General features: G+C 71.3%; 52 protein-coding genes and 1 riboswitch (2 of these 53 only partly in view). Of the genes, 19 read left to right on the top strand and 33 right to left on the bottom strand.

The annotated features are described in order from the left end of the window. Positions 1-134, top strand: the final stretch of a protein-coding gene (locus AS594_RS25345) for a serine/threonine-protein kinase (protein WP_069935387.1). Its footprint begins 1,453 nt before the window's first position; the window shows 134 of its 1,587 coding nt (coding positions 1,454-1,587); its start codon lies beyond the left edge, outside the window; it ends in the stop codon at positions 132-134. Between the two features lie 4 nt (positions 135-138). On the opposite strand, the gene AS594_RS25340 is transcribed toward AS594_RS25345, so the two are convergent. Then, the gene (locus tag AS594_RS25340) at positions 139-708 is read right to left on the bottom strand and encodes a dienelactone hydrolase family protein (protein ID WP_069929170.1); all 570 of its coding nucleotides are present in this window, start codon (positions 706-708) and stop codon (positions 139-141) included. 31 nt (positions 709-739) lie between these two features. Here AS594_RS25340 and AS594_RS25335 point away from each other — a divergent pair, with 31 nt between their 5' ends. Continuing rightward, on the top strand, positions 740-1,834 hold the full coding sequence (locus AS594_RS25335; protein ID WP_069929169.1) for a mechanosensitive ion channel family protein: 1,095 nt from the start codon (positions 740-742) through the stop codon (positions 1,832-1,834). A 35-nt stretch (positions 1,835-1,869) separates the two neighbouring features. On the opposite strand, the gene AS594_RS25330 is transcribed toward AS594_RS25335, so the two are convergent. From AS594_RS25330 to AS594_RS25305, 6 genes are all read right to left on the bottom strand, one after another. Further along, a complete protein-coding gene (locus AS594_RS25330) occupies positions 1,870-3,456 on the bottom strand; it encodes a Na+/H+ antiporter (RefSeq protein ID WP_069929168.1) in 1,587 nt (528 codons plus the stop codon). A gap of 53 nt (positions 3,457-3,509) precedes the next feature. Further along, positions 3,510-4,562, bottom strand: coding sequence for a glycoside hydrolase family 5 protein (locus AS594_RS25325; protein ID WP_069929167.1), 1,053 nt, complete (start codon positions 4,560-4,562; stop codon positions 3,510-3,512). 169 nt (positions 4,563-4,731) lie between these two features. After that, the gene (locus AS594_RS25320) at positions 4,732-5,217 is read right to left on the bottom strand and encodes a GNAT family N-acetyltransferase (protein ID WP_069930776.1); all 486 of its coding nucleotides are present in this window, start codon (positions 5,215-5,217) and stop codon (positions 4,732-4,734) included. 55 nt (positions 5,218-5,272) lie between these two features. Then, positions 5,273-6,214 (bottom strand): RluA family pseudouridine synthase, encoded by a 942-nt coding sequence (locus tag AS594_RS25315; protein ID WP_069929166.1) that lies wholly within the window; start codon positions 6,212-6,214, stop codon positions 5,273-5,275. A 17-nt stretch (positions 6,215-6,231) separates the two neighbouring features. After that, the gene (lspA, locus tag AS594_RS25310; protein WP_069929165.1) at positions 6,232-6,828 is read right to left on the bottom strand and encodes a signal peptidase II; all 597 of its coding nucleotides are present in this window, start codon (positions 6,826-6,828) and stop codon (positions 6,232-6,234) included. Between the two features lie 122 nt (positions 6,829-6,950). After that, complete coding sequence (locus AS594_RS25305) at positions 6,951-7,745, bottom strand: TraR/DksA family transcriptional regulator (RefSeq protein ID WP_069935386.1); 795 nt, start codon at positions 7,743-7,745, stop codon at positions 6,951-6,953. 564 nt (positions 7,746-8,309) lie between these two features. On the opposite strand from AS594_RS25305, the gene ileS reads away from it, so the two are divergent. After that, positions 8,310-11,453, top strand: a complete 3,144-nt coding sequence (gene ileS, locus AS594_RS25300) for an isoleucine--tRNA ligase (RefSeq protein WP_069929163.1) — start codon at positions 8,310-8,312, stop codon at positions 11,451-11,453. 201 nt (positions 11,454-11,654) lie between these two features. Here ileS and AS594_RS25295 read toward each other — a convergent pair whose 3' ends face one another. The 16 genes from AS594_RS25295 to rsmH all read right to left on the bottom strand — a co-directional run bounded on the left by AS594_RS25295 (position 11,655) and on the right by rsmH (position 29,723). Then, positions 11,655-12,869 (bottom strand): DivIVA domain-containing protein, encoded by a 1,215-nt coding sequence (locus AS594_RS25295; protein ID WP_069929162.1) that lies wholly within the window; start codon positions 12,867-12,869, stop codon positions 11,655-11,657. A 49-nt stretch (positions 12,870-12,918) separates the two neighbouring features. Then, positions 12,919-13,203: a YggT family protein gene (locus AS594_RS25290; RefSeq protein ID WP_069929161.1), complete on the bottom strand. Its 285-nt coding sequence runs from the start codon at positions 13,201-13,203 to the stop codon at positions 12,919-12,921. A 70-nt stretch (positions 13,204-13,273) separates the two neighbouring features. Continuing rightward, positions 13,274-13,891, bottom strand: coding sequence for a cell division protein SepF (locus AS594_RS25285; protein WP_069929160.1), 618 nt, complete (start codon positions 13,889-13,891; stop codon positions 13,274-13,276). Between the two features lie 140 nt (positions 13,892-14,031). After that, a complete protein-coding gene (locus AS594_RS25280) occupies positions 14,032-14,751 on the bottom strand; it encodes a YggS family pyridoxal phosphate-dependent enzyme (protein WP_069929159.1) in 720 nt (239 codons plus the stop codon). Between the two features lie 3 nt (positions 14,752-14,754). Further along, positions 14,755-15,465 (bottom strand): peptidoglycan editing factor PgeF, encoded by a 711-nt coding sequence (pgeF, locus tag AS594_RS25275; RefSeq protein ID WP_069933805.1) that lies wholly within the window; start codon positions 15,463-15,465, stop codon positions 14,755-14,757. A gap of 23 nt (positions 15,466-15,488) precedes the next feature. Continuing rightward, complete coding sequence (gene ftsZ / locus AS594_RS25270; protein ID WP_069929158.1) at positions 15,489-16,718, bottom strand: cell division protein FtsZ; 1,230 nt, start codon at positions 16,716-16,718, stop codon at positions 15,489-15,491. A gap of 272 nt (positions 16,719-16,990) precedes the next feature. Beyond that, positions 16,991-17,803, bottom strand: coding sequence for a cell division protein FtsQ/DivIB (locus AS594_RS25265; RefSeq protein WP_069935385.1), 813 nt, complete (start codon positions 17,801-17,803; stop codon positions 16,991-16,993). Positions 17,804-17,840: 37 nt separating this feature from the next. Beyond that, complete coding sequence (murG, locus tag AS594_RS25260; protein ID WP_069929156.1) at positions 17,841-18,935, bottom strand: undecaprenyldiphospho-muramoylpentapeptide beta-N-acetylglucosaminyltransferase; 1,095 nt, start codon at positions 18,933-18,935, stop codon at positions 17,841-17,843. 6 nt (positions 18,936-18,941) lie between these two features. Then, positions 18,942-20,345 carry a putative lipid II flippase FtsW gene (ftsW, locus tag AS594_RS25255; RefSeq protein WP_079144413.1) on the bottom strand — a complete coding sequence of 468 codons (1,404 nt, stop codon included), beginning with the start codon at positions 20,343-20,345 and terminating at the stop codon, positions 18,942-18,944. 60 nt (positions 20,346-20,405) lie between these two features. Next, positions 20,406-21,824 carry a UDP-N-acetylmuramoyl-L-alanine--D-glutamate ligase gene (murD, locus tag AS594_RS25250; RefSeq protein ID WP_069929155.1) on the bottom strand — a complete coding sequence of 473 codons (1,419 nt, stop codon included), beginning with the start codon at positions 21,822-21,824 and terminating at the stop codon, positions 20,406-20,408. After that, positions 21,821-22,891: a phospho-N-acetylmuramoyl-pentapeptide-transferase gene (gene mraY, locus AS594_RS25245; protein ID WP_069929154.1), complete on the bottom strand. Its 1,071-nt coding sequence runs from the start codon at positions 22,889-22,891 to the stop codon at positions 21,821-21,823. Before mraY ends, murD begins: the two co-directional genes overlap by 4 nt. Beyond that, on the bottom strand, positions 22,888-24,303 hold the full coding sequence (locus tag AS594_RS25240) for a UDP-N-acetylmuramoyl-tripeptide--D-alanyl-D-alanine ligase (protein ID WP_069929153.1): 1,416 nt from the start codon (positions 24,301-24,303) through the stop codon (positions 22,888-22,890). Before AS594_RS25240 ends, mraY begins: the two co-directional genes overlap by 4 nt. Beyond that, entirely contained in the window at positions 24,300-26,000 is a 1,701-nt protein-coding gene (locus tag AS594_RS25235) for a UDP-N-acetylmuramoyl-L-alanyl-D-glutamate--2,6-diaminopimelate ligase (RefSeq protein ID WP_079148114.1), read from the bottom strand. The genes AS594_RS25240 and AS594_RS25235 overlap by 4 nt, the downstream gene beginning before the upstream one ends. A 13-nt stretch (positions 26,001-26,013) precedes the next feature. Beyond that, the gene (locus tag AS594_RS25230; protein WP_069935384.1) at positions 26,014-27,999 is read right to left on the bottom strand and encodes a peptidoglycan D,D-transpeptidase FtsI family protein; all 1,986 of its coding nucleotides are present in this window, start codon (positions 27,997-27,999) and stop codon (positions 26,014-26,016) included. 207 nt (positions 28,000-28,206) lie between these two features. Then, complete coding sequence (gene ftsL, locus AS594_RS25225; RefSeq protein WP_069932197.1) at positions 28,207-28,770, bottom strand: cell division protein FtsL; 564 nt, start codon at positions 28,768-28,770, stop codon at positions 28,207-28,209. Next, entirely contained in the window at positions 28,767-29,723 is a 957-nt protein-coding gene (gene rsmH, locus AS594_RS25220; RefSeq protein ID WP_069929149.1) for a 16S rRNA (cytosine(1402)-N(4))-methyltransferase RsmH, read from the bottom strand. Before rsmH ends, ftsL begins: the two co-directional genes overlap by 4 nt. Before the next feature lie 397 nt (positions 29,724-30,120). On the opposite strand from rsmH, the gene AS594_RS25215 reads away from it, so the two are divergent. The 4 genes from AS594_RS25215 to AS594_RS25200 all read left to right on the top strand — a co-directional run bounded on the left by AS594_RS25215 (position 30,121) and on the right by AS594_RS25200 (position 35,775). Continuing rightward, the gene (locus AS594_RS25215; protein ID WP_069929148.1) at positions 30,121-30,684 is read left to right on the top strand and encodes a beta-class carbonic anhydrase; all 564 of its coding nucleotides are present in this window, start codon (positions 30,121-30,123) and stop codon (positions 30,682-30,684) included. A gap of 212 nt (positions 30,685-30,896) precedes the next feature. Beyond that, positions 30,897-31,931 carry an AAA family ATPase gene (locus AS594_RS25210; RefSeq protein WP_069929147.1) on the top strand — a complete coding sequence of 345 codons (1,035 nt, stop codon included), beginning with the start codon at positions 30,897-30,899 and terminating at the stop codon, positions 31,929-31,931. Next, entirely contained in the window at positions 31,931-33,352 is a 1,422-nt protein-coding gene (locus AS594_RS25205) for a DUF58 domain-containing protein (RefSeq protein ID WP_069929146.1), read from the top strand. The genes AS594_RS25210 and AS594_RS25205 overlap by 1 nt, the downstream gene beginning before the upstream one ends. After that, a complete protein-coding gene (locus AS594_RS25200) occupies positions 33,349-35,775 on the top strand; it encodes a transglutaminase TgpA family protein (RefSeq protein WP_069929145.1) in 2,427 nt (808 codons plus the stop codon). Before AS594_RS25205 ends, AS594_RS25200 begins: the two co-directional genes overlap by 4 nt. Before the next feature lie 145 nt (positions 35,776-35,920). Here the strand turns inward: AS594_RS25200 and AS594_RS25195 are convergent, their stop codons facing one another. The 3 genes from AS594_RS25195 to AS594_RS25185 all read right to left on the bottom strand — a co-directional run bounded on the left by AS594_RS25195 (position 35,921) and on the right by AS594_RS25185 (position 38,030). Next, positions 35,921-36,325, bottom strand: a complete 405-nt coding sequence (locus AS594_RS25195) for a DUF3040 domain-containing protein (RefSeq protein ID WP_069929144.1) — start codon at positions 36,323-36,325, stop codon at positions 35,921-35,923. Positions 36,326-36,610: 285 nt separating this feature from the next. Beyond that, entirely contained in the window at positions 36,611-37,381 is a 771-nt protein-coding gene (locus AS594_RS25190) for a methyltransferase (RefSeq protein WP_069929143.1), read from the bottom strand. Between the two features lie 103 nt (positions 37,382-37,484). Then, entirely contained in the window at positions 37,485-38,030 is a 546-nt protein-coding gene (locus AS594_RS25185) for an SAV_6107 family HEPN domain-containing protein (protein WP_069929142.1), read from the bottom strand. Positions 38,031-38,185: 155 nt separating this feature from the next. On the opposite strand from AS594_RS25185, the gene AS594_RS25180 reads away from it, so the two are divergent. The 4 genes from AS594_RS25180 to AS594_RS25165 all read left to right on the top strand — a co-directional run bounded on the left by AS594_RS25180 (position 38,186) and on the right by AS594_RS25165 (position 43,825). Further along, entirely contained in the window at positions 38,186-39,127 is a 942-nt protein-coding gene (locus tag AS594_RS25180) for an ATP-binding cassette domain-containing protein (RefSeq protein WP_069929141.1), read from the top strand. Continuing rightward, on the top strand, positions 39,099-41,267 hold the full coding sequence (locus AS594_RS25175; protein WP_069929140.1) for a YhgE/Pip family protein: 2,169 nt from the start codon (positions 39,099-39,101) through the stop codon (positions 41,265-41,267). The genes AS594_RS25180 and AS594_RS25175 overlap by 29 nt, the downstream gene beginning before the upstream one ends. An 11-nt stretch (positions 41,268-41,278) precedes the next feature. Then, the gene (locus tag AS594_RS25170) at positions 41,279-41,890 is read left to right on the top strand and encodes a TetR/AcrR family transcriptional regulator (protein ID WP_069929139.1); all 612 of its coding nucleotides are present in this window, start codon (positions 41,279-41,281) and stop codon (positions 41,888-41,890) included. 429 nt (positions 41,891-42,319) lie between these two features. Then, entirely contained in the window at positions 42,320-43,825 is a 1,506-nt protein-coding gene (locus AS594_RS25165) for a phytoene desaturase family protein (RefSeq protein ID WP_069929138.1), read from the top strand. A gap of 34 nt (positions 43,826-43,859) precedes the next feature. On the opposite strand, the gene AS594_RS25160 is transcribed toward AS594_RS25165, so the two are convergent. From AS594_RS25160 to AS594_RS25135, 6 genes are all read right to left on the bottom strand, one after another. Beyond that, complete coding sequence (locus AS594_RS25160; RefSeq protein ID WP_069929137.1) at positions 43,860-44,690, bottom strand: hypothetical protein; 831 nt, start codon at positions 44,688-44,690, stop codon at positions 43,860-43,862. Between the two features lie 52 nt (positions 44,691-44,742). After that, positions 44,743-45,660, bottom strand: coding sequence for a methylenetetrahydrofolate reductase [NAD(P)H] (gene metF, locus AS594_RS25155; RefSeq protein WP_069929136.1), 918 nt, complete (start codon positions 45,658-45,660; stop codon positions 44,743-44,745). Positions 45,661-45,779: 119 nt separating this feature from the next. Beyond that, positions 45,780-46,475, bottom strand: a complete 696-nt coding sequence (thiE, locus tag AS594_RS25150; protein WP_420877837.1) for a thiamine phosphate synthase — start codon at positions 46,473-46,475, stop codon at positions 45,780-45,782. A gap of 77 nt (positions 46,476-46,552) precedes the next feature. Further along, positions 46,553-46,918, bottom strand: coding sequence for an Rv2175c family DNA-binding protein (locus AS594_RS25145; protein ID WP_028811436.1), 366 nt, complete (start codon positions 46,916-46,918; stop codon positions 46,553-46,555). A gap of 68 nt (positions 46,919-46,986) precedes the next feature. Continuing rightward, positions 46,987-48,201, bottom strand: a complete 1,215-nt coding sequence (locus AS594_RS25140) for an NAD(P)/FAD-dependent oxidoreductase (RefSeq protein WP_069935382.1) — start codon at positions 48,199-48,201, stop codon at positions 46,987-46,989. Between the two features lie 67 nt (positions 48,202-48,268). Then, positions 48,269-48,619, bottom strand: a complete 351-nt coding sequence (locus tag AS594_RS25135) for an avidin-fold protein (protein ID WP_069929133.1) — start codon at positions 48,617-48,619, stop codon at positions 48,269-48,271. 93 nt (positions 48,620-48,712) lie between these two features. After that, a riboswitch (TPP riboswitch) is annotated at positions 48,713-48,826 on the top strand. On the opposite strand from AS594_RS25135, the gene thiO reads away from it, so the two are divergent. The 7 genes from thiO (at position 48,823) to AS594_RS25100 (ending at position 56,382) form a co-directional block, all read left to right on the top strand. Then, positions 48,823-50,040, top strand: coding sequence for a glycine oxidase ThiO (gene thiO / locus AS594_RS25130; protein WP_069929132.1), 1,218 nt, complete (start codon positions 48,823-48,825; stop codon positions 50,038-50,040). (Overlaps the previous riboswitch by 4 nt.) Then, entirely contained in the window at positions 50,037-50,237 is a 201-nt protein-coding gene (gene thiS / locus AS594_RS25125) for a sulfur carrier protein ThiS (protein ID WP_069929131.1), read from the top strand. Before thiO ends, thiS begins: the two co-directional genes overlap by 4 nt. Positions 50,238-50,240: 3 nt before the next feature. Continuing rightward, the gene (locus AS594_RS25120) at positions 50,241-51,035 is read left to right on the top strand and encodes a thiazole synthase (RefSeq protein ID WP_069929130.1); all 795 of its coding nucleotides are present in this window, start codon (positions 50,241-50,243) and stop codon (positions 51,033-51,035) included. A gap of 318 nt (positions 51,036-51,353) precedes the next feature. Beyond that, positions 51,354-52,571 (top strand): IS110 family RNA-guided transposase, encoded by a 1,218-nt coding sequence (locus tag AS594_RS25115; RefSeq protein ID WP_069931975.1) that lies wholly within the window; start codon positions 51,354-51,356, stop codon positions 52,569-52,571. 201 nt (positions 52,572-52,772) lie between these two features. Beyond that, positions 52,773-54,734 carry a Stk1 family PASTA domain-containing Ser/Thr kinase gene (pknB, locus tag AS594_RS25110; RefSeq protein ID WP_079144416.1) on the top strand — a complete coding sequence of 654 codons (1,962 nt, stop codon included), beginning with the start codon at positions 52,773-52,775 and terminating at the stop codon, positions 54,732-54,734. Between the two features lie 126 nt (positions 54,735-54,860). Next, positions 54,861-55,745 carry a deoxyribonuclease IV gene (locus tag AS594_RS25105; protein WP_069929128.1) on the top strand — a complete coding sequence of 295 codons (885 nt, stop codon included), beginning with the start codon at positions 54,861-54,863 and terminating at the stop codon, positions 55,743-55,745. Positions 55,746-55,824: 79 nt separating this feature from the next. Next, positions 55,825-56,382 (top strand): DUF4396 domain-containing protein, encoded by a 558-nt coding sequence (locus AS594_RS25100; protein ID WP_069932201.1) that lies wholly within the window; start codon positions 55,825-55,827, stop codon positions 56,380-56,382. 39 nt (positions 56,383-56,421) lie between these two features. Here the strand turns inward: AS594_RS25100 and AS594_RS25095 are convergent, their stop codons facing one another. Further along, positions 56,422-57,054, bottom strand: coding sequence for a sulfite oxidase-like oxidoreductase (locus tag AS594_RS25095; RefSeq protein ID WP_069929126.1), 633 nt, complete (start codon positions 57,052-57,054; stop codon positions 56,422-56,424). A 155-nt stretch (positions 57,055-57,209) separates the two neighbouring features. On the opposite strand from AS594_RS25095, the gene bfr reads away from it, so the two are divergent. Further along, a protein-coding gene (bfr, locus tag AS594_RS25090; protein WP_069929125.1) for a bacterioferritin crosses the window boundary here: on the top strand, positions 57,210-57,379 show its 5' portion. The gene runs 310 nt beyond the window's last position; the window shows 170 of its 480 coding nt (coding positions 1-170); it begins with the start codon at positions 57,210-57,212; its stop codon lies off the right edge, out of view.

Genomic DNA, 57,379 nt, shown 5'->3' with positions numbered 1-57,379 from the left:
CCTTCTGCGCCGAGCACGGCCGTACGACGCCCGACCAGTGCGTCGGCCGCTGGGTGAGCGACAGCCCGGCCGACCGGGTCTACCTGTGCCTCCCGCCGGCCGGCGCCGCGACAGGGCGCTGCACGCGCCCCTAGGGGGCTACAGCGTCGCCAGGAACCCGGCCGCGACCTTCCAGGTCTGCGCGGCGGCGTCGGCGTCGAAGTCCGGCAGATCCGGATCGGTGTAGAGATGTCCGGCACCGGGATAGCGATAGATCTCCACGTCCGCGCCGATCCCCCGCATCCGCAGGTACCAGGCGTTCAGCCAGTCGTCGGACTCGAAGGGATCAGGCTCGGCGACGTGCAGCTGTACGGGCATGTCGTGCGCCGTGGCGTCGTCCGCGATGTCCGACGTTCCATGCAGAAGCAGCAGGCCACGGGCCTTCTCGTCGCCGAGCGCGAGGTTCTGCGCGACGGACCCGCCGAAGGAGAGACCGGCGTACACCAGGCCCGTGTCGGAGTGCGGGGCGGCGGCGAGAACGGCGCGGCGCAGAAGCTCGTCCCGGCCGATGCCGTCCTTGATCGCCATGCCCTCCTCCATGGTTTCGGCAGTTTGCCCGTCGAAGAGGTCGGGCACGTGCACCTGGTGCCCGGCGGCACGCAGCCGCTCTGCTGCGGCGTGCACCGCCGGGCGCAGACCGTAGGCGGAGTGGAAAAGCATGATGTCCATCCCGCCATCCTCCCATTTGAGCGTCGGAGTCATGGAGAACGTACTGCGCCCGTTGATCGTCATCGGCGGCTCGGTCGTGCTCACGCTGGTCGTCGGCTGGGCCGCCGACCTGCTGCTGCGCCGGACCGATGCCCGCCACCACGAGACCCCGCTGTGGGGCCTGCTGCGCCGCTGCCGCGTGCCGCTCCAGGTCCTGATCCTGGCCGCCGTCCTGAGAGGCGCGTACGAGAAGACCGCCCTCGGGATCGTCCAGGACCACAAGGCCGGTATCGGGCAGGTGCTCTCACTGGTGCTGATCGGCGCCGGCGCGTGGCTGGTGATACGGATCGCCTCCGCGATCGTGGAGTCGTCGTACGCCCGCTACGCCTCCACGACGCGCGACCCGGCGCGGGTCCGGCGTGTCCGTACTCAGGTGACGCTGATCATGCGGATCGTCACCGCTGTGGTGGCGGTGGTGGCGGCCGGCGCGATGCTGATGACCTTCCCCGGCATGAAGGCGGTCGGTACGTCGATGCTCGCCTCGGCCGGAATCATCGGCATCGTCGCCGGTGTCGCGGCCCAGTCGACCCTCGGAAACCTCTTCGCGGGCTTCCAGATCGCTTTCGGCGACATGGTGCGCATAGGGGACACGGTGGTGGTGGACGGCGAGTGGGGCGTGGTCGAGGAGGTCACGCTGACGTTCCTGGCCGTACGGACCTGGGACGAGCGGCGGATCACCATGCCGGTGTCGTACTTCACCAGCAAGCCGTTCGAGAACTGGTCGCGCGGCGGTGCCCAGATGACCGGCACGGTCTTCCTGCACCTCGACCACACCGCGCCGGTGGACCTGATGCGCGAGAAGCTCAAGGAAATCCTGGACATGTGCAAGGCGTGGGACGGCCGCGACTGGAGTCTGGCCGTGACCGACACGACGCCGAACACCATGGTGGTACGCGCGGTCGTCACGGCCAAGGACGCCGACGACGTGTGGACGGTCCGGTGCACCGTGCGCGAGCAGCTGATCGCCTGGCTGACGGAGAAGCACCCGTACGCGCTCCCGCGCATAGCCACCGCTCCGGCGGACCGGCCCCCGAACGGCAAGCCGCCGGTGCCGGACGAGGAACCGCGCCGCACGGGCCGGGGGTAGGGCCCTCGGCCCGAAGGGGGCCGGGCCGCCGGCCGCTACCTGAGGCTGCGCACGTCCAGGTGGTGCAGGACCCGGTCCACCACCTCGGGGTCGTTGCCCGGTTCACTCCGCGCGGCGAGGATCTCGTGCCGCGCGGCGGACATCATCTCCCGCTGGATCCGGTGCACCGACTTGACCCGCGCCACCCGCTGCGCGAACGCCTCGCGCCGCTCGTCGTCCACGATCTCGGGGCTGATCCTCGCCCCGATGTCGAGGGCTCCCCGGTGCAGACGGTCCAGGACGTCGTCCGGCAGCTCCTCGACCTCCTGGATCTCCTTGAGCCGGCGCTTGGCGGCCTTCGCGGCCCGTACCGCCAGGTCGTGTTCCAGCTCCCGCTCCGCCCCCGTGTCCGCGCGTACGCCGAGCCTGCGCACCAGCCACGGCAGTGTGAGCCCCTGGACCAGGAGGGTGGCCATGATGACCGAGAACGCGATGAACACGATCTCCTCGCGCGCCGGGAACGGCGAGCCGTCGTCCGTCTTCAGCGGGATGGCCAGCGCCAGCGCGACCGACGCCACTCCGCGCATCCCCGACCACCACATGACGACCGTCTCCCGCCAGCTGACCGGAATGTCCTCGTCGTAGTCCCGGAGCGTGTGCAGCCGCTTCGCCAGCCAGGTCGCGGGCAGCAGCCACAGCAGCCGTACGCCGACGACGACGGCGACGACCGCCGCGCCCCAGCCGAGCATCTCGCCGAGGCGGCCGTCCGCCGTCCCGAAGACGTGGTGCAGCTCCAGGCCGATGAGACCGAAGGCGATTCCGGTGACGAGCGTGTCGACGATCTGCCAGAAGGTCTGTCCGGCGAGGCGGCCGAGTACGTCGTCGGCGTCGACGGCGTGCTCGGCGAGGTAGAGCGCGATGACGAGCACGGCGAGTACGCCCGAGCCCTTGAACTCCTCGGCCAGCACATAGGCGACGAAAGGCGCCAGCAGCGTGAGGCTGATCTGGAGGGTCGCGTCGCCGAGATAGTCCATCAGCTTGTCGGTGATCCAGCCGAGGCCGTACCCGACGGCGATGGCGACGAGAGCGGACAGGAAGAGCTCCCCGACCGCCGCCGGCCAGGAGAACGTTCCGCTCACCGCCGCCGCGATCGCCACGTGGTAGAGCACGATGGCCGTCACGTCGTTGAACAGCCCCTCGCCCTCCAGGATCGACACGAGCCGCCGGGGCAGCCCCAGCGACCCGGCCACGGCCGTCGCCGCGACCGGGTCGGGCGGGGCGACGAGCGCGCCCAGCGCGATGGCTGCGGCGAGCGGCAGTCCCGGAACGACGGCGCCCGCCACCGCCGCGACCGCGGCCGTCGTCACGAAGACGAGGGCTACCGCGAGCAGCAGGATGGGCCTGATGTTCGCGGTGAACTGCCGCCACGAGGTGCGCTGCACGGCGGCGTACAGCAGCGGCGGCAGCACCAGCGGGAGGATGTACTCGGGCGGGATCTCGACGTTCGGTACGAACGGCAGCAGCGCCAGGACGATCCCCGCGACCGTCATCAGCACCGGCGCCGGCAGCCCGAGACGCTCCCCCAGGGGCACCGTGACAACGGCCCCCAGCAACAGCAGGAACAGCAGGGCCAATTGATCCACGGTGCACCATCCGGCGGTTCGGAGTCTCGACGATCAAGACCCCAAGGGTGCCACTACTCCCGGATCCGCTGCCGGATCCAGACGCCGGCCTCCTTCAGCACGCCGGTCCCCGCCCAGGTGTCGCCGGAGCAGGTGCCGGTCTTGAAGACGGCTCCGGAGCGGTGGTCGTCGGAGAAGTTCCAGTTGGTCCAGGAGATCTTCTTGCGCTTCATCAGGTCGAGGAAGCGCTGGGACTGGGCGAAGTCGTTGGCGCCCTCGCCCGCGTAGTCCTGCGTGCCGAACTCGGTGACGAACACAGGGAGCCGGTCGGAGGCCCGGTCGAGGACGTTGAGGTACTCGTCCCGGTGGGAGGCGGCGTAGAAGTGGAAGGTGTACATGATGTTGGAGGAGTTCACGGGGTTACGGACCACCTCCTGTTCGTCCGCGCCCTCCGAGACGCCGAACGACGACCAGGCGCGCGTACCCACCAGGACCACGGCGTCCGGGTCCTGTGCCCTGATGACGGGGATGATCTTCTCGGCGTACGACTTGACCTTCGACCAGCTCACCCCTGACGGCTCGTTGGCTATCTCGTAGAGCACGCCCGGGTTGTCCTTGTACTTCTTCGCCATCGCCGTGAAGAACGTCTTGGCCCGCGCGAGGTTGAAGTTGGGGTCGCCCGGGTCGAGCATGTGCCAGTCGATCACGGCGTACATGCCTCGCCGGTGGGCGCCGTCGACGAACTTCTGCGCGAGAGCGGTGTAGCGCTGCGGGTCGGTCTCGTAGCCGCCCTCCTGGACGTACGTCGAGACGCGCAGGACGTCGGCGCGCCAGTCGCCGGCGAGGGCGTCCAGCGAGCCGTCGGTGACGCACTGGGCGTACCACTGGGTGCCGTGGGTGCTCATGCCGCGCAGCTGGACGGCCTGCCCCTGCTCGTTGCAGAGCCGGCGGTCGCAGACCTTGAGCTGCCCGTTGGCGGCGAGGGGGGAGGCCGAAGCGGACTTCGACGTGGAGGGAGAGGACGTGGAGGGGGTGGAGGCGCTGACGGGTGACTGCAAGGCGGCCACGATGCCGAGGGCCGAGGCGGAAAGCAGGGCTTTGCGGATGCGGGCCGTACGTCGGTACATGGGTGGTGCTCCCTTCGGGTGTGGGGTTCCGGCACGGGAGTTCGCGTGAAAGTTAGGGTTGTTTCCAGTTGACGTCAAGAGTGTTGGGAAACTTTCCTAACTATCAGCGGACGAGCGAAATGGGGCCACAGCGGTGAGCTGTGACCCCATCAGCCGTGCTGAGCTGCGCCTACAGCGCGCGCCGCATCGCCCGGTGCGGAATCCCCGCGTCCGGGAATTCCGGCCCGTACGCGGCGTACCCGAGCCGCTCGTAGAAGCCGAGGGCGTGCGTCTGCGCGTGCAGGTCCACCGCGCTCAGACCGCGCTCCCCCGCCGCGTCCTCGATGGCCCGCACCAAGGCCGCCCCGACGCCGAGACCGCGCGCCTCGCGGCCGACGGCCAGCCGGCCGAGCGAGCCGACCGCCGGGTCGCCGCCGGTCTTGGCGGCAGCGGCGGCGCCGTACAGGAGCCGTCCCGTCCCCAGCGGCAGCCCGTCGGCGGTGATCGCCAGGACATGCACCGCGCCGGCGTCGTACGCGTCGTACTCGATGTCGGCGGGCACCCGCTGCTCGACGACGAAGACCTGCTCGCGGACGGCGAAGCAGGCCGCCAGGTCGGCGGGCCCCTCCGCGATCCGGACGTCGTACGGGACGGCGCCGGCCGGCTCGGAACCCATCGGCCGGGTGCTCGTCGGCCGGGTGCTCGTCGGTTCCGCGGTCATGGAACGGGTGTCACTCGCTCTCGGCGCGGATCACGTCCAGCGCCTTCTGGAGGTCCGCCGGGTACGAGCTCTCGAACTCGACCCACCGGCCGTCCGACGGGTGCTCGAAGCCGAGCCGCATCGCGTGCAGCCACTGCCGCGTCAGGCCGAGGCGCTTGCCCATCGTGGGGTCGGCGCCGTACGTCGTGTCACCGACGCAGGGGTGACGGTGCGCGGACATGTGCACGCGGATCTGGTGCGTACGCCCGGTCTCCAGCTTGATGTCGAGGAGCGACGCGGCCCTGAACGCCTCGATCAGGTCGTAGTGCGTGACCGAAGGCTTGCCCTCGGCCGTCACGGCCCACTTGTAGTCGTGGTTGGGGTGGCGACCGATCGGGGCGTCGATGGTGCCGCTCATCGGGTCGGGGTGGCCCTGGACCAGCGCGTGGTACTTCTTCACGACGACCCGGTCCCGGAACTGCGCCTTGAGCAGCGTGTACGCGCGCTCCGACTTGGCCACGACCATGAGGCCCGACGTCCCCACGTCGAGGCGGTGCACGATGCCCTGGCGCTCGGAGGCGCCCGAGGTCGAGATGCGGTACCCGGCCGCGGCGAGGCCGCCGATGACCGTGGTGCCGGTCCAGCCGGGGCTCGGGTGGGCGGCGACGCCGACCGGCTTGTCTATGACGACGATGTCGTCGTCGTCGTGCACGATCTCCATGCCCTCGACGGGCTCGGCGACGATCTGTACGGGGGCTGCGGCCTGCGGCATCTCCACCTCGAGCCAGGCCCCGCCCCGGACCCGCTCGGACTTCCCGACCACCGACCCGTCGACCTGAACCTTCCCGGCGGCGGCAAGCTCGGCCGCCTTCGTGCGGGAGAACCCGAACATCCGGGAAATGGCGGCGTCGACGCGCTCGCCCTCAAGGCCATCGGGAACGGGCAGGGTGCGGAACTCGGGAATGGTACTCACCCGTCGAGTATGCCTTGTCAGTCCTTGTGAACGGTCCCGTCGGGGTCCAGCCCCCGGAACGACAGGATCACAATCAGAATCCCGCCGCAGACGATCGCGGAGTCCGCGAGGTTGAAGACCGCGAAGTTCGCCGGGGCGATGAAGTCCACCACGGCGCCCTTGAAGACACCGGGCGAGCGGAAGATCCGGTCCGTGAGATTGCCGAGCGCGCCGCCGAGCAGCAGCCCGAGCGCGATGGCCCAGGGCAGGCTGTAGAGCTTGCGCGCGAGCCGGGCGATCACCACGATCACCGAGGCCGCGATGACCGTGAAGATGACGGTGAAGGCCTCGCCGATGCCGAACGCGGCGCCCGCGTTCCTGATCGCCTCGAACCTCAGCAGGTCACCCACGACCTCGATCGGCTCGTGGTGCTCCAGCTTGGCCACCACGAGCATCTTGCTGCTCAGATCGAGCAGGTAGGCCACGAGGGCCACGCCGAACAGCACAGCGATCTTCCGCTTGCCCCTGCTCGCCGGCTGCTCGTCGGGGGCCGCCGCATCGGAGGACTCCTCCGGCTCGGGTCCCCCGGCCTCAGGGGTATCCGGCGTACCGATGATGCGCTCCGCCTCTGCCACGTGAGTCCCTCAACCTAGGTGCCTGACTGAGGACGAGGGTACGGCACACACGTACGGACAGCCCCGGTGACCGGTGAGGCGGCCGGGTCGCGGGGCGGTGCCGACGGGCCGGCGCCGTCGGATCAGTAGCGGCGTTCCTGCTTCTGCTTGTCCTCGACGCACAGCGTGGCGCGCGGGAATGCCTGCATGCGCGCCTTGCCGATGGGCTTCCCGCAGACCTCGCAGAGCCCGTACGTACCGGCGTCCAGCCGCTCCAGGGCCCGCTCGGTCTGTTCCAGGCGCTCACGGGCACTGGCCGCCAGCGCCAGCTCGTACTCCCGGGAGATGTTCTTGGTCCCGGTGTCGGCCTGGTCGTCGCCCGCGCCGTCCCCGGAGTCCCGCATCAGTCCGGTCACCGCCTCCTCGGACGCGATGATCTCCGCCCGCAGGCCCGCGACGTCCTTCTCCAGCTCGGCGCGCGCCTCGGCGACCTCCTCCGGGGTCCACGGTTCCTCGCCCGGCCTGACCGCCAGCTCGCCGGGGGCCGCCGGGGCGACCGTCCCGGACGCGGGGAGCGCCGTCACCGTGGCCGGGACCGCCTTCTTGGCGGCCGTGGTCCTGCTCGCAGCCTTCTTCGCAACCACCGTCTTGGCTCCTGTCTCTTTCGCGGCCTGGGCCGCCCCCTTGGCCGCGGGAGCGGCCCTCTTCGCAGCCGCCTTCTCGGCAGATGCCTTCTTGGCCGTCCTGGCCGTCTTGACCGGCGTCGCCCTCTTGGCCGGCACGGCCTCGGAGGCGGGCGCCGTCTTCTTCGCGGCGGTCTTCTTCGCGGCGGTCTTCCCGGCAGGGGTCTTCTTCCCGACGGCCTTCTTCCCGACGGCGTCGTTGTCCGCCGAGCCGGTCCCTTCTGCGCTCTGTGCGGCGGTCTTCTTAGCCACCATGGCCGCGGCCCCTTCACATATTGTGATCTTGCTCGCGCATCGTGCTGGGACGATAAGTCGACTCCAGGCCCGCGGCAACGGGGCACGCCGCCGCTTCGGCCCTGCCGCGCGCCGGACGCGATGAGCCTGCCTCGGTTGTGCCCAGCTCTCCGCCCGGTAATCCGCTCAGGAAGACGCGGACGGAGACGGCGGAGCCCGTATGGCCATTCGGGCTATCGGCGTACGCTCCGGCGCCGCGCGGAAACCGGGCGGCCGGCCGGCCGCCCGGCCCGTACACTGGGCGCAGCGAAAGGCCTCGAAGGGGACGAGTAGCGCCGTACGCAGCCAAGAGCGATCCGGGGACGGTGTGAGCCCGGCGGCGAGCGCGGCGTGAAGCATCACCCCTGAGCCGCCGGAAGAAAGCTTCGCGCCGTGGGCTCCGTCCACGGGCGCACGGCCAGTAGAACCGGCATCGCTGCCCCAATGAGGGGGTCACGGGCGCCGCCCGCGGCCAAGGAGGGTGGTACCGCGGGAGCCCAGCGCTCTCGTCCCTCCGACGGAAGTCACAGTCCGCCGGAGGAATCGATGTCGCTGTACCGCCAGGTGCCCGCCCAGGTCGACCTTCCCGCGCTCGAGCACGCCGTGCTCGATTTCTGGCGCGAGAACAAGGTCTTCTCGAAGAGTCTCGAACAGTCCGAGGGACGCCCCGAGTGGGTGTTCTACGAGGGCCCGCCCACCGCCAACGGCATGCCGGGCGCGCACCACATCGAGGCCCGCGTCTTCAAGGACGTCTTCCCGCGCTTTCGCACCATGCGCGGCTACCACGTGGCCCGCAAGGCCGGCTGGGACTGCCACGGCCTGCCGGTCGAGCTCGCCGTCGAGAAGGAACTGGGCTTCAACGGCAAGAAGGACATCGAGGAGTACGGCATCGCGGAGTTCAACGCGAAGTGCCGCGAGTCGGTGACCCGCCACACCGACGCCTTCGCCGAGCTCACGACCCGCATGGGCTACTGGGTCGACCTCGACGACGCGTACCGGACCATGGACCCCTCGTACGTCCAGTCGGTCTGGTGGTCGCTGAAGGAGATCTTCAACAAGGACCTGCTGGTCCAGGACCACCGCGTCGCCCCCTGGTGCCCCCGCTGCGGCACGGGCCTGTCCGACCACGAGCTGGCGCAGGGGTACGAGACCGTCGTCGACCCGTCGGTCTTCGTCCGCTTCCCGCTGACCTCGGGTCCGCTCGCGGGCGAGGCTTCGCTGCTGGTCTGGACGACGACCCCCTGGACCCTGGTGTCCAACACGGCGGTCGCCGCGCACCCCGACGTCACCTACGTCGTCGCGACGGACGGCGAGGAGAAGGTGGTCGTCGCCCAGCCGCTTCTGGAGAAGTCGCTCGGCGAGGGCTGGGAGGCGACCGGCCGTACCTTCACGGGCGCCGAGATGGAGCGCTGGACGTACGAGCGCCCCTTCGCCCTGGTGGAGTTCCCGTCGGAGGCGCACTACGTGGTGAACGCCGAGTACGTCACGACGGAGGACGGCACCGGTCTGGTCCACCAGGCCCCGGCCTTCGGTGAGGACGACCTGAGGACCTGCCGGGCGTACGGCCTGCCGGTCGTGAACCCGGTCCTGCCCGACGGCACCTTCACCCCGGAAGTCGCCCTTGTCGGCGGCCAGTTCTTCAAGAAGGCCGACGAGGCGCTGACCGCCGACCTGGACTCGCGCGGTCTGCTCTTCCGCCACACGCCGTACGAGCACAGCTACCCGCACTGCTGGCGCTGCCACACCGCGCTCCTCTACTACGCACAGCCGTCCTGGTACATCAGGACCACCGCGGTCAAGGACGCGATGCTGCGCGAGAACGAGAAGACCAACTGGTTCCCGGACTCGGTGAAGCAGGGCCGCTTCGGCGACTGGCTGAACAACAACATCGACTGGGCGCTGTCCCGCAACCGCTACTGGGGCACCCCGCTGCCCATCTGGCGCTGCGAGGACGACCACCTCACCTGCGTGGGCTCGCTGGCCGAGCTCTCCGACCTCACGGGCACCGACCAGTCGGACCTGGACCCGCACCGCCCGTACATCGACGCGGTCACCTTCCCGTGCACCGGCGAAGGCTGCTCGCTGACGGCGACGCGCGTTCCCGAGGTCATCGACGCCTGGTACGACTCGGGCTCGATGCCGTTCGCGCAGTACGGCTACCCGTACGAGAACAAGGAGCTCTTCGAGCAGCGCTACCCGGCGCAGTTCATCTCGGAGGCGATCGACCAGACCCGCGGCTGGTTCTACACGCTCATGGCGGTGGGCACGCTGGTCTTCGACAAGTCGTCGTACGAGAACGTCGTCTGCCTGGGCCACATCCTCGCCGAGGACGGCCGGAAGATGTCCAAGCACCTGGGCAACATCCTCCAGCCCATCCCGCTCATGGACCAGCACGGCGCGGACGCGGTCCGCTGGTTCATGGCGGCCGGCGGCTCTCCGTGGGCGGCCCGCCGGGTCGGCCACAGCACGATCCAGGAAGTGGTCCGCAAGACCCTCCTGACGTACTGGAACACGGTCGCCTTCCAGGCCCTGTACGCCCGTACGTCGAAGTGGGCCCCCAGCGCCGCGGACCCGGCCCCGGCCGACCGCCCGGTCCTGGACCGCTGGCTCCTCTCCGAGCTGCATGCCCTGACGGACCAGGTCACGCAAGCCCTGGAGTCGTACGACACCCAGCGGGCGGGCAAGCTCCTCTCGGCCTTCGTCGACGACCTCTCGAACTGGTACGTACGCCGCTCGCGCCGCCGCTTCTGGCAGGGCGACAAGGCGGCGCTGCGCACGCTGCACGACGTGGTCGAGACGGTCACGCGCCTGATGGCCCCGCTCACCCCGTTCATCACCGAGCGGGTCTGGCAGGACATGATCGTGCCGGTCACCCCCGGCGCCCCGGAGTCGGTCCACCTCTCCACCTGGCCGGAGCCGGACCTCGCCTCCATCGACCCCACCCTCTCCCGGCAGATGGCGCTGGTGCGCCGCCTGGTCGAGCTGGGCCGCGCGACGCGCGCGGAGTCGGGCGTCAAGACCCGTCAGCCGCTGTCGCGCGCGCTGGTGGCGGCCTCGGGCTTCGAGTCCCTGACCCCCGAGCTCCAGGCCCAGATCACCGAGGAGCTGAACGTCTCCTCGCTCGCCTCCCTCTCGGAGGTCGGCGGTTCGCTGGTCGACACGACCGCCAAGGCGAACTTCCGCGCGCTGGGCAAGCGCTTCGGAAAGGGCGTCCAGGCGGTGGCCAAGGCGGTGGCGGACGCCGACGCGGCCGCGCTCTCCCTGGCCCTGCGCGAGGGCACGGCGACGGTCACGGTCGACGGCGAGACGGTCTCCCTCTCCCCCGACGAGGTGATCATCACCGAGACGCCTCGCGAGGGCTGGTCGGTGGCCTCCGACTCGGGCGCGACGGTCGCGCTGGACCTGGAGATCACCCCGGAGCTGCGGCGGGCGGGCCTGGCCCGTGACGCGATCCGCCTGATCCAGGAGGCGCGCAAGAACAGCGGCCTCGACGTCGCGGACCGCATCGCGGTGCGCTGGTCGGCGGACTCCCCCGAGACGGCGGAGGCGCTCACGGAGCACACGGCGCTGATCGCGGACGAGGTCCTGGCACTGGACTTCGCCGCGGCGGAAGCGGACGCCACGTACGGCGACCCCTTCACGGACGAGTCCCTGTCCCTGACCTTCCGCCTCCGCAAGACTGAGGCGTAACCCCCGGCGAAGGGCCCGGCCGACCCCGTCGGCCGGGCCCTTCCGCATTCCCTTGACGACGGACGGGCTGCACATACCGCTCAGCCGGGATCACCCCGTCCGGCGTTCACGGACATGCAAAAGGGCCGGGCCCCGGGGAAGAATCCCCGGGGCCCGGCCCTCAGCCTGCCGACGGCTACGCGCTCAGCGCGCGCACGGCCGTCAGTTGTCGTCCTCGTCGATCAGGAACCCGCGCATCGGCGAAGGCGCCTGCTGCATCGGCTGCGGAGCCTGCGGCCGGACCGGAGCCATCGGCTGGGTCATGGCCGGCGACATCTGCTGCTGGCCGCCGTACGACGGACCGTTCGAGGACGGACCACCGTGGCCGCCCATCGACGGGTTGCCACCCATGGAGTGACCCATCGCACCCGCACCTGCCGGCGCCATCGACCCGCTCATCTGCGGGGCCGGCGGCAGCGAGGCGGCCGCCGGGGTACGCGGCGGAGCCAGCGAGTCGTCCGCCTGGGTCTCCAGCTGACGCAGCTGGCTCTCCAGGTAGGACTTCAGACGCGTCCGGTACTCGCGCTCGAAGCCGCGCAGGTCCTCGACCTTGCGCTCCAGCGTCGCGCGGGCGGACTCCAGCGAGCCCATCGCCACGCGGTGCTTCTCCTGCGCGTCCCGCTCCAGGGCGTCGGCCTTCGCACGGGCGTCCCGCTCCAGACCCTCGGCGCGGCTGCGAGCCTCGCCAACGATCTTGTTGGCCTCGGAACGGGCCTCCGCGATCGCCTGGTCGGCGGTCTGCTGGGCCAGCGAGAGCACACGCGCGGCGCTGTCGCCGCCGGGGCCCTGACCGGGCTGCGGGAGCTGCGGACCGTGACCGCCCATGGGGCCGCCCATCGGACCGCCCATGCCCTGGCCCATCTGGCCCTGCATCTGGCCCTGGCCCATCTGGCCCTGCATCTGACCCTGACCCATGGGGCCCTGCCCCATCGGACCGGGACCGTGCTGGCCCTGCGGACCCTGGCCGTGCTGGCCCTGGCCCATCTGACCCTGACCCATCTGGCCCTGGCCGTGCTGACCCTGCTGGCCGTGGCCGCTGGGGCCGGCGGGCAGCTGGGGAGCGCCACCGGGAAGCTGGGGCGGACCCATCTGCGGCTGCTGCTGGACGGGCGGGCCCGATATGGCCGCGGGCACCGGAGCGCCGGGACGATCCTGCTGCTCCGGCGGCTTGCGCATACCCTGCTGCTGCTGGTTCTGCGCGGCGGCACGCGTCGCGGCGGCCAGCTTCGCGCGAAGATCCTCGTTCTCGCGCAGCAGGCGCGTCAGCTCAGCTTCGACCTCGTCGAGGAAGGCATCGACCTCGTCCTCGTCATAGCCTTCTCGGAGGCGGACGGTCGTGAACTGCTTGTTCCGCACGTCCTCGGGGGTCAACGGCATCTCTTCTTCACCTCTACGTAGTCGTCGGCAGTCGGCAAGACCGTATCGCTCACAGCCTGATCACGATGCTGATCAGGATGTAAACGATGATCATCAGAACGAAGAAGGACAGGTCGAGTGCCACGCCCCCGAGACGCAGCGGCGGAATGAACCGCCGCAGAAGCTTGAGCGGTGGATCGGTGACAGTGTAGGTGGCCTCCAGAACGACCACCATCGCCTTGCCGGGTTCCCATGAGCGCGCGAACTGGAAGACGTAATCCATGACCAGCCGGAAGATCAGCACGATGAGGAAACACATCAGCGCGATGTAGATCACGTCCAGTGCGACTCTCATCTCGCGCTTCCCTCTCCCCGTGCTCTCGTGTTTCCGGCCTCCCGGCCGGGTTCGTTCCCGGTGTCGTGTCTCAGCTCTGGTTGAAGAAACCGCCCTCTGCGATACGGGCCTTGTCCTCCGCCGTGACATCGACGTTAGCAGGCGACAACAGGAACACCTTCTGCGTCACTCGTTCAATGCTGCCATGCAGGCCGAAGACGAGTCCCGCCGCAAAGTCGACAAGTCGCTTCGCGTCCGTGTCGTCCATCTCGGTCAGGTTCATGATCACCGGAGTGCCCTCGCGGAAGTGTTCCCCGATGGTACGGGCCTCGTTGTAGGTCCGCGGGTGCAGCGTGGTGATGCGGTACGGCTCCCGCTCGGACACGACCTTGGGCATGATCACCGGTGCGTTCTTCTCCAGGTTCGGACGTTCAGGTGTGATGGATGCCACGGGGGCGATACGTGCCGGTCGTCCGCTTTCCGCCGGAAGCGCGACGGGGTGCGGCACCGGCTCGCGCTGCGCGGGCGGCTGCACCACTCGGACCGGCTCTTCGTGCCGCTCCTGGTGCGGGGGCTGGTGCCGGCGGTGTTCCCGCTCGGGCTCCGGCTCGGGTTCGAAATCGTCATCGGGATCGAAACCCCGGCCGTCGTACCCATCGTCCTCCACGAGGCCGAGGTAGACCGCCATCTTGCGCATCGCGCCGGCCATTCTCTGAGTCCTCCGCTCTGTGGTGGATCGCCGTTGTTGCCAACGTGCAGCGTCACCAAGTGCCCGCGATCCACTCGGCCTGCCCACCTATCAGTGGGAATGACCATATTTTCTGCTGTGGTCCGACTTGCTTCGCGACGTTACCCGAGCCGGGGTCGGACTCCGAGTACCGCAGTACCGACGCGTACATGTGTCGCCCCGGCGGCCACGGCCTGCTCAAGGTCCGCACTCATCCCTGCCGAGACCATGTTCGCAGCAGGATGGGCCTTGCGCAGGCTGGATGCGAATTCCATCAGCCGCTCGAACGCGGCCTGTTCGCGCCCCGCGTACGGTCCGGCGAGCGGGGCGACCGTCATCAGTCCGCCCAGCCTGAGCCCGGGAGCCTCCGCCACCTTCGCGGCCAACTCCTCGATCCCGTCCGGCGCGACGCCGCCGCGCTCCCCCCGCTCGCCCGACTCCGCGTCGAGGGCGACCTGAATGAGGCAGTCGAGCTCGCGTTCGGCCCGTACCGCCGCCGTGGACAGCGCCGTGACGAGCTTCACCCGGTCCACGGACTGCACCACATCGGCGTAACTCGCCACAGAACGGACCTTGTTCGTCTGCAACTGTCCGACGAAGTGCCAGCTGACCGGCAGATCCGCCGACTCGGCCGCCTTGGGGCCCGCCTCCTGGTCCTTGTTCTCCGCGACATGGCGTACGCCGAGCTCCGCGAGCAGGCGTACATCGCTCGCCGGGTACGTCTTGGTGACCACGATCAGGGTCACTTCCTCACGTGCCCGCCCAGTGGCGGCGCACGCTGCGGAGATACGTTCCTCCACGTGCGCCAGGTTTGCGGCGAGTTGAGCCTTACGGTCCGTCATGTCCTACCCATCCAGCCAGACATATCCGGCGAGCCGCCCCGTGGTGCGGTCCCGGCGGTACGAGAAGTGGTCGCGCGACTCCAGCGTGCACACCGGCGACTGCCACCGGTCGCGCACCCCGAGCGCTTCGAGCTGCGCGTGCACTCCGGCGCTCACATCGACGGCCGGCGTGCCCCAACTGGTCTCCGACCACGCCGCCGGCACCACCTGTGCGACCTCGTCCCGCATCTGTGCCGGCACTTCGTAGCAGCGCCCGCAGACCGCGGGACCGGTACGGGCGGTGATACGGGAGGGGTCGGCGCCCAGTGTGATCATCGCCTCGACGGCGGCGGGGACGACCCCCGCCACCATGCCGGGGCGCCCGGCGTGAGCGGCGGCCGCGACACCGGCGACGGGGTCGGCCAGCAGAACAGGCGTGCAGTCCGCGGTGAGTACGGCGAGGGCGAGCCCGCGCCGGGCGGTCACGACCGCGTCCACGCGGGGAACTTCGCAGTCGCCCCACGGTCCTTCGACCACGGCCACGTCCCGTCCGTGCACCTGGTTCATCCAGACGACCAGGCCGGGGTCGAGGCCGAGCGACTTGGCGGCGATCTCGCGGTTGCCGCGCACGGCGGCGGGGTCGTCACCGACCGCGCCGCCGAGGTTGAGCTCCTCGTACGGAACGGCGCTCACCCCGCCCCACCTGTCGGTGAAGGCGAAGTGGGCGCCGTCCACGTGTATCGCGTCGTCCCGCACTGTCACTTCAAGAAGTCCGGGACATCCAGCTCTTCGGCCTGGCTGTCGTACGGCCGGGCCGGCGGCACGTGCGGCGGCGACGACTGCGTGTTCGGCAGCTCGGTCACCGGCGCGGCCTCGGCCTGGACGGGGGCCGGCGCCTGCTCCTCGCGCTCGCGCGGAGGAACCGTGCCGATGCCACTGGCCGGCCGCGAGGTCTCCGCGGGCCGGGACGGCGCGGGCTCCTCGCGCTTGGCGGCCGAACCCGCGCCGGCGCCGAGCACGTTCTCCCGGCGGGCCGGCGGCTGTCCGCCGTCGAAGCCGGCGGCGATCACGGTGACCCGTACCTCGTCGCCCAGCGCGTCGTCGATGACGGCGCCGAAGATGATGTTGGCCTCGGGGTGGGCGGCCTCGCTCACCAGCTGCGCGGCCTCGTTGATCTCGAAGAGACCGAGGTCGCTGCCGCCGGAGATGGAGAGCAGCACGCCCCGGGCGCCGTCGATGGAGGCTTCCAGGAGCGGCGAGGAGATCGCCATCTCCGCCGCCGCCACCGCGCGGTCGTCGCCGCGCGCCGAGCCGATGCCCATGAGCGCCGAACCGGCCTCGGACATGACCGACTTGACGTCGGCGAAGTCGAGGTTGATGAGACCCGGGGTGGTGATGAGGTCGGTGATGCCCTGAACGCCGCTCAGCAGGACCTGGTCCGCCGACTTGAAGGCGTCCAGCACGCTGACCTGACGGTCCGAGATGGACAGCAGCCGGTCGTTCGGGATGACGATGAGGGTGTCGACCTCTTCGCGGAGCTCGGCGATGCCGTCCTCCGCCTGGTTCGCGCGGCGCCGGCCCTCGAAGGTGAACGGGCGGGTGACCACACCGATCGTGAGGGCGCCGAGCGAGCGCGCGATGTTGGCGACGACGGGTGCGCCACCGGTTCCGGTGCCACCGCCTTCGCCGGCGGTGACGAAGACCATGTCGGCCCCCTTGAGGACCTCCTCGATCTCCTCACGGTGGTCCTCTGCCGCCTTGCGGCCGACTGCCGGGTTGGCTCCGGCGCCGAGGCCGCGGGTCAGTTCACGTCCGACGTCGAGCTTGACGTCGGCGTCGCTCATCAACAGAGCTTGCGCGTCGGTGTTGATCGCGATGAACTCGACGCCCTTGAGACCGACCTCGATCATTCGGTTGATGGCATTGACACCACCGCCGCCGACACCGATGACCTTGATGACTGCGAGGTAGTTCTGCGGTGCTGCCACGTCGAAGGCCTCTCGCCTCGAGTTACGTGCCGCCGCGGGGTTGCAGCGCCGCGACGACTGATGCCGATTGGGACGGTCCGAACGCCGACCCGAACCCTAACGGTGAAGTTTAGGGTTACCAGTGTGTCTGTTCCTTGGACTCTCCGAACAGGACACTAAGTCGACAAGTGGCGCACGTTCAACGAACACGCCGAACCTCCCGTTTTTCTTTTCACCCTATGTGATCACCCATATCGCTGGCCAACCAGGGTGCTGGCCAGCGCGTATGACCGTCAACTCCCCGATGCCGCAGGCGCGGTGGGCGCACTCACATTGAAGTGTGCGGCCCCCGGTGCTGCTTTCATGAGGGCTTGCAGCGCACGCGCCTTCGCCTCACCCTGCTCCGCGCTGCCCCAGATGACAGTACGGTCCCCTCCGAGCCCCAGGGTGATGGAGTCGTACGAGCCGACCTGGACGGTGCGCACGTCGGGGGCGACGGACTTGGGCAGGTCGCCGGTGACCCGTACCGCCTCGCGCAGCAGCCGGTCCGGGCCGAAGCGGCGCAGGCTGGGCGAATCGCCGGACGACAGTTCCAGCAGCGGCACTCCGGCGGGTGCCTTGGCGACCGTGGCGAACCGGACACCCTCGTCGTCCACTTCGACGAACTCCGCGCCCTTCTCGATGAGCAGGACCGGCTCGCGCTCGGTCACGTTCAGCGCGATGCCGTGCGGCCAGGAGCGGACGGCCTCCACCGAGTCGATACGGGGCAGCTTCCGGCGCAGCCGGGCCTCGATGTCGTCGGTGTCGACCGAGACCAGTGGCGCCCCGACCGGGACGGCCGCTGTGTCCAGGACCTCGTCGGACGTCAGAACCTGTGTGCCGGACGTCTTCACACGCTCCAGGCGCAGCCACGAAGAGCCGTACAGCAGCCAGATCGCGCCCGCCGTGAGCAGGACCGCCAGGGCGAGCGCCAGGATCAGCACGCCGCGCCCTGGCAGCCGGAACCGGCGGCCGGCGCCGTCCCGGCCGGGACGGCGCGGCGGACGGGCCGCCGACGACCCCTGCGCCTGTCGTTCACCGCGCTGGGCGGTCGTCGGTCCGGCCACTCCCTGTCGCCTCCTGGCACCTGCGTCGGTGGGCCGTTCAGCCGGCCCTGCGTGCGGCGATCGCCTCGTACACCATGCCGACGAGCAGGTCGTCGGCGTCCCGGCGGCCGAACTCGGCGGCGGCGCGGGACATCTCGAACAGCCGGTGCGGATCGGCGAGCACCGGCAGCACCTGGTCCTGCACCCACTCGGGCGTCAGCTGCGCGTCGTCGACCAGCAGGCCGCCGCCGGCGTTGACCACCGGCTGGGCGTTCAGCCGCTGCTCGCCGTTGCCGATGGGCAGCGGGACGTAGGCGGCGGGGAGCCCGACGGCGGAGAGTTCGGCGACGGTCATCGCGCCCGCGCGGCAGAGCATCATGTCGGCCGCGGCGTACGCGAGGTCCATCCGGTCCACATACGGTACCGGGATGTAGGGCGGCATCCCGGGCATGTTGTCCACGCGCGGCAGTTCGTTCTTCGGACCGACCGCGTGCAGGATCTGGACGCCGGAGCGCTGGAGCACCGGAGCGACCTGCTGGATCACCTCATTGAGTCGCCTGGCGCCCTGCGAGCCGCCGGAGACCAGCAGCGTCGGCAGGTTCGGGTCGAGGCCGAAGGCCGCACGCGCCTCGGGGCGGACCCGTGCCCGGTCGAGGGTGGCGATGGTGCGACGCAGCGGGATGCCGATGTAGCGGGCGCCGCGCAGCTTGCTGTCGGGGGTGGAGACGGCCACGGCGTGCGCGTAGCGCGAGCCGATCTTGTTGGCCAGGCCCGGCCTCGCGTTGGCCTCGTGGACGATGATCGGCACGCCGAGGCGCTTGGCCGCGAGGTAGCCGGGCAGGGCGACGTAGCCGCCGAAGCCGACGACGCAGTCCGCCTTCGTACGCTCCAGGATCTGCTCCGCGGCCTTGATGGTGCCGCGCAGCCGCCCGGGGACGGTGATCAGTTCCGGGGTGGGCTTGCGGGGCAGCGGGACCGCGGGGATCAGCCCGAGTTCGTAGCCGCGCTCGGGTACGAGCCTGGTCTCAAGTCCGCGCTCCGTGCCGAGGGCTGTGATGCCCACGGAAGGGTCCTGCCTCCGCAGTGCGTCCGCGAGGGCAAGCGCGGGCTCGATGTGGCCGGCGGTCCCCCCACCGGCGAGTACGACATGCACCGAAATTCACCGCTCTCCGGACGGACGCTTCTTGACGCGCCGTCTCATCGTCTTCCATCTCACCCCGGCCCTTTTGCCAAGGACAGTCCTTCGCATGGCGAGGGCGGCCTTCGCAGCGGGATCCTCTCGCGCGAAGGCGATCAGCAACCCTACGGCGAACATGGTCGGCAGCAGAGAGGAGCCCCCGTAGGAGAACAGCGGGAGGGGGACACCGGCGATCGGCAGCAGGCCGAGCACCGCACCGATGTTGACCACGGCCTGGGCCGTGATCCAGGTGGTCACACCTCCCGCGGCATACCTCACGAAGGGGTCCTCCGTGCGTCCGGCCACGCGGATACCCGCATAGCCTAGAGCCGCGAAGAGGGCGAGTACCGACAGCGTCCCCGCGAGACCCAGTTCCTCACCGGTGATCGCGAAGATGAAGTCGGTGTGGGGCTCGGGGAGTTGACCCCATTTTTCCACACTTGCCCCCAGCCCGGAACCGAACAGTCCGCCCGAGGCGAGAGCATAGATTCCGTGCACCGCCTGCCAGCATTCACCCTTGGGACCGAGGTCGGTCGCGCCGGTACAGGCGAGCCGTGACATGCGGTTGGCGTTGTTGCCGATGAGGACGAAACCGACGAAGGCGGCGAAGCCGAGCACGCCGGCGAAGAGCCGGGTGGGCGCCCCCGCGAGCCACAGCAGGCCGAAGAGGATCGCGGTGAGGAGGATCGCCGTACCCATGTCGCCGCCGAGCATGATCAGGCCGAGCAGCAAGAAGGCGACGGGGACCAGCGGCACCAGCATGTGCTTCCACTGGGTCAGCAGCCGCTTGTCCTGCTTGCGGGCGAGCAGGTCGGCTCCCCACAGGACGAGCGCCAGCTTGCCGAACTCGCTGGGCTGGAGCATGAACGGGCCGCCGAGCGAGATCCAGTTCTGGTTGCCGCCGATGGCGACTCCTATCCCGGGGATCTGGACGAGGACCATCAGGAAGACGGTCACGGCCAGCAGCGGGTAGGCGAGCGCGCGGTGCAGCTTGGCGGGCATCCGGGAGGCCGCGAGCAGCAGGGCGGTTCCGATGACCGCCGCGACGAACTGCTTGCGGAAGAAGTACGACGCGGGCAGCGACAGCTCCAGCGCCTTGATCATCGAGGCGGAGTAGACCATCACGAGGCCGAGCACGGTGATCAGCAGGGCGCTGCCCAGGATGAGGTAGTACGCCGTGAGAGGCCGGTCCCAGGTGCGCCGCGCCTGCTCGTACAGCCGGCGCAGACGGTTCTCGCCGGGCGGCCCGGCCAGGAACCCGCCGCGGCGGCGTACGGCGGCCGGGCGGCGGGCGGGCCGCGCCCCGGCGGCCCCGCCGCGCCCGCGCAGGGCGGTGCGGGCGCGTAGCGCGGTGCGGCCGCGCGGGGCACTGTCGTCGGCCAACATCTCGGTGTCCCCTCCACTCATGAGCTGCGCCGACCGGTCCGTGGCGCGGGGACCGGTCCGCTAGTCGCGCTCCGGAGCCAACTCGCGTACGGCGTCGGCGAATGCCTCGCCGCGCTTGTTGTAGTTGGTGAACATGTCCATGGAGGCGCAGGCCGGGGCCATCAGGACCGTGTCCCCGGGCTGTGCGAGCCGCGCCGCTTCCCGGACCGCCGCCGACATCGCCCCAGTGTCGGTCCGGTCGAGGTCGACCACCGGTACCTCGGGGGCGTGTCGCGCGAGGGCTTCGCGGATGAGCGCGCGGTCGGCGCCGATGAGGACGGCGCCGCGCAGCCGCTTCGCCGACTTCTCCACGAGCTCGTCGAAGGTGGCGCCCTTGGCGAGGCCGCCGGCGATCCACACGATGGGGTCGTACGCCGCGAGGGATGCCTCGGCGGCGTGCGTGTTGGTGGCCTTGGAGTCGTCGACGTACGCGACACCGGCGACGTCCGCGACGTGCTCGATGCGGTGGGCGTCGGGGCGGAAGGCCCGCAGTCCGTCGCGCACGGCGGCGGGCTCGACGCCGTAGGCGCGGGCGAGGGCCGCTGCCGCGAGGGCGTTGGCGATGTTGTGCGGGGCGGGCGGGTTGACGTCGGAGACGTCCGCCAGCTCCTGCGCGTTCTTCTGCCGGTTCTCGACGAAGGCGCGGTCGACCAGGATGCCGTCGACGACACCGAGTTGGGAGGGCGCGGGCGGGCCGAGGGTGAAGCCGATCGCGCGGCAGCCCTCCTCGACGTCGGCCTCGCGCACCAGGGCCTCGGTAGCGGGGTCCTGGACGTTGTAGACGCACGCGACCTGGTTGCCCTCGTAGATCCGGCCCTTGTCGGCGGCGTACGCCTCCATGGAGCCGTGCCAGTCGAGGTGGTCGGGGGCGAGGTTCAGCACGGCCGCGGAGTGGGCGCGCAGCGAGGGCGCCCAGTGGAGCTGGTAGCTGGACAGCTCGACGGCCAGGACGTCGTACTTCTCGTCACCGAGGACGGCGTCCAGCAGCGATACGCCGATGTTGCCCACGGCGGCGGTACGCAGGCCGGCGGCCTCCAGGATGGAGGCCAGCATGCGCACGGTCGTGGTCTTGCCGTTGGTGCCGGTGACGGCCAGCCAGGGGGCGGCCCCGGGTCCGCGCAGGCGCCAGGCAAGCTCGACATCGCCCCAGATCTCCACGCCCGCCTCGGCGGCGGCCAGGAAGAGCGGCTTGTCGGGCTTCCAGCCCGGCGCGGTGACGATCAGTTCGGTGCCCTCGGGGAGGGTGGCGCCGTCGCCGAGGCGCACGGTGACGCCCAGGGCTTCGAGTTCGGCGGCCTGGGCGCGCGAGCGCTCGTCGTCTCCGTCGTTGACGACGGTGACGTGGGCCCCGAGGCCCCGCAGCACACGTGCTGCGGGGAGCCCCGAGACACCGAGACCCGCGACGGTGACCCGCTTGCCGGTCCAGGTCGCTTCGGTCACTTGTCGGCCGCCCAGCCCGCGTAGAAGAGCCCGAGGCCGATGATCACGCACATGCCCTGGATAATCCAGAAGCGGACGACCACCAGGACTTCGGACCAGCCCTTGAGTTCGAAGTGATGCTGGAGCGGCGCCATCTTGAAGACGCGCTTGCCGGTCATCTTGAACGAGCCGACCTGGATCACGACGGACATCGTGATGAGGACGAACAGACCGCCGAGGAGCGCCATCAGGAACTCGGTGCGCGAGCAGATCGCCAGACCCGCGAGCGCGCCGCCGAGGGCCAACGAGCCGGTGTCACCCATGAAGATCTTCGCGGGCGAGGTGTTCCACCACAGGAAGCCGAAGCAGGCACCCATGAGGGCGGCGGCGACGACCGCGAGGTCCAGTGGGTCCCGTACCTCGAAACACGCCTCGGGGTTGGTGAGGCTCGGGGCGTCGGCGCAGGACTCCTGGAACTGCCACAGGCCGATGAAGGTGTACGCGCCGAAGACCATCACGGAGGCGCCGGTCGCGAGTCCGTCGAGGCCGTCGGTGAGGTTCACACCGTTCGACATCGCGAGGATCATGAACAGCGCCCAGACCACGAACAGCACCGGGCCGATCGACCAGCCGAAGTCCTGGACGAAGGAGAGCTTGGTGGACGCCGGCGCGTTGCCGCGCACGTCCTTGAACTGGAGGGCCAGCACGGCGAACGCGATACCGACGATGAGCTGGCCGGCCATCTTCGCCTTCGCCCGCAGGCCCAGCGAACGCTGCTTGACGATCTTGATGTAGTCGTCGAGGAAGCCGACCAGGCCCATGCCCGCCATGAGGAAGAGCACCAGCAGGCCGGAAACACTCGGCTTCTCGCCGGTGATCACCTTCGCCAGGGCGTACGCGATAAGCGTGGCCAGGATGAAGGCGATGCCGCCCATGGTCGGGGTGCCGCGCTTGCCGTGGTGGCCGCGCGGACCGTCGTCCCGGATGAACTGCCCGTATCCCTTGCGGGCCAGCAGTTTGATCAGCAGCGGGGTGCCGATCAGGGTCAGGAAGAGCCCAATGGCTCCCGCGAAGAGGATCTGCCTCATCGGCCGGTGACCTCACCCTCGGTGCGGTGGTCGAGGAGCGCCTGCGCGACCCGCTCGAGACCGACCGACCTGGAAGCCTTCACCAGCACGACGTCACCCGGACGCAGTTCACTGCGCAACAGGTCGACCGCCGCCTGCGCGTCGGACACGTGCACCGACTCCTCACCCCACGAACCCTCGTTGTAAGCGCCCAGTTGCAGCCAGGCCGCTTCCCTGCCCCCGACTGCCACGAGCTTGCTGACGTTGAGCCGGACGGCGAGCCGTCCGACCGCGTCGTGCTCGGCGAGCGAATCGTCACCGAGCTCGGCCATCTGGCCGAGCACCGCCCACGTACGACGCCCCTGGCCCATGGCCGCGAGCGCGCGCAGGGCGGCTCGCATGGATTCGGGGTTCGCGTTGTAGGCGTCGTTGACGACTGTCACGCCGTCAGGACGCTCGGTGACCTCCATGCGCCAGCGGGACAGCGTGCCCGCCTCGGAGAGCGCGGTGGCGATCTCGTCCACGGACATGCCCAGCTCATGGGCGACGGCGGCCGCGGCGAGCGCGTTCGACACGTGGTGCTCACCGTACAGCCGCATGGTCACGTCACTGCACCCGGTGGGTGTGCGAAGACTGAAGGCGGGCTGTCCATTCTCCGTGAGACGGACATTCTCGGCACGTACATCGGCGTCCGCGGCCTCGCCGAAGAGAACGACCCGGGCTTTCGTACGGGACGCCATGGCCCGTACGAGCTGATCGTCGGCGTTGAGAACGGCCACTCCGCCCGCTTCCGCCGCCGGCAGCGCCTCGACCATCTCGCCCTTGGCCTGCGCGATCTGCTCGCGGCCGCCGAACTCGCCGATGTGGGCGGTGCCCACGTTCAGTACGAGCCCGATGTGCGGCGGGGTCAGCTCGGTGAGGTACCGGATGTGGCCGATGCCGCGCGCGCCCATTTCGAGGACCAGGTGTTCGGTCTCCTCGGTGGCGCGCAGAGCGGTGAGCGGCAGGCCGATCTCGTTGTTGAGGGAGCCGGGGGTCCAGACCGTGGGGGCCTTGTGCTCCAGCAGCTGGGCGATCAGGTCCTTGGTGGAGGTCTTGCCGGCCGAGCCGGTGAGGGCGACGACCTTGGTGCCGAGCTTTTCGACGACGGCGCGGGCCAGTGCGCCCAGCGCCTCGGTGACGTCGTCCACGACGATGGCCGGTACGCCGACGGGCCGGGTGGCCAGGACAGCGGCCGCGCCGGAGGCGACGGCCGTGGCGGCGTAGTCGTGGCCGTCGACGCGCTCGCCCGCGAAGGCTGCGAAGAGGCTGCCGGGCTTCACCTCGCGGGAGTCGATGACGACGGGCCCGGTCACCTGGAGGGTGCTGTCCGGTATGTCGTGCGTCTGCCCGCCGGTGATTCCGGCGACCTCGGCCAGGGAGAGTGCGATCACAGGGTCACCCCGCTGTCGTGGGCCGCTCCGGCGCTGCGGATGGCGGCGCGGAGCACCTGGCGGTCGTCGAAGGGGCGTACCACTCCGGCGATGTCCTGGCCCTGTTCGTGTCCCTTGCCCGCGACGAGCACGGTGTCACCGGGCTTGGCGCGGGCGACCGCGGCCGCGATGGCCGAGGCCCGGTCCGCGTCGACCAGGACGTCGCCGCGCTCGTGCGCGGGGACCTCGGCGGCGCCGGCGAGCATCGCGGCGAGGATCGCGAGGGGGTCCTCGGAGCGCGGGTTGTCGGAGGTCAGTACGGCGGTGTCGGCGAGGCGGGCGGCGGCGGCGCCCATCGAGGGCCGCTTCTGCTTGTCGCGGTCGCCGCCGCAGCCGAGCACGATGTGCAGTTCGCCCTCGGTGACCTTGCGCAGGGCGCGCAGGACCGATTCGACGGCGTCCGTCTTGTGGGCGTAGTCGACGACGGCGAGGTACGGCTGCCCCTCGTCCACGCGTTCGAGGCGGCCCGGTACGCCGGGTACGGCGGCGATGCCGTCGGCGGCGGTCTGCGGGTCGATGCCCGCGACGGCGAGCGTGACGATCGCCGCGAGCGTGTTGGCCACGTTGAACGGGCCGGCCAGCGGGGCGGTCGCGGTGATCCGCTCGCCCTTGGGGCCGATCGCCGTGAACGTACTGGTGAACGGCCCGACCTCGACGTCCTCGGCGCGCCAGTCGGCGTCCGGGTGGCCCTCGGCGGAGAAGGAGGTGACCGGGACGCCCGACTCGGTGATGAGCCGGCGGCCGTACTCGTCGTCGAAGTTCACGACGCCGGTCCTGCTGCGCTCCGGGGTGAAGAGACGTGCCTTCGCCTGGAAGTAGTCCTCCATGTCGGAGTGGAATTCCATGTGCTCGGGGCTCAGGTTGTTGAAGACCGCGACGTCGAAGACGCAGCCGTCGACCCGGCCGAGCACCAGCGCGTGGCTGGAGACCTCCATGGCGACCGCGTCGACACCGCGTTCGCGCATGACGGCGAAGAGGGCCTGGAGGTCGGTGGCCTCGGGGGTGGTGCGCTCGGACTTGATGCGCTCGTCGCCGATGCGCATCTCGACCGTACCGATCAGGCCGGACAGTCTCCCGGCCGCCCGCAGACCGCCCTCGACGAGGTACGCCGTGGTGGTCTTGCCGGACGTGCCGGTGATGCCGAGCTGGAGCAGGGCGTCGCCGGGGTGGCCGTAGATCTCGGTGGCGAGCTCACCCATCCGGCCGCGGGGGTCGTCGACCACCAGGGCGGGCAGGCCCGTGGCCTCGGCTCTCGCGGCGCCGGTCGGGTCGGTGAGGATCGCGGCCGCGCCGAGTCCCGCCGCCTGGGTGGCGAAGTCGGCGCCGTGCAGGCGCGCCCCTGGCAGGGCGGCGTACAGATCACCGGGCCTGACCGCGCGGGAATCGTGCGTGATACCGGTGACCTCGGCCGCGCTCCCGGCGGCTCGGGCCTCGATACCCAGCCGTTCGGCCAGCTCCCCGAGGGGTGTCGGGCGGACCTGGACCGGCCGGGGCGCTCCGGGGTACGTCACCGGGGCGTCCTTCTGGGTGGTTTGGGACTGATCAGCGTGTGGCACGGCGGTGAGCGTACCGGGCGTACCCGGCCCCCCGCGAAACGAGGGGTGCCGGCCCGCGTCGGGATCTTCGTGGTTTCCGGGGTTCCGGGTGATGGTTGTCACTGGTGGTCCTGAGTCACTCGCCGGGTGTGAAGGACACCGGCAGCCGTGCGGGCTTGCTGCCGGTCGGTGCGACCTGAAGGGTCTTGAGCGCGAACTCCATCACCTGCTTGTAGATGGGGCCGCAGATCTGGCCGCCGAAGTAGCTGCCCCTGGTCGGGTTCTGGATGGCGCAGTACACGGTGATCCGCGGCTTGTCGGCGGGCGCGAAGCCGGCGAAGGACGCGGTGTAGCCCTTGTAGCGTCCGGTGGCCGGATCCACCCGGTTGGAGGTGCCGGTCTTGCCGCCGACGCGGTAGCCGGGGATGCGGGCCTTGGTGCCCGTACCCTCCTCGTCGTCGACGACCGACTCCAGCATGGTGGCCAGGGTCCTGGCGGTCTTCTCGCTGACCACCCGGGTCTTCTTGGGCGCCGGGGCCGGGGTGAAGCGGCCGTCGGGCCCCTTGGTGCCGCGTACGAGCGTTGGCTGGATCCGTACGCCGCCGTTGGCGATAGTCGAGTACACCGAGGCGGCCTGCATGGCGTTCAGGGACAGGCCCTGGCCGAACGGGATCGTGTACTGCTGCGAGGTGCTCCAGTCCCCGGGCGCCGCGAGGATGCCCGACGTCTCGCCGGGGTAGCCGAGCCCGCTGGGCCGGCCGAGACCGAACTTCCGCAGGTAGGAGTGGAGGATCCGGTTCGCCTCGCGCCGGCTCTTCCCGAGCTGCTCGGTGGCCAGGATCGTGCCGATGTTGCTGGACTTGGCGAGTACGCCGTTGAGCGTCAGGTACCAGGTCGGGTGGTCGATGTCGTCCTTGAACAGCCGGTCGCCGCGGTGCAGCCGGTTCGGTACGACGACATGGGTGCCCGGCGCGGCCGCGTTCTCCTCCAGTACGGCAGCCATGGACATGACCTTCGCGGTGGAGCCGGGTTCGTACGCGTCCTGGAGGGCCGCGTTGCCCATGGCCGCGGCGTTGGCCTGCGAGAGGTCGTTCGGGTCGAAGCCGGGGGCGTTGGCCATGGCCAGGACCTCGCCGGTGCGGGTGTCCTGGACTATCACGTAGCCGCGGTCCGCGCCGGACTTCCTGACCTGCTCGGTGATGGCGTCCTGGGCGGCCCACTGGATGTCGCGGTCGATGGTCAGCTCGATGTCCGAGCCGGGGACGGCCGGGACCTCGCGGGCGCCGACGGTGGGCACCCTGCGGCCGCCGGACTGGGCGTACTTGATCTCGCCGTCCTTGCCGGCCAGTTCGTCGTCCAGCTGCGTCTCCAGGCCGCCCGCGCCCTTGCCCTCGGCGTTGACGTAACCGAGTATCCCGGCGGCCAGGTCGCCGTTGGGGTAGACCCGCTTGCTGCTGGCCTCCTGGAAGACCCCGGCGAGAACGTTGACGCCCTTGCCGCCCCTGGCCTTGTCCTCGCCCGCCTTCTCGGCGAAGACGCTCTTGAGGTCCTTGATCTGGTTCCAGATCTGCGGCGTCTGGCGCTGGGCCAGGACGACGTACCTGATCTTGGGGGTCCGCAGCTTCTTCGCCAGGTCGTCCGCGTCCTTGCGGAGGATCGGCGCGAGGAGCGCGGCGGCCTGCTCGGGGGCGTCCGGGACCTTGGTGAACTTGGCCGTGAACATGAACGGGTCGGCCGTGATGTTGTGCGCGTCGACGCTGGTGGCCAGCGCGATGCCGCCGCGGTCCGTGATCTGGCCGCGCTCGGCGGCCAGCGTGGAGCTGAGGTACCGGTTCTTCTCCGCCTTGGCGGTGTACGTGCTCGCATCGACGGCCTGGACCTGGAGCAGCCGTACGACGAAGGCCAGCATGACCAGGGTGAGACCGACGCCGACCAGCCGCAGCCGGGGCTTGGGACTGCCGAGCACCAGGGAGCGGGCGGGCTTGGGCGCGGGGCGCGCCCGCCCCGCCGGGGGGCGCCCCTTGGGGCGCGCGGCGGGCCTGGCGGTGGGCCTGGGGCGCCCGCCGCCGTGCGGGCGCCCGGGGCCGGGCACGCGACGGCGCGGTGGTTCCTGGGGGGGCACTGCGTCACCTGCCGGGGGTCGGGGTCGGCTTCGCGGACGGTACGGACGGGGACGGGGCGGGGTCGGGACGGGCTGCGGTGGCTGCGGGCTAGGGCTGACGGGCTGCGGGTGTCGGGTGACCGGCTGCGGCTCGGGCTTCGGCTTCGGCTTCGGCTTCGGTTACGGGATACGGCTTGTGGGCCAGGGGCTCGCGGATCACCGGCGGGCTCACGGGAGGGGAACCGGCGCGGGGGCGGGCGGGCCGGCGGGTACCGGGGCCGGTGCGGGAGTGGACACGGGTGACGCCGGGGCAGGCGCGGCGGGCGGGCCGAGCGGGGCCGTGCCCTGCGCCGCGGGCGACGAGGCCGCCGGGGGCGGTCCGGGAGCCGGAAGGCCGAGCGGCGCGCGCCGGGCGAGTGCGCCGGCGGAAGCCCGCGAGGGCACGCCCCGGACCGTACCGTCCGGCTGGAGGAAGGCGGGGCTGCCGCCGGGAACCATGCCGAGCTCCCGGGCCCTGCGCTCCAGCGCACCGGGCGCGGACCTGTCGTCCACGTCCTGCTGGAGCGCCTGCTCCTCGTCGGTCAGCTCGGTGGTCCGCTTCTTGAGTTCGCTCAGCTTGAACGAACCCTCGTTGAGCGAGGAGTTCAGCAGCAGCAGAGTGATGAGGCCGCCGCCGAGCAGCAGCACGACCAGCAGCACGAAGGGGGTCCTGGCCGCCTGGTGCGGGCCCGACGGCATGAGCCGCGACAACCGCGCGGCCCGTCCCTTCAACTGCTTGGCCGGTTTGCTCACAGCACGTCCTCCCGGATGCGCTCCGCCCCCCGCAGCCGCGCCGGGGCGGCGCGGCGGTTCTCCGCGATCTCTTCATCCGTCGGCAGTTCCGCGCCGCGCGTGAGCAGTTTCAGCCTGGGCTGGTACTGCTCCGGTACGACCGGCAGGCCGGGCGGCGCCGTATTGGCCGCGCCCGCCGCGAAGACCTGCTTCACCAGGCGGTCTTCGAGCGAGTGGTACGAGAGGACCGCGATCCGGCCGCCGACCGCGAGGGTCTTCACCGCCGCCGGGATGGCCCGCTCCAGTACCGAGAGCTCACCGTTGACCTCGATGCGCAGCGCCTGGAAGGTGCGCTTGGCGGGGTTGCCTCCGGTGCGCTTGGCGGCCTGCGGCAGCGCGTCGCGGATCAGTTCGACGAGCCGGGCGCTGTTGGTGAAGGGCTCCTTGTCGCGCTCGCGCACGATGGCGGACACGATCCTCTTGGCCTGCTTCTCCTCGCCGTACTGGCGCAGGATCCGCACCAGCTCGCCCGGCGGGTACGTGTTGAGGACCTCGGCGGCGCTGACGCCCGTCGTCTGGTCCATGCGCATGTCGAGCGGGGCGTCGTGGGCGTAGGCGAAACCGCGCTCGCGCTCGTCGAGCTGCATGGACGAGACACCGAGATCGAACAGGACGCCCTGCACGCGGGGGACGGAGAGCCGTTCCAGTACCTCGGGCAGCTCGTCGTAGACCGCGTGGACGAGGGTGGCCCGGTCGCCGAAGGGGGCGAGCCGCTCGCCGGAGAGCCGCAGCGCCTCCTTGTCCCGGTCGAGCGCGATCAGCCGCGCCGAGGGGAAGGCGGTGAGCAGCGCCTCGCTGTGTCCGCCGAGGCCGAGGGTGCAGTCGACGACCACCGATCCCGGCTCCTGGAGGGCCGGGGCCAACAGGTCCAGGCATCGCTGGAGCATCACCGGGACGTGTCGGGTCTGGCTCATGCGCCCTCTCAGGTACCGGCGCGGTCGTGTACGTACGGCCTGGTCCCCACCCGCTCGAAAGGGGACGGCCTGCCGGCGCCGGGGAAGTGGCGTCGGCCGACCGGCGAGCGGGAGGAGGCCGGGCCGTACGTACGCCGCGCACGCGGGAGAAAAAATCGGAATGTGCGAGATGTGTCCGTAGAGCAGTAAGGGACGCGTCACGCCACCCACTTCGCGTCACTTTAGTCGACTCGTCCTTCCGGTCAATCAACGGACCAGCGCGCCGCACGGCATCGTTTTCACTCGTACGGAGGACGCTCGGCGCAGCCTGTGGGTTACCTCACAACAACCCCGGTTGACGTTCTTTGTCCCATCTCACAGCGGGCCCGCGCCCCCCGTGGCCATTAACGTCTATGGCATGTCGACTTCCGCGCCTCTTCCCGCCGAGCCCACCGCCGCGAGGACCGTCGCGGCCCGTACGGGCGGTACGGTCACCGATCGCTTGGTGGAGGCCAACCGGCAATACGCCGCGAGCTTCCACGACCCGGGCATGGACGCACGGCCCGTGCTGCACGTGGCCGTGGTCGCCTGCATGGACGCCCGCCTGGACCTGCACGACGCCCTGGGCCTCGAACTGGGCGACTGCCACACCATCCGCAACGCCGGCGGTGTGGTCACCGACGACGTGATCCGTTCGCTCACCATCAGCCAGCGCGCGCTGGGCACCCGCAGCGTCATACTCATCCACCACACCACCTGTGGTCTGGAGAGCCTCACCGAGGACTTCAGGCACGAGCTGGAGGACGAGGTCGGACAGCGGCCCTCCTGGGCCGTTGAGGCGTTCCGGGACGTCGACCAGGACGTACGTCAGTCGATGCAGCGCGTGCGGACCTCGCCGTTCCTGCTGCACACCGACGACGTGCGCGGCTTCGTCTTCGACGTGACCACCGGTCTGCTGCGGGAGATCGACCCCGAGAAGTAGTACCCGAGAAGCAGTGGTCGAGCGGACGAAAACACGGCAACCCCGACTTATCCCTCCACGTTATCCACAGGCGAGTGACACGAAGCGGTAACGGCAACAACAATGCGGGGTGTGACATCGCGCCGGAACCGTCCGCGCGTGGTGTCCGTATTTCGGGGTGGGCCGTTCCGTCGTCGTGGCGCCGGCCCGTTGAACGGGCTAGGAGGGCCGGGGTGACGACCTATGACGATCGAGCGAGCCTCACAGATCTGACCACCACAGCGGAGCGTGTGCGCAGGTCGGTGGAGAGCGTGATCGAGGGCAAGCCGGAGGTCGTACGGCTTTCGCTGACCGTGCTCCTCGCCGAGGGGCATCTGCTGATCGAAGACGTGCCGGGCGTGGGCAAGACGATGCTCGCCAAGGCGCTCGCGAGATCCATCGACTGCTCGGTGCGGCGCATCCAGTTCACGCCGGACCTGCTGCCCTCGGACATCACCGGCGTGAGCATCTACGACCAGCAGCGGCGCGACTTCGAGTTCAAACCGGGCGCGATCTTCGCCCAGATCGTCATCGGCGACGAGATCAACCGCGCCTCGCCGAAGACGCAGTCCGCGCTGCTGGAATCCATGGAGGAGCGCCAGGTCACGATCGACGGGCAGACGTACGAGCTGCCCTCGCCCTTCATGGTGGTCGCCACGCAGAACCCGGTGGAGATGGAGGGCACGTATCCGCTGCCCGAGGCCCAGCGCGACCGCTTCATGGCCCGGGTGTCCATCGGCTACCCGAGTGCCGAGGCCGAGCTCCAGATGCTGGACGTGCACGGCGCGGCCTCGCCGCTGGACGACCTCCAGCCGGTGGCCCACGCGCACGAGATCCTCAAGCTGATCGACGCGGTCCGCGCGGTCCACGTGGCCGACGCGGTCCGGCGGTACGCCGTGGAGCTGGTCTCGGCCACCCGCGGCCACCCCGACCTGCGCCTCGGCGCCTCGCCGCGCGCCACACTGCATCTGCTCCGCGCCGCCAAGGCGTCCGCCGCGCTGAGCGGGCGCGACTACGCGCTGCCCGACGACGTACAGGCGCTCGCGGTGGCGGTGCTGGCGCACCGGCTGCTGCCGACGGCCCAGGCCCAGCTGAACCGGCGTACCTCCGAGCAGGTGGTGCAGGACATCCTCCAGCGCACCCCCGTACCCACGGCCGAGCGCGGGACCGCGCCGCCCGCCGGTGCTCCGCTCTACGGCCACCAGCAGCCCGGCGCCCGGCGGCTGTGATGGCGTCCGGGGGACCCGCCGCGGACGACGGCGGGGACAGTGACGGCGACAAAGGCGGTGTGCGGGCCGCGCTGTCGGGGCTGACCACGCGCGGCCGGTCGTTCCTGGCGGCCGGGGTGGCCGCCGCGGTGTGCGCGTACGTGCTGGGCCAGGCCGACCTGCTGCGGGTCGGGCTGCTGCTCGCCGTGCTGCCGCTGGTGTGCGTGGCCGTGCTGTACCGCACGCGCTACCGGGTCGCGGGCAGCAGGCGGCTGACGCCGTCCCGCGTGCCGACGGGCTCGGAGGCGCGCGTGCACCTGCGGATGGACAACGTGTCGCGGCTGCCCACCGGTCTGCTGATGCTCCAGGACCGGGTGCCGTACGTCCTGGGGCCGCGGCCGCGGTTCGTCCTGGACCGGGTGGAGGCGGGCGGGCGGCGCGAGGTGTCGTACCGGGTGCGCTCGGACCTGCGGGGGCGCTACCCGCTCGGGCCGCTCCAGCTGCGCCTGTCCGACCCGTTCGGCATGTGCGAGCTGACCCGCTCGTTCAGCGCGCACGACACCCTGACCGTGATCCCGCGCGTCGAGGCACTGCCCGCCGTGCGGATGACCGGCGAGGCTTCCGGGTACGGCGACGGGCGCAACCGTTCGCTGGCACTGGCCGGCGAGGACGACGTGATCCCGCGCGGCTACCGGCACGGTGACGATCTGCGCCGCGTCCACTGGCGCTCCACGGCGCGCTACGGCGAGCTGATGGTGCGCCGGGAGGAGCAGCCGCAGCGGGCCAGGTGCACGGTGCTGCTGGACACGCGGCGGGACGCGTACCAGGGGGCCGGGCCCGACTCGGCCTTCGAGTGGGCGGTGTCGGGGGCGGCCTCCGCTCTGGTGCACATGCTCGAACGGGGCTTCTCCGTAAGGCTGTTGACGGACACCGGCAATTCGGTGCCCGGTGAGGGGGCCGACGGTTTCGCGGGGGCCACGCAGGAGACGGCCGACTCCGCCGGGCTCATGATGGACACCCTCGCGGTCGTCGGGCACTCGGACGGCGCGGGGCTGTCGGCCTCGTACGACGTACTGCGCGGCGGGAACGAAGGACTGCTGGTCGCGTTCTTCGGGGACCTGGACGAGGACCAGGCGGCCGTGGCGGCGCGCATGCGCCGGCGCAGCGGGGCCGCCGTCGCCTTCGTGCTGGACAGCGAGACCTGGACGCGCGGGCGGGCGCCCGGGCAGGGCCGGGCGCCGGATGCGGCCCGGCTGACGGCGCGGGTCCCGGCGGCCGCCGAGGAACGGGTCAGGCCGCTGCGCGAGGCGGGGTGGACGGTGCTGATCGTGCCGCCCGGCATGCCGCTCGCCGATCTGTGGCGGATGGCCGAACGACAGCGCACCGGCTCGGGGGCCTACCCCGCGGGCGGCGCGGCGGGCACAACTGGGGGTTGGTCATGAGCGGGCGCGGACGGCTGGCGCTGTGCGCCACGGCGGCCACCCTGTTGACGGCGGGCGCGCTGCTGCCGCTGGTCGGCGAGTCGGCCTGGATCCTGACGGCCGCACTCCTGGTGACGGTCCAGGCAGGGGTGGGAGCGCTCGCCCGGCGGGTGCCGCTGGCCCGGGGGCTGACGGTGGCGGCGCAGGGCCTGGTGGCGCTGGTGATGCTGACCGTGGTCTTCGCCAGGGACTCGGCGATCGGCGGGGTCCTGCCGGGGCCCGAGGCGTTCCGCGCGTTCACGCGGCTGCTGACGACGGGCGCCGAGGACGTGGGGCGGTACGCCATCCCCGCCCCCGCGACCGAGGGCATCAGGCTGATGCTGGTCGGCGGTGTCCTGCTGATCGCCCTGGCGGTGGACACGATCGCGGTGACCTTCCGCAGCGCCGCCCCGGCCGGGCTGCCGCTGCTCGCGCTCTACTCGGTGGCCGCGGGACTCTCACCCGGTGGCGCGAGCTGGCTGTGGTTCCTGCTGGCCGCCTCCGGCTACCTGCTGCTCCTGCTGGCCGAGGGCCGGGACCGGCTCTCGCAGTGGGGCCGGGTCTTCGGCGGCGCTCCGCGCGCCCAGGGGCGCACGGCCGCCGGGTTCGAGACGGCGGGCGGCTCCGCGCCGGCCCCGGTCCGTACGGGCAGGCGCATCGGCGTAGTGGCGATGGGCATCGCCCTGGTCGTGCCCGCCTCGCTGCCCGCGCTGGACGGCGGGCTGCTGAGCGGCAGGGGGGCGGGCGACGGTGGCGGTTCCGGCGGCGGCACCATCTCGGCGGTGAATCCGCTGGTCTCGCTCCAGAACAGCCTCAACCAGCCCGAGGACCGGGAAGTCCTGCGCTACCGCACGAATTCGGGCAGTACGAAGGACCTCTATCTGCGGATCGTCTCGCTGGATCAGTTCGACGGCGCCGCGTGGAAGTCGTCGGAGCGCCGGATCGAGGACGTTCCGGAACGGCTGCCGCGCCCTCAAGGGCTCGGCCCTGACGTCCGTACGACCGAGATCAACTCCAGCGTCTCGGCCGCCGGCTGGTACGCGCAGAGCTATCTGCCGATGCCTTATCCGGTGACGCGGGTGGACATCGACGGCCGCTGGCGGTACGAGCCGGCCGGCCGCACCCTCGTCGGCGACAAGGGCCAGACCACGCGCGGCGTGCGGTTCACGGCCGGCAGCCTGATAGTGCAGCCGACCGCCGGGCAGCTGGCCGCGGCCACCACGCCGCCGGCCCGCCTGCTGCGCGAGTACACCAAGGTCCCCGGTTCACTGCCGCAGGTGGTCGAGTCGACCGCGCTGCGGGTGACGAAGGACGCGTCCAACGACTACGAGCGGGCGGTCGCGCTCCAGGACTGGTTCGCCTCCAAGGGCGGTTTCACGTACGACACGCAGGTGCAGTCGGGCAGCGGTACGGCCGCGATCGCGCGCTTCCTCCGGGACAAGGAGGGCTTCTGCGTCCACTTCTCGTTCTCCATGGCCGCGATGGCCCGCACGCTGGGCATTCCGGCGCGGGTGGCGGTGGGCTTCACGCCCGGCACCGTGCAGTCGGACGGGACGATGTCGGTCGGTCTGCGCGACGCGCACGCCTGGCCCGAGCTGTACTTCGAGGGTGTGGGGTGGACGCGGTTCGAGCCGACGCCGACCCGTGGCTCTGTTCCGGAGTACACCCGTGACGAGGCACCGTCCAGCACCCCGTCCGGCGCCGCGCAGGCGACGCCGAGCACCTCCACGGCGCCTTCGGCGGCGCCGAGCGTCACGGACAGCTGCCCTCCGCAGATGAGGCTTCAGGGCGAGTGCGACGGTGAGGCGCAGCAGGGCGGGGCGGGGCCCACCGACACGGGGTTCCCGCTGGGTCCGCTGCTGCTGGTGGGCCTGGGTGCGGTGGTCGTGGTGCTCTTGCCCCTGCTGCCGCTGATGTGGCGCGGCCGCGTCCGGGCGCGCCGGCTGGGGTCCGCGGGGCGCACGTCCGCGGACGCGGCCGCCCGTACGCTCGCCGGCTGGCGTGAGATCAGCGACACCGCCTGGGACTACGGTGTCGCGCCGGACGAGTCGCAGACGCCCCGCAAGGCCGCGGCGCGGATGGTGCGCCTCGGCAGGCTCGACGGTGCGGCGGCCGAGGCGGTGCACCGGGCGGCCGGCGCGGTCGAGCAGGTGCTCTACGCCCCGCGACCCGCCGTCTCGGGCAGCCTCGCCGAAGAGGCAGGGCTGGTACGCGCGGGTCTGCGGGCCGCGGCGGGGCGGGGGGCGCGCCTGCGGGCGGTTCTCGCGCCGCGCTCGGCTGTCCGGGTGGTCTGGGCCGCCTCGGCGCGCTGGGCCGCCGTGACGGACCGGTGGGGTGCGAGCCGCTGGAACCTGGAGCGGTGGGCGGTGGCCCTGAGGCGCCGCCCGTCCCGGCAGCGCGGCTGACGGGACGGCGACGGGCCGGCTCATACCCCCGACGGCCGGGGGTGGACCAACGAAGTGAGGGGTGACCGCGTGGAAGCGGTCACCCCTCACTCGTCAGCAAGTGTTGGATGCGATCGACCGGTGTGGTCGGCGAACGCGGCCGGTGTCAGTGGCCCTGGCCTTCTTCGCGGCGGCGCTGCCACCGCTGCTCGATGCGGTCCATGACCGACCGCCGCTGCCGGGGCCGGCTGCGAGCAGCCGCACCGGTACCGGTACCGGGAGCCGGTTGCTCCCCCGGCTTCGGGGCCTTGCGCCAGCCGGTGACCGCGAGTACCGCGCAGCCGAGCATCACAAGGAAGCCCACCACGCTGACCCAGATCTGCTGTGCGACCATTCCGGCCATGAGGAGCGCGATACCCACCAGAAAGCCTGCGACTGCCTGGTAGACCCGTCGCCGGGTGTACGTACGCAGCCCGCTTCCCTCAAGCGCTGTCGCGAACTTGGGATCTTCGGCGTACAGCGCTCGCTCCATCTGCTCGAGCATTCGCTGCTCGTGCTCCGAGAGCGGCACGGGAGTCCTCCTACTCGTCGGTCGCGGGGGGGGCGACCGTTTGCGGCCCTTTCAGAATAGGCAGGGAATCGCCCCCGTGAAACCCGCCCTCTACGCCAATTCACAATCCGGGCCGCCATGCCGTCTCGGTTGCCTGAGGAGTGCATTCCCCATTGGCCGATCCGCCATGCGCACGGTGTGCTCCGATCATACGGGGCAAGGCGGCCGATCGGGGGGCCTGTGGCGGACTCCATGTGCCACTGCGCTGCTGATCAGCCGCTTCTCGCGCCCCGCTGGACGGTGGCCTCAGCGCTCGCCGGACTCCCGCTTCTCGCCGAGGACGTGCAGCTGGGTGGCCACGGAGTGGAAGGCGGGGAGTTCGGCCGCCGCCGTTTCCAGCTTGAGCAGTGCTTCCAGAGCGCCCGGCTCGGTGTCCACGAGGGCGCCGGGCACGAGGTCGGCGAAGACCCGTACGCCGTGCACGGCGCCGACCTCGACGCCGGCCTTGGCGACCAGTTCGGCGAGCTGGTCGGCGGTGAAGCGCCGCGGCACCGGGTCGCCCTCGCCCCAGCGGCCCGCCGGGTCGCTGAGGGCCTGCCGGGCCTCGGTGAAGTGCCCGGCCAGGGCGCGGGCCAGGACGGCGCCGCCGAGGCCCGCGGCGAGCAGGCTGAGGGTGCCGGCGGGGCGCAGGGCGTCGACGGCGTTGCGGACGCCCTCGGCCGGGTCGTCGACGTATTCGAGGACGCCGTGGCACAGGACCGCGTCGTAACCGCCTCGCTCGACGACGTCGAAGAGCCCGTGGATGTCGCCCTGCACGCCGCGCACACGCTCGGCGACGCCGGCCTCGGCGGCCCGGCGCTCCAGCGCGAACAGCGCGTTCGGGCTGGGGTCGACGACCGTGACACGGTGGCCGAGGCGGGCGACGGGCACCGCGAAGTTGCCCGTGCCGCCGCCGGTGTCGAGGACGTCCAGGGCCTCGCTCCCGGCCGCCTTGACCTTACGGTCGAGAGCGTCCTTGAGGACCTCCCAGACCACGGCGGTACGGAGGGAGGCGCGGGGGCGCATCGGGTCCGACACGGCAGTTGACTCCTCGGCGCGGTGCCGCCGCGAACGGCGGGGCGGTGAACGGTGCGAGTGATAAAGGCCCTGCCCACCCTATTGCCTCCGGGAACCCGTCCCGTCATCCCGCGTCCGTGCGCTCCGCACTCCCGGGGCGCGGCCGGGGCAGCACCGGATCCAGCACGAGCAGCCGCTCGACGAGGCGCAGGAACATCGCCGCGTCACGCAGCAGGTCGTCGGCGTCCCGGGTGCTCGCCGCCCCCTGTATTCCGGCCTCGGCGAGCGCGCGGCGGCGGGCGCCGGAGGCGAACAGGGCGCTCCACTCGGTCAGTTCCGGCGCGATCTCCGGGAGGACCTCCCAGGCGCTGCGGATCCGCCGGCGCCGGGGCGCGGTGGTCTCCGGGCGGCCGCGGGCCGCGAGCACGGCGGCGGCGGTACGGAGGGCGGCGAGGTGGGCCGTGGCGTACCGCTCGTTCGGGACGTCGAGGGTCGCGGCCTCGTCCAGGCCGGTGTGCGCCTGGGCGAGCAGGTCCAGGGCGGCGGGCGGCGCACCGGCCCTGCGCAGGACCGGGTGGACGTCGGCGGCGGGCCCGGTCGCCGAGGGGGCGGGGCCGGTGGCGCGGCGGCGGTGTGCGGCAGCTGAGGACGTGCGAGACGTGCGAGCCATGACGAACCTCCTTCGTCGCGTGACGGCTCTGTAGCCGTATGTGTCCATCGTGAAGGGCACCACTGACAGTCGCCTCTGACCTGGTCTTTTTGCTTCAGTCGCCACTTCGGGATAGTTTTTGCACTGACTGGTCAGTTCAAAAAGGGGAGGGGCTCGTGGACAGCCCGAGCACCACGCACGGAGCAGCTGTCACCGCGGAGGACTTCGGCCTCAAGGGCCCGCGCGGCTGGGCGTTCCGGGGCGTAAGCGTCACGGCGGAGCCCGGGGCACTCGTCGCGGTCGAGGGGCCGTCCGGCTCCGGCCGCACCTGTCTCCTGCTCGCCCTCACCGGCCGCATGCGCGCCACCGAGGGTCACGCGGAAGTCGGCGGTGTGCGTCTGCCGAAGAAGATGGCCGCCGTACGCCGCATGAGCGCGCTCGGCCCGGTCACCGGCGTCAATGAACTCGACGCGGCCTTCACGGTCGCCGAGCATCTGCGGGAACGCGCGCTCCTCCAGCGCCGCTTCGACGGCTCGCTGCGCACGCTGCTGCGTCCGCGTGCCGAGCGCGCCGCGGCGGCGCGGGCGAGGATCGACGCCGCGATGGACGCCGTCGGCCTGGACCTCGACGCGCTGCCCAAGGGAGCACGTACGTCCGTACGGGACCTCGAACGCCTCGAAATACTGCGGCTGTCCGTCGGACTGGCCCTGATGGGCAAGCCCCGGCTGCTCGCCGTGGACGACCTGGACCTCAAGCTCTCCGACACCGAACGTGCCCTGGCCTGGGAGCTGCTGCGCTCCGTCGCGCGGGCGGGGACGACCGTGATCGCGGTGTGCAGCGAGGCTCCCGACGACGCTCTGCGGGTCACCACGGGAGCCGGCGCCGACAGCACGAACGCGGCGGCGGACCCGGAGTACGACGGCACCGGAGCAGAGAAAGACGAGGCAGCCGGCACGGACAGCACCGGCGCCACCGACGACACCGACAACACCGACAACACCGATCAAGCCTGCGACGCCGAGGAAACCGGCGACACCGGCGATTCAGATGACACCGACAACACGGACGACACCGAAGAGGGGGCGGGCGATGCGATCGCCGAGGCTGGCCGCGCTTGAGCTGAAGCGGTTCGGCAGGGGGAAGCTGCCGCGTGCCGCGCTCGTCGCGCTGCTGCTGCTTCCGCTGCTGTACGGCGCGCTGTACCTGTGGTCGTTCTGGGACCCGTACGGCCGGCTCGACCGGATACCCGTCGCCCTGGTCAACGACGACAAGGGCGCGACCGCTAGCGGCAAGAAGATCCACGCGGGTGACGAGATCACCGGAAAGCTGCGGGACAGCAAGGTCTTCGAGTGGCACGAGGTGAGCTCCGACGAGGCCCGCCGGGGCGTCGAGGACGGTGCGTACTACCTGTCCCTGACCATGCCGGAGGACTTCAGCAAGCGGATCGCGTCCAGCTCGGGCGACGTTCCCGAGACGAGCGCCCTTCAAGTGCGCACCAACGACGCGAACAACTACATCGTCGGGCAGATCTCGCGAACGGTCTTCTCCGAGGTGCGGACCGCGGCCTCCAAGGACGCCTCGCGTTCGTTCCTCGACAAGATCTTCATCTCCTTCTCCGACATCCACGACTCGACCCAGAAGGCGGCCAAGGGCGCCGACGACATCAAGGGCGGTATCGGAAAGGCGAAGAAGGGCTCCAGCGATCTCAAGGGTGGCCTCAACAAGGCCAAGGCCGGCTCGGAGGAGCTCTCCGGCGGGCTGACGAAGGCCAAGAACGGCAGCGCCAAGCTGACCGGCGGCCTGAAGACCCTGCACACCAAGTCGGGCGAGCTGAAGACCGGCGCCCAGCGGGTCGCCGACGGCACCCAGAAGCTCGCCGACACGGTCAACGGCCTCGCGGACTCGGTCAGCCCGTACCTCAGGGACAACGGCAAGACGGTCGGGGACACGGCGAAGCTCGTCGCCGACAGCACCCGGATCGTCCGTGACAACCTCGACTCGCTGGTCGAGCGCGCGCCCGGCGCGGCCGAGAAGTCGCGGGTGGCCGCGGACGCACTGCACACCGTCTACCAGGAGCGCTGTGTGGACCAGCCTCTCGACGACCCCGCGTGCCCCCACTTGCAGAAGGCCGACAAGGCGGCGGCCGACACGGCTCTCATCGCCTCGGACGTCAACAACCTCGTCAAGAACCAGCGCGGTGATCTGGAGCGGCTCGACAAGGAACTGGCCAAGCTTCAGGAACAGGCGCGCCGGATCGCCGCGCGCGCGCCCCACCTGGACGAGGACCTCGACGCCGCCGTCAGCCAGGTCAACGCCCTGAACAGTGGTGCCAAGAAGGTCGCCCAGGGCGCCGCGAGGATCAACACCGGCCTGGGCTCCGCCAAGACCGGCGCGGTCGACCTCGACAACGGCATCGCCAAGCTCGGCACGGGTGCCACCGACCTCGACAACGGCGTCGGCCGGCTCCAGTCCGGCGCCGGCGAGCTGAACGGCGGTCTCGTCAAGCTCGTCGACGGCTCCGGCGAGCTCGCCAGCGGCCTGCACAAGGGCGTCGGCAAGATCCCGGACTACGACAAGGACAAGCGGGACCAGCGCACCGGCGTGATGGCCGACCCGGTCCAGCTCGCCTCCCAGTCGATGCACAAGGCGCCCAACTACGGCACCGGGTTCGCCCCGTACTTCATCCCGCTGTCCCTGTGGGTCGGCGCGATGGTGGCGTACATGCTGATCCAGCCGCTCAACCGCCGCGCCCTCGCGGCGGGCGCCTCCGCCTGGCGGATCGCCCTCGCGGGCTGGCTGCCCGTGGCGGCGCTCGGCGTACTGCAAGTGGCCGCGCTCATGTCCGTACTGCACTGGGGCCTCGGGCTCCAGATGGAGCGCGCGGCCGGAACGATCGGCTTCCTGGTGCTCGTGACGGGCTGTTTCGCGGCGATCGTGCAGTGGCTCAACGCACGGTTCGGAGCGGCGGGCCGCATCCTGGTCCTCGCCGTGCTGATGCTCCAGCTGACCTCGGCGGGCGGTACGTACCCCGTACAGACCAGTCCCGGGTTCTTCAACGCGATCCACCCCTTCCTGCCCATGACGTACGTCGTGGAGGGCCTGCGCCGGCTCATCACCGGCGGCGGCCTGGAGCCGGTCTGGACGGGCGGCGCCGTACTGCTCGCCTTCACCGCGGGAGCCCTGGCACTGACGGCCATCTCCGCCCGGCGCAAGCAGGTGTGGACCCTCGATCGTCTGCACCCGGAGCTCAGCCTGTGAGAATCGTGCCCATGGACAGCAGCAGAACCCGCCGCGAGGTCACCCGGCAGAAGCTCTACGAGGCGGCCGTCACTCTCATCGCGGAGCAGGGTTTCTCCTCGACGACAGTGGACGAGATCGCCGAGCGCGCCGGGGTCGCCAAGGGCACGGTCTACTACAACTTCAAAAGCAAGACGGAGCTCTTCGAAGAGCTGCTGCGGCACGGGGTCGGACTGCTCACCGCGTCCCTCCAGGCCGCGGCCGACGAGACGGCGGAGCGCGGCGGCACCAGGGTCGAGGCCCTCGACGCGATGATCAGGGCCGGTCTGGGCTTCATCGACCGCTACCCGGCCTTCACGCAGCTGTACGTCGCCGAGCTGTGGCGCACCAACAGGGCCTGGCAGTCGACGCTCCTGGTGGTGCGGCAGGAAGCCGTCGCCGTCGTGGAGACGGTGCTGCGCGAGGGCGTCGAGAACGGTGAGCTGAGCTCGGAGATCGACATTCCGCTGACGGCCGCCGCGCTGGTCGGCATGGTGCTGGTGGCGGCGCTCGACTGGCAGGCGTTCCAGCGCGAGCGGACGATCGACGACGTGCACTCCGCGCTGTCGCTGCTGCTGCACGGCCGGGTGAGCGGCCGGCGCTAGGGCTGCGCCCAAGTGAGCCGGCGGCGCCCCTGCCGCTGGGGAACAGCCGCTGGAGAGCGGCCGTTCCCGTACGGCGAAGACGCCGGTCCCGCGAGGCTCGATCCCCCCGAGCCACGCCGGACCGGCGTCTTCGTGTTCCCCCGCGGGTCCCCGACCCCGCCGTACACCCCCGCTCCGGCAGGGGAGCCGCGCCGCTCCGCCGCCCCGTGCCGGCGGTGCGGGCGCCGCGCCCCTTCCGTGCCGCCCACTCTTCCGTCCGCGCAGGTGGAAGCCCATCCGCGCAGCTACTCATCTCCGGTACTAGGTACGGGTACTCACGCCTGTGTCCGGTGCCCGGCGGCCCGGGACGGCGACTGGTGCCGATCGCGTCCGCGCCCGTACTCACCCTGCCCCGGCCGGGTGTCAGTGGCGGCCGCTAAAGTCCCTGGCATGGCACGGATTGTGGTGATCGGCTCCGGGATGGGCGCGATGGCGTCCGCCGCCCGGCTGGCCGTCGCGGGCCACCGCGTGGTGGTGTACGAGCGGGCGCGGACGTACGGCGGCGCGCTGGGCAGGTTCGAGCGGGACGGCTTCGTCTTCGACACGGGACCGGGCCTGCTGCACCTGCCCGCCGTCTACCGCGACCTGTTCGCCAAGACCGGCAAGGAGTCCCTGGAGCAGTGCGTCGCACTCGCCCCGGTGGACCCGGCGAGCCGCCACCTCTTCGAGGACGGCACGGACGTCTCGCTGCCCAACGCCTCGCGCGCGGGGGTCGTTTCCGCGCTGGACGCGGCGCTCGGCGCCGGGGCCGGTGAGCGCTGGGGCGACTTCATGAACCGGGCCCGCGAGGCGTGGGACCGGACGAGACGGCCGCTGCTGGAAGAGCCGCTGTGGCCGGACTGGCAGGTCCTCGGCCGCGACCCGTACCCGTCGGTGCGCCGGCGCAGGCTGCTGCGGAGCGACCGGGTGGCGGCCACGGTCGGGGAGATCGGCGAGTGGGAGCTGGCGGACCCCAGGCTGGCCGCTCTGCTGGGCAGCTGTGCCCTGGCGTACGGACTCGATCCGCGCACCGCCCCCGCGGCGGCCGCCGTCCTGCCGTACATGGAGCAGACCTTCGGAAGCTGGTACGTGCGCGGCGGGATCCGGGAGCTGGCGCGGGCGCTCCACGAGCGCTGTGTGGCCCGGAAGGTGGAGTTCGTCTTCGGCGCCGAGGTCGTCGCGGTCACCGAGAAGGACGGCCGCGCGGCGGGCGTGGAGCTGGCCGACGGAACGGTCGCCGAAGCGGACTCGGTGGTCTTCGGCGGCGATCCGCGTCTCCTCGGCGGCATGACACCGGGGCGCGAGGTGTGGGCCGGGGGCGATGTCGTCCCCGGCCCCCTGCCCCCGGGCCGGCTCACGGTCTTCCTCGCGCTGCGCGGCGGCCCGGACGGGACCGTGCACCGGACGGTGGTCCACTCCCCCGACGCGGGCGCGGAGGCGTCGGCGGCGTTCTCCGGGGAGCACGCGGAGCGGCCCACCGTGACCGTGCTGCGACCCGACGACCCGCTGACCCGCCCGGACGAGGCCCACGAGGCCGTCACACTGACCGCGACCGTCGCCCCGCAGGGGCCGGTCGACTGGACGGACGAGGCCCTGGTCGCGCGGTACGCCGACGAGGTGGTCGCAGCCGCGCTCGCGGCCGTTCCCGATCTGCGGGAGCGTCTGCTGTGGCGCGAGGTCCGCACCCCCGCCGACACGGCGGCCGCGACGGGATCTCCCGGGGGCTGCGTGCCGCCGCCGTCGCTGGCGGGCGCCGGGGGGCGGCTGCTGCACCCGTCCAACAGCACGCGGCTGCCCGGCCTCCTGATGGCCGGAGGCTGGGCGCATCCCGGCGGCGGACTGGCGCATGCCGGAATGTCGGGGGCCCTGGTCGCGGGACTCGTCGTCGAGGGAGAAGGCTTCCGGGGCTCGCAGTAAGGGGCGCCGGGGCCGCGCGGCGGCGCCCGGAAGGTCAGTAGCGGTACTGCTCGTTGTAGCCGGTGGTGTCGTACCCGCCCTGGTAGGGCTCCTGGGCCGGCTGGTCGCCGCCGAAGGGCTGCTCCCCGTCGCGCTGCTGCGGCACCCAGACACCGCCGGGGGGTGTGTCGTTGCCGTACTGCGGGGTGCCGTAGTCCTGACCGCCGTACTCGGGGGTGCCGTACCCCTGCGTGCCGTACTGCTGGGTGCCGATGTACGGGTCGGAGTAGGCGGCGTACTGCTGCTGGCCGGACTGGTAGTCGTACTGGCCGGTGTACGTGTCCTGGTTCGGCCGCTCGTAGTCCGAGTAGGTGTCGTACCCGCCGTAGCCCGCGCCGGCTCCGAAGGCGTCGCTCTGCGCCTGCTGCTGGGCCGCGTACGCCGCCACGTCGTACACGCCGTACTGCCCGGTCTCGTCCGGCAGCGGCTGCGTCGGCGCGAAGACGGGCTCGGCGGGGACGTCCGGCGCGTACTCGGAGGCGTCCGCTTCGTACTCCAGGTCCGACACCTCCAGTGTCGGCTCCTGCGCCACGGGGCGGGCGCCGCGCTTGCGGCGGCGGCTGTCACCCGGCTTGCCGCCGATGGCCCAGCCGGTCGAGAAGCCACGGCGGAACGACAGCGTGACGTACGTCTGGCCGATCGCGAAGGCGACGGCGCCGCCCGCGATCACGAACACGGACGGCATCAGCACACCGAGGACCACGCCCATGAAGCCGGCGAAGGCCAGGAGCCGCCACCTCAGCCGTGCCTTGTACTGCAACAGCACTTCGCCGAGCAGCCACAGTGCGACGACTCCGAACGCGATGTAGAGGACCGCCCAGCCCATGCCCGCCCCTCTCGTACGGCCGCTGCCCGCGAATGGAGGCGGGTACGGCCGGTCAGGACTGCTCGTGCAGTCCGAGATTCTCGTAGATCTCGAGCGTCGCCGTGGAGTTGTTGAGCGTGATGAAGTGCAATCCGGGTACACCCTCGGAGAGCAGCCTCGCGCAGAACTCCGTGGCGAACTCGATGCCAATGGAGCGTACAGCGGCCGGATCGTCCTTGACGGCGAGGATCCGCTCTTTCACGGCGGGCGGGAAGTGCGCGTTGCTGAGCTGAGGGAGCCTGGCGAGCTGCTTGACCCCCGTCACGGGCATGACCTCGGGGATGATCGGCGTCTCGCAGCCCGCGGCCGCGACCCGGTCGCGCAGTCGCAGATAGCTTTCCGGCTCGAAGAACATCTGCGTGATCGCGTAGTCCGCGCCGGCCCGGCACTTGTCCACGAAGTGCGCGATGTCGGTGTCCCAGTCGGTCGAGCGCGGGTGCATCTCGGGGAAGGCCGCGACACCCACGCAGAAGTCTCCGGACTCCTTGATGAGGCGCACCAGGTCCGCCGCGTACCGCACGCCCTGCGGGTGCTCGACCCACTCGCCCATCGGGTCGCCGGGCGGGTCTCCGCGTACGGCGAGGATGTTCCGGATTCCGGCGTCCGCGTACTGGCCGATCATGTTGCGCAGCTCGGCGACGGAGTGGTCCACCGCCGTGAGGTGCGCGACCGGGGTCAGGGTGGAGTCGGAGGCGATCTGCTCGGTGGCCCCGACCGTGCCGGCCCTGGTGGACCCGCCCGCCCCGTACGTCACGGAGACGAAGCTGGGGGCCACCGCTTCGACCCGGCGCAGCGCGTTCCAGAGGTTCCGCTCACCCTTTTCGGTCCGGGGCGCGAAGAACTCGAACGAGTACGAGGTTTTACCGGTCGCGAGCAGGTCACGCACCGTGAGCGCGTGATCCGTCCTGGTCGAAGCTGTGCCAAGGGCCATAACGGCAGGTTAGCGAGGGCTCGGCGGGGACCCAACAAAAGAGGGGACTTTGTCCATATTGCCGGATTATTGTCCACCTGTCGGACAGCCGTGGACACCCGTGCCACCAGGCGGGGCTGTCAGGCGTACGCCCGGATCCGCTTCGCGAGGGCCGCCGCTGCGGCGGCCGGATCGTCGGCCTCCGTGATCGCCCGTACGACCACGACCCGGCGGGCGCCCGCGTCCAGGACCTCGTCGAGGTTGCCGGCGTCGATGCCACCGATCGCGAACCACGGCCGGTCCTGGCGCAGCCCGGCGGCGTACCGGACGAGGCCGAGACCGGGGGCGTACCGGCCGGGCTTGGTGGGGGTGGGCCAGCACGGCCCGGTGCAGAAGTAGTCCACGCCGGGCTCCGCCGCGGCCGCGTCGACCTCGGACTCGCCGTGCGTGGAGCGGCCGACGAGGACGTCGGCACCGAGGATCGCCCGCGCGGCGGGGACGGGCAGGTCTCCCTGCCCCAGGTGCAGCACACCGGCGCCGATGGCGTGGGCCACGTCGGCCCGGTCGTTCACGGCGAGCAGCTTGCCGTGCCTGCGGCAGGCGTCGTCGAAGACCTGGAGGTGCTCCAGCTCCTCACCGGCCTCCATGCCCTTGTCGCGCAGCTGCACGATGTCCACGCCGGAGGAGAGCACGGCGTCCAGGAACTCGGGGAGGTCGCCCTGGCGCTTGCGGGCGTCCGTGCACAGGTACAGCCGGGCACCGGCGAGCCGCTCGCGCGCGGTGACGCCTTCTCCCGACGACGCCGCGGACGTGGGCATGGGCGTGGGCGCGGGCATGGTGGTGTCCCCCCGTGGGTGGGCGGTGCACGGGCCGGCGAAGGCCCGTACACCGCGTGCGGTTGTGTCGGCTGAGGTCAGACGGCCAGCGCCTGGGCGCGCCGCTTCACCTCCGTGCCGCGATTCTCACTCAACGCCTGCGCGGGGGTGCCCGGCAGGGTCGGGTCTGGAGTGAAGAGCCACTCGAGCATCTCTTCGTCGGAGAAGCCGTCGTCCCTCAGGAGCGTCAGGGTCCCTGCGAGACCCTTGACCACCTTGTCGCCGTCGATGAAGGCGGCAGGCACCTGAAGCACCCTGTTCTCTCCGCGGCGTACGGCGATCAGCTGGCCTTCCTTGACCAGCTGCCGGACGCGCGTCACCTCGACATCGAGCTTTTCCGCGATGTCGGGGAGGTTGAGCCAGGCGGGGACGAGAGCATCGATCTTTGCGTCAATCTCGGTCACGGGACAAGCGTGCCATCTGGGACTGACAGTCGGTAGTCGGGGCCTGCCGTACGGGCCGCGGTGCCCGCCTAAAGGGTGGCGGACTTGAGCGGGACGGACGGATCGGCGACGCGGTCCGGGTCCAGGAGCGCACCCGACGCGATGAGCCTGCGGCCCTGCGCGAGGTCGCGCGGACGCGCCACGGTGAGCAGCGCGACGAGCGCCCCGTCGCGCAGCCAGCACACCGACCAGGCGGCGTCGGCCGGGTCGCCGCGCCACACCGTCGTGTCGGCGTGGGCGTGGTGACCGGCGTACTGCACGAAGCGGCCGAACTGCTCGGACCAGAAGTACGGGACGGGGTCGTAGTCCTGCGGTGCCCCGCCCAGGATGTTGGCCGCGACCGCGTGCGGCCCCTGGAGCGCGTTGTCCCAGTGGTGCACCAGCAGGCGTTCGCCGTAGCGGGCGGACGGGAAGGACGCGCAGTCCCCGACGGCGTACACGTCCGGCTGCGAGGTGCGCAGGTGCGAGTCGGCGGTGACGGACCCGTCGGGGCCCAGTGCGATGCCGGAGCCGTCCAGCCAGGCCGTTGCGGGCCGGGCGCCGATGCCGACGACCACCGCGCCGGCGGCGATCCGCCGGCCGTCGGCGAGGACGACCGTGCCGGGCTCGACGCTTGCGACGCGCGCGCCGGTGAGCAGTTCGGCGCCGCTCTCGGCGTACCAGCCGGCCATGGGGGCGGCGACCTCGGCGGGCATGGTGCCCGCGAACGGCCGGTCGGCCGCCTCGACGACGGTCACTACGCAGCCCGCCTCGCGGGCGGCCGTGGTGAACTCCGCGCCGATCCAGCCCGCGCCGACGACCACGATGTCGTGCTTGCGGTCCAGGACGGGCCGCAGCCGGGCGGCGTCGTCGAGGGTGCGCAGCAGGTGAACGCCCTGGACCCCCTCGCTGCCGGGCAGGGTGACCGGCAGCGCCCCCGTGGCGACGACCAGCACGTCGTACGGGACCGGGCCCGAGGGGGTGTCGATCTCGTGCGCCCCGGGGCGCACGCCCGTCACTTCGCGCCCGAGGTGCAGCTCGACGCCCAGCGCCTCGAAGTCGACGTCGAAGGCCGACCCCTCGGCGTTGCCGAGCAGTACCGCCTTGGACAGGGGCGGCCTGTCGTACGGCTGATGCGGCTCGGCGCCGATCAGCGTGACGGAGCCGCTCCAGCCCTGCTCGCGCAGGGCCACGGCGGTCTGCACGCCGGCCATTCCCGCGCCGACGATGACGACGCGCCGCTCTGTCTGACTCTGGTCGCTCACCCGGTCACTCTAGGACGGCGCGTCCCGCCGTCCTCAAGGCCACGGAGAGGAGATCTCTGACACACCGTCACAGGGAGCCCGCCGGGAGCTCCTCGACGACGCTCGTCCCGCTGCCCTCCTGGGACTCCCAGGACCAGGACTCCTCCAGCCGTACGCGCCCGTCCGGCAGGCCGACGACGGTCGACGCGCAGTGACCGGAGGAGGTGGTTCCGTCGTGCTTGAGCTGTACGTACCGGAAGTCGAGCGCGTCACCCGCGCGGGTGCCGACGAGGTGGCCGCGTACGACGTCGCCGCCCGCGTACTCGGCCCAGATCCGGCCGTCCTGCTCGTGGTAGGTGAAGCGGGTCCGCGTACCCACCTGACCCGGTGCCTGGTCGGCGACCGGTGCGAGGACGAGTCCGTCGAGCGAACGGGCCACTGGAGTTGCTCCCTTACAGCGCGTGGGGGCCGGGCGTTAGGGTGGCCACCGTACTGCTGCCTTCCGGGGGACTCCCCCGGGACCCCCAGCAGGAAAACAACTCGCGGGAGTCCGGGCGTACCGGGCTGAGAGGGAGGCTGGGCGGCCTCCGACCGTACGAACCTGATCCGGGTCATGCCGGCGAAGGGAGGGGCTGGACGCCCATGTCGCGTACATCGTCAGACGTCCTTGTCATCGGGGGCGGAATCATCGGCCTGGTCACGGCCTGGCGCGCCGCGCAGCGGGGGCTGCGCGTCGCCGTGACGGATCCCGAGCCGGGCGGCGGGGCCGCCCGGGTAGCGGCCGGAATGCTCGCCGCGGTCACCGAGCTGCACTACGGCGAGGAGACGCTGCTCGGCCTGAACCTCGCGTCCGCCGAGCGCTATCCGGCGTTCGTGGCGGAGCTGGAGGCGGCGAGCGGGCTGGACACCGGCTACCGCTCGTGCGGCACGCTCGCCGTAGCCCTCGACACGGACGACCGCGCCCACCTGCGCGAACTCCACGCACTCCAGCGCCGCTCCGGTCTGGAATCGGAGTGGCTCACGGGACGCGAATGCCGCCGCCTGGAGCCGATGCTCGCGCCGGGCGTGCGCGGGGGCCTGCGGGTGGACGGCGACCACCAGGTCGATCCGAGGAGGCTCGCCACCGCCCTGCTGACGGCCTGCGAGCGGGCCGGGGTGATCTTCCACCTCGGCTGGGCGGACAGGCTCTCAGTCGTACGGGAAAGGGCCTCCGGAGTCGTACTGGCCGACGGGACACGGCTCGCCGCGGGCCAGGTGGTGCTGGCGGCCGGCAGTCTCAGCGGCAGGCTCGCCGGCGTACCGGAAGAGGTGCTGCCGCCGGTGCGGCCCGTCAAGGGGCAGGTGCTGCGGCTGACCGTGCCGCCCGCGTACGCGCCCTTCCTGCACCGGACGGTACGTGCGGTGGTGCGGGGCAGTCACGTCTATCTGGTGCCGCGCGAGAACGGCGAGCTGGTCGTCGGCGCGACCAGCGAGGAGCTCGGCTGGGACACCACGGTCACGGCGGGCGGCGTGTACGAGCTGCTGCGCGACGCGCACGAGCTGGTGCCCGGGATCACCGAGCTGCCCCTGACGGAGACCCGCGCGGGCCTGCGCCCGGGCTCCCCCGACAACGCGCCGCTGCTGGGCCCGACCGCGCTGCCCGGGCTGCATCTGGCCACCGGGCACTACCGCAACGGGGTGCTGCTCACGCCCGTCACGGGTGACGCGATGGCCGCCGTGCTGGCCGGTGGCGAGCTGCCTGAGGAAGCGCGCCCCTTCAGCCCGCTGCGTTTCCCGCCGCCCGCCGCTCCCGCCGCCACCACTCCCGCTCCCGCCACCGCCACCACTCCCGCCTCCGTACCGCAGGAGCAGCCCGTATGACCGTCTCCGTGAACGGCGAGAGCCGTGAGGTCGCCGCCGGTACGACGCTGGGCGCGCTCGTCGCGACCCTCACCCGGGCCCCTTCCGGTGTCGCCGCCGCCCTCAACGAAACCGTCGTACCGCGCGGGCGGTGGGATTCCACCGCGCTCGGCGACGGCGACCGCATCGAAGTCCTCACCGCAGTCCAGGGAGGCTGAACCATGGCCGACGACCTTCTGACCATCGGCGACACGACGTTCTCGTCGCGTCTGATCATGGGTACGGGCGGGGCGCCGAGCCTCGACGTACTGGAACGTTCACTGGTCGCGTCCGGGACCGAACTGACGACCGTCGCGATGCGGCGGCTCGATCCGAGCGTCCAGGGATCGGTGCTCTCGGTTCTGGAGAAGCTCGGCATCCGGGTGCTGCCCAACACTGCGGGTTGCTTCACGGCGGGCGAGGCGGTGCTGACGGCGCGCCTCGCGCGGGAGGCGCTGGGCACGGACTGGGTGAAGCTGGAGGTCGTCGCCGACGAGCGGACCCTGCTGCCCGATCCGGTCGAACTGCTGGACGCGGCGGAGACGCTGGTGGACGACGGCTTCACCGTGCTGCCGTACACGAACGACGACCCTGTACTCGCACGGAAGCTGGAGGACGTCGGGTGTGCGGCGATCATGCCGCTCGGGTCGCCGATCGGGTCCGGGCTCGGCATCCGCAACCCGCACAATTTCCAGCTGATCGTGGAGCACGCGCGCGTGCCGGTCGTTCTGGACGCGGGGGCGGGCACCGCGTCGGACGCGACGCTCGCGATGGAGCTGGGGTGCGCGGCGGTGATGCTGGCTTCGGCGGTGACGCGGGCGCAGGAGCCGGTACTCATGGCCGAGGCGATGCGGCACGGGGTGGAGGCGGGGCGGCTGGCGTACCGGGCGGGGCGGATTCCCCGGCGGCACTTCGCCGAGGCGTCGTCGCCCACGGAGGGCAGGGCGGTGCTGGACCCGGAACGCCCCGCGTTCTGACCGGCCCGGCCGGCCGCCGCGCGGGAGTGTTTCCCCTCCCCCGGGCCCGCCCCCCCCCGTTATGTTCTTCGCGGTCCTGCAAGAGGGCCGCTGGCCTCCGGGCCCGGCATGACTGTGTCCCCCTGTCGAACGGATGACCTGGGGGGTGGTGTCACCGGGCCTGGGAGGTGCCGTCGGAGACGCTGATGAGAGGTCCGGCCACCACCCGGTCCGGCGCAATGCCGGACAGCTCGCGGGCGGCAGGTCTGCATAACGTGGATGCGCGCGTACGACACCGAAGCCGAGGCCAGGCAGAGTCAACTCCCTTGGAGGGGTGAGATGTTCGACACCGGCAACGTGGGCGTCTTCCTTGGCATGGACGTCGGCAAGAGCGCCCACCACGGGTACGGGCTCACCCCGGTCGGCAAGAAGGTCTTCGACAAGGCCATGCCCAACAGTGAGCCGAAACTGCGAGCGGTTTTCGACAAACTGATCGCGAAGTTCGGCACCGTGCTGGTGATCGTGGACCAGCCCGCTTCCATCGGCGCCCTCCCGCTCACGGTTGCCCGCGACGCCGGCTGCAAGGTCGCCTACCTGCCCGGACTGGCGATGCGACGGATCGCCGATCTCTACCCGGGTGAGGCCAAGACCGACGCGAAGGACGCCGCGGTCATCGCGGACGCGGCCCGCACCATGCCGCACACCCTGCGCTCGCTCGAACTCACCGACGAGATCACCGCCGAGCTGACCGTGCTCGTCGGCTTCGACCAGGACCTCGCCGCCGAGGCCACCCGCACGTCCAACCGGATACGCGGCCTGCTCACCCAGTTCCACCCCAGCCTGGAGCGCGTCCTGGGCCCCCGCCTCGACCACCAGGCCGTCACCTGGCTCCTGGAGCGTCACGGTTCCCCGGCCGCGCTGCGCAAGGCCGGCCGCCGCAGACTCGTCGAGGTCATCCGGCCCAAGGCCCCGCGCATGGCAGCCCGGCTGATCGACGACGTCTTCGACGCCCTCGACGAACAGACCGTGGTCGTGCCCGGGACCGGCACCCTCGACATCGTGATCCCGTCCCTGGCCCGCTCCCTCGCGGCCGTCCACGAACAGCGCCGGGCCCTGGAAGCCCAGATCAACGCCCTGCTGGAGGCACACCCTCTTTCCCCGGTCCTGACCTCGATGCCCGGCGTCGGCGTCAGGACCGCCGCAGTCCTGCTGGTCACCGTCGGCGACGGCACCAGCTTCCCCTCCGCCGCCCACCTCGCCTCCTACGCCGGCCTCGCCCCGGCCACGAAGTCGTCGGGGACCTCGATCCACGGCGAACACGCGCCCCGAGGCGGAAACCGGCAGCTCAAACGCGCCATGTTCCTCTCCGCCTTCGCCTGCATGAACGCCGATCCCGCCTCCCGCAACTACTACGACCGCCAGCGAGCCCGCGGAAAGACCCACACCCAGGCCCTCCTCCGCCTCGCCCGCCAACGCATCAGCGTCCTGTTCGCCATGCTCCGCGACGGCACCTTCTACGAACCTCGCGAGCCCAGGACCGCCGCCCTCGCCGCATGAACCCCACCCCGACGAATTAACTCAAACCCGGCACGACAGGGTTGACGAAACCCATAGAGGCACCCCCCCCGCGCGTCCGCCGCGCAGGGGGGCCGCCGCCGGCCCGGCGACGTCCCGCCGGCTGTCACAGCTCCGCTGCAATACCGCCCCGGCCCCGTCCGGGGCGGCAGGGGTGTCAGCGGCGGCTCGTAGACTCGCCCCGTGGATACGACCCTTCAGGACCCGCTCGTCGGGCACGTGCTCGACGGCCGCTACCGCATCGACGCGCGCATCGCCGTCGGCGGCATGGCCACGGTCTACCGGGCCGTCGACACCCGCCTCGACCGGGTGCTCGCCCTCAAGGTGATGCACCCGTCCCTCGCCGCGGACGCCTCCTTCGTGGACCGGTTCATCCGCGAGGCCAAGTCGGTCGCCCGCCTCGCGCACCCCAACGTCGTCGGCGTCTTCGACCAGGGGACGGACGGGCCGTACGTCTACCTCGCCATGGAGTACATCGCCGGCTGCACGCTGCGCGACGTGCTGCGCGAGCGCGGCGCTCTCCAGCCCCGCGCCGCCCTGGACATCCTGGAGCCCGTGCTGGCGGCGCTCGGCGCCGCGCACCGTGCCGGGTTCGTGCACCGGGACATGAAGCCGGAGAACGTCCTGATAGGGGACGACGGCCGCGTCAAGGTCGCCGACTTCGGTCTCGTACGGGCCGTGGACACCGTCACCAGCACGACCGGCTCCGTCCTCGGCACCGTGTCCTACCTCGCGCCCGAGCAGATAGAGCACGGCACGGCCGACACCCGCGCCGACGTCTACGCGTGCGGTGTGGTGCTGTACGAGATGCTGACCGGCGCCAAGCCGCACACCGGCGGCACCCCCGCGCAGGTGCTCTACCAGCACCTCCACGAGGACGTGCCCGCCCCCTCCGCCGCCGTACCGGGCCTCTCCGTCGAGCTGGACGAGCTCGTCGCGGGCGCCACCGCGCGCAACCCGGCGATCCGTCCGTACGACGCCGTGGCCCTGCTCGCGCAGGCCAGGGAAGCGCGTGCCGCGCTCAGTGACGAACAGCTCGACGCGATGCCGCCGCGGGGCCGCGCCGAGGTGACGCACCACGGCGCCGAGGACCGTACGAGCGTCATCCCGCGCGCCCTCGGCACCACGCACGCCGGTACGAACGCCGGCGCCGGCCACGACGAGCCGCTCAACCGCACCAGCCGCCTCCAGATGGCCCCGGCCGGGCCGGCGGCCCCCCGGCGCACCCGGGCGGCGGCGGGACGCGCCCTCGCACCCCGGCGCGGCGTGCTCGCGACCGTCGCCGCCGTCCTGCTCGTTTTCGGGGTCGGCGCGGGTGTCTGGTACATCAACGCGGGGCAGTTCACCCGCGTCCCGTCGCTGCTCGGGCAGACCGAGAAGGAGGCCGCGAAGCGGCTGTCCGCCGCCGGTCTGGACGTGAAGAAGGTGAAGCGCGAGTACAGCGAGACCTACGACCGCGGCACCGTCATGAACAGCGACCCGGCCTCCCGCGCCCGCATCCGCGACAACGGCTCCGTCACGCTGGTCGTCTCGCGCGGCCCCGAGACGGTGAAGGTCCCCGACGTCGAGGGCCTGCCGCTGGCCAGGGCCAAGGGTGAGCTCAAGAAGACCGGTCTGGCCGCCGGCATCGTCACCAGGGCGTTCAGCGACGAGGTCCCGCAGGGCTCGGTCATCAGTACGGACCCGCGCGCCGGGACCGAGCGGCACCCGGACTCCGCGATCGCCATGGTGGTGAGCAAGGGCTCCCGTGTGGAGGTGCCCGACGTGACCGGTGAGAGCGTGCCGGACGCCACCTCCGAGCTGGAGGAGGCCGGGTTCATGGTGAAGGTCGCGGCCGGGCGTGTGAACTCGCCCGAGGAAGCCGGATCCGTCGCCCGGCAGTCGCCGGCCGAGGGGGCGGAGCTCGCCAAGGGCGACACCGTCACGCTCACCGTCTCCAAGGGGCCGCGCATGGTCCCGGTACCGGACGTGGTCGGTGACAACGTCGACGACGCGAAGAGCACGCTCCAGGACGCGGGCTTCGAGGTCGAGGTCGACCGTCCGTTCCTGTCCTTCAGCGACGAGGTCGCGAGCCAGTCCGCCGGGGACGGCGAAGAAGCCCCGGAGGGCAGCACGATCACCATCAGGACCAAGGGCGGCCTGTAGGCCGGCGTCCCGGACCGCCGGCCCGGAGAAAGCCCTTCCCCCGGCCCCGGAAGGTCCGGAAGGGCCTGGGAGAGGTCCGGAGGCACTGGCCAGGGCCGCCCGGCGGCCCTGGCATCCTTGACGGCGATGAGCAACGCACCTTTCCCCTCCCGCAACCCCGTCGGCGGCCACATTCCCGTGGCCGGCGGCCTCGCCACGACCGGTCTCGCGTACGCCCGTGACATGGGCGCCGAGGCCGTTCAGGTCTTCGTGGCCAACCCACGCGGCTGGGCGACCCCCACCGGCAACCCGGCGCAGGACGAACTGTTCCGCGCGGCCTGCGCCGCCGAACGCATACCGGCGTACGTCCATGCCCCGTACCTGATCAACTTCGGCTCGCACACCGAGGCGACCGTCGAGAAGTCCGTGGAGTCGCTGCGGCACTCGCTGCGCCGGGGCCGTGCGATCGGCGCCCTGGGCGTGGTGGTGCACACCGGCTCCGCGACCGGCGGCCGGCCGCGTTCCGAGGCACTCGCCCAGGTACGCGCCCACCTGCTGCCCCTCCTCGACGAGCTGACGCACGACGACGACCCGTTCCTGCTGCTGGAGTCCACCGCGGGACAGGGCTCTTCGCTGTGCTCGCGCACCTGGGACTTCGGCCCGTACTTCGAGGCGCTCGACGCCCACCCCAAGCTGGGCGTCTGCCTCGACACCTGCCACATCTACGCGGCGGGACACGACCTCGCGGGGCCCGGCGGGATGAAGCAGACCCTGGACCTGCTCGTCGACACGGTCGGCGAGGGCCGGCTCAAGCTGATCCACGCCAACGACTCCAAGGAAGGCGTCGGCGCGCACAAGGACCGTCACGAGAACATCGGGTCCGGCCACATCGGCGAGGAGCCGTTCCGCGAGCTCTTCTCGCACCCGGCGACCGAGGGCGTACCGCTGACGATCGAGACGCCGGGCGGCAAAGAGGGACATGCGGCCGATGTCGCCCGACTGAAGGAGCTGCGCGACTTCCAGGAGTGCTGAAACCCATTGATGAATACCCCAGGGGGGTATAGGTTCTGTCGTGTCGGCAGGAACCTCTACCTGACCCTGGGGGCACACCATGCAGCACGAACCGCACGCGCACGACACGCACCACAGCCATGAGAACCAGGCGGATCACGCGAGCCGCCACGGAGATCACGCCCATCACGGCACGCACAGCGCCCACAGCACCTCCGGCAAGGTCAGCTGGGCCATGGCCGCCCGGGCCACCCTCCACTGCCTCACCGGCTGCGCCATCGGCGAGGTGCTCGGCATGGTCATCGGCACCGCGCTCGGCTGGGGCAACGCGCAGACGATGATCCTGGCGATCGTGCTGGCGTTCTTCTTCGGTTACGCCCTCACCCTGCGCGGCGTCCTGAAGGCCGGCGTGGACTTCCGGACCGCCTTCCGGGTCGCCCTCGCCGCCGACACCCTCTCGATCGCGGTGATGGAGCTGATCGACAACGGGGTCCTCGCCCTGTGGCCGGGCGCGATGGACGCCCACCTCACCGACGGGATGTTCTGGGGCGTACTCGCCTTCGCGCTCTTCGCCGCCTTCCTCATCACCACACCGGTCAACAAGTGGATGATCGGCCGCGGCAAGGGCCATGCGGTGGTCCACCAGTACCACCACTGACACCGGGCGGGAAGAGCGTACGAACGGCCGTCCCCGGCCCTACAGCTCCGGGCCGTCCCCCGGCTCCTCCTGGTAGGAGTACCGCTGCTCGCGCCAGGGATCGCCCACGTTGTGATAGCCGCGCTCCTCCCAGAAACCCCGGCGGTCCGCCGTCATGTACTCGACGCCCCGGACCCACTTGGGCCCCTTCCAGGCGTAGAGATGCGGTACGACCAGGCGCAGCGGAAACCCGTGCTCGGCGGTGAGCAGCTCACCGCCCTTGTGGGTGGCGAAGATGGTCCGCTCGGAAGTGAAGTCCGCGAGCCGCAGATTCGCGCTGAAGCCGTACTCGGCCCAGACCATGACATGGGTGACGCTCGGCGCGGGAGGCGCGAGTTCGACGAGCGTACGAGCGAGTACGCCACCCCATTCGGCCCCAAGCATGCTGAATTTGGTGACGCAGTGCAGATCGGCCTCGACCGTGGCGAACGGGAGTGCCGAGAACTGCTCGTGGTTCCAGCAGTGCTTGTCGCCGTCGGCTGTCGCACCGAAAATTCGGAACTCCCAGCGATCCGGCTTGAATTTGGGTACAGGACCGTAGTGGGTGACGGGCCAGCCACGCTGCAACCGCTGCCCCGGCGGAAGCTCGGGCTGCGCTGTTTCGTGATGTTCCCGGCTTTCCGGCTGACCCATGACTCCATGGTGACAGACGGCGAAGGGTGGTCATGACCAGGTCTGACCCTATTCGGGGCAACTCCTAATAAGCCTGCACTTACTGGACGCCCTTCACCCGCGATGCAAGGATGCGCGAAACCTGCCCAGTACCACGCCTGGAAGGAGCCTCTGCGATGCAGGGCGACCCCGAGGTCATCGAATTCCTCAACGAGCAGCTGACCGCCGAGCTGACTGCCATCAACCAGTACTTCCTGCACGCCAAAATGCAGGACAACTTCGGCTGGACGAAGCTCGCGAAGTACACCCGGGCCGAGTCCTTCGACGAGATGAGGCACGCGGAGAC

It is taken from the genome of Streptomyces agglomeratus (assembly GCF_001746415.1).
GTDB lineage: Bacteria > Actinomycetota > Actinomycetes > Streptomycetales > Streptomycetaceae > Streptomyces > Streptomyces agglomeratus.
The sequence above is the reverse complement of the archived record's forward strand: the minus strand, read 5'-3'. Positions and strand labels throughout refer to the sequence as shown.

What these genes read in the sequence shown, in the direction of transcription:
- AS594_RS25340 (WP_069929170.1), bottom strand. Translation starts at nt 708, where the DNA reads ATGGACATCATGCTTTTCCACTCCGCCTACGGTCTGCGCCCGGCGGTG.
- AS594_RS25335 (WP_069929169.1), top strand. Translation starts at nt 740, where the DNA reads ATGGAGAACGTACTGCGCCCGTTGATCGTCATCGGCGGCTCGGTCGTG.
- AS594_RS25325 (WP_069929167.1), bottom strand. Translation starts at nt 4,562, where the DNA reads ATGTACCGACGTACGGCCCGCATCCGCAAAGCCCTGCTTTCCGCCTCG.
- AS594_RS25320 (WP_069930776.1), bottom strand. Translation starts at nt 5,217, where the DNA reads ATGGGTTCCGAGCCGGCCGGCGCCGTCCCGTACGACGTCCGGATCGCG.
- AS594_RS25305 (WP_069935386.1), bottom strand. Translation starts at nt 7,745, where the DNA reads ATGGTGGCTAAGAAGACCGCCGCACAGAGCGCAGAAGGGACCGGCTCG.
- ileS (WP_069929163.1), top strand. Translation starts at nt 8,310, where the DNA reads ATGTCGCTGTACCGCCAGGTGCCCGCCCAGGTCGACCTTCCCGCGCTC.
- AS594_RS25295 (WP_069929162.1), bottom strand. Translation starts at nt 12,869, where the DNA reads ATGCCGTTGACCCCCGAGGACGTGCGGAACAAGCAGTTCACGACCGTC.
- AS594_RS25290 (WP_069929161.1), bottom strand. Translation starts at nt 13,203, where the DNA reads ATGAGAGTCGCACTGGACGTGATCTACATCGCGCTGATGTGTTTCCTC.
- AS594_RS25285 (WP_069929160.1), bottom strand. Translation starts at nt 13,891, where the DNA reads ATGGCCGGCGCGATGCGCAAGATGGCGGTCTACCTCGGCCTCGTGGAG.
- AS594_RS25280 (WP_069929159.1), bottom strand. Translation starts at nt 14,751, where the DNA reads ATGACGGACCGTAAGGCTCAACTCGCCGCAAACCTGGCGCACGTGGAG.
- ftsW (WP_079144413.1), bottom strand. Translation starts at nt 20,345, where the DNA reads ATGTTGGCCGACGACAGTGCCCCGCGCGGCCGCACCGCGCTACGCGCC.
- mraY (WP_069929154.1), bottom strand. Translation starts at nt 22,891, where the DNA reads ATGAGGCAGATCCTCTTCGCGGGAGCCATTGGGCTCTTCCTGACCCTG.
- rsmH (WP_069929149.1), bottom strand. Translation starts at nt 29,723, where the DNA reads ATGAGCCAGACCCGACACGTCCCGGTGATGCTCCAGCGATGCCTGGAC.
- AS594_RS25215 (WP_069929148.1), top strand. Translation starts at nt 30,121, where the DNA reads ATGTCGACTTCCGCGCCTCTTCCCGCCGAGCCCACCGCCGCGAGGACC.
- AS594_RS25205 (WP_069929146.1), top strand. Translation starts at nt 31,931, where the DNA reads ATGGCGTCCGGGGGACCCGCCGCGGACGACGGCGGGGACAGTGACGGC.
- AS594_RS25200 (WP_069929145.1), top strand. Translation starts at nt 33,349, where the DNA reads ATGAGCGGGCGCGGACGGCTGGCGCTGTGCGCCACGGCGGCCACCCTG.
- AS594_RS25185 (WP_069929142.1), bottom strand. Translation starts at nt 38,030, where the DNA reads ATGGCTCGCACGTCTCGCACGTCCTCAGCTGCCGCACACCGCCGCCGC.
- AS594_RS25175 (WP_069929140.1), top strand. Translation starts at nt 39,099, where the DNA reads ATGCGATCGCCGAGGCTGGCCGCGCTTGAGCTGAAGCGGTTCGGCAGG.
- AS594_RS25170 (WP_069929139.1), top strand. Translation starts at nt 41,279, where the DNA reads ATGGACAGCAGCAGAACCCGCCGCGAGGTCACCCGGCAGAAGCTCTAC.
- AS594_RS25165 (WP_069929138.1), top strand. Translation starts at nt 42,320, where the DNA reads ATGGCACGGATTGTGGTGATCGGCTCCGGGATGGGCGCGATGGCGTCC.
- AS594_RS25160 (WP_069929137.1), bottom strand. Translation starts at nt 44,690, where the DNA reads ATGGGCTGGGCGGTCCTCTACATCGCGTTCGGAGTCGTCGCACTGTGG.
- metF (WP_069929136.1), bottom strand. Translation starts at nt 45,660, where the DNA reads ATGGCCCTTGGCACAGCTTCGACCAGGACGGATCACGCGCTCACGGTG.
- thiE (WP_420877837.1), bottom strand. Translation starts at nt 46,475, where the DNA reads ATGCCCGCGCCCACGCCCATGCCCACGTCCGCGGCGTCGTCGGGAGAA.
- thiO (WP_069929132.1), top strand. Translation starts at nt 48,823, where the DNA reads ATGTCGCGTACATCGTCAGACGTCCTTGTCATCGGGGGCGGAATCATC.
- thiS (WP_069929131.1), top strand. Translation starts at nt 50,037, where the DNA reads ATGACCGTCTCCGTGAACGGCGAGAGCCGTGAGGTCGCCGCCGGTACG.
- AS594_RS25120 (WP_069929130.1), top strand. Translation starts at nt 50,241, where the DNA reads ATGGCCGACGACCTTCTGACCATCGGCGACACGACGTTCTCGTCGCGT.
- AS594_RS25115 (WP_069931975.1), top strand. Translation starts at nt 51,354, where the DNA reads ATGTTCGACACCGGCAACGTGGGCGTCTTCCTTGGCATGGACGTCGGC.
- AS594_RS25105 (WP_069929128.1), top strand. Translation starts at nt 54,861, where the DNA reads ATGAGCAACGCACCTTTCCCCTCCCGCAACCCCGTCGGCGGCCACATT.
- AS594_RS25100 (WP_069932201.1), top strand. Translation starts at nt 55,825, where the DNA reads ATGCAGCACGAACCGCACGCGCACGACACGCACCACAGCCATGAGAAC.
- AS594_RS25095 (WP_069929126.1), bottom strand. Translation starts at nt 57,054, where the DNA reads ATGGGTCAGCCGGAAAGCCGGGAACATCACGAAACAGCGCAGCCCGAG.